Raw genomic sequence first — 56749 nt, forward strand, 5'->3', positions numbered from 1 at the left:
GGGTGCGGGGCCGTGCCCGGCGGGACAGTGCGGCATACTCATCCCCGCCGCCCCGGTTCCGTCCCGGAGGCCGGGGTGATCGGCACGGTCCGCGTGGAGCACGTGTCCAGCGCCATGGCGTCCGTGGCCGCCACCTCCGGGCGCAGCCGCACCGTCCCGCTCACGGGGTCGACGACGTCCACGACCCGGGCCAGCAGGGCCGCGGTGGTCTCGTTGCCGGACTCGTGGGCGAGCGCCACCGCCCGCCCCAGCCGGGAGGTGGCCGTGCCGGTGTCCCCGCGCTCCCGCGCGCGCAGCCCCTCCTGGACAGCCGCCGCCAGCTCCACCTGACCGGTGTAGTGCGCCACCCGCGGTTCGATGGTGGCGGTTCTCGTCTCGTTCTCGGTCCACTCGGCGAGGATGTCGCCGTGGGCCAGCGTCCGGTCCCCGCGCGGCGTGCGGACACTGACCCGCCCCGCGCGCATGCGGCGCCCGGTGTCCGCGGGCGGCACGGACACGCGGACGTGGTACTCCCGGGTTTCCACCCCCCACGAACCGGTGGGGTAGTCGCCGTTCTGCGGGCCGCTGTCCCTGCGGCGGGCGGTGACGTCCTCGACCGTGGGGGACACCTGCCGGACGGACACGACGTCCGCCCCGCGCGGCGTCCACAGCCGCAGCTCGACGTCGGGGACGGTCTTGGCCATCGCCGACCGGGTCATGGCGCGGAAGTCCTCCGCCAGCTCCGCGGGGTCGGTGACCATACCGACGCTTCCGAGCAGCACCGAGGCCACCTCCCGGAGTTCGTCCACGTTCCAGTCGGTGCCGACACCGCGGCAGTCGCAGACGAACTCCCCCTCGTGGGCGGCGAGGACGCGGCCGAACTCCGGGGAGGGGTCGTTGTTCTTCCCGTCGGTCAGCAGGATGGCGTGCTTGAGCTCCGCCTCGGTGCGGGAGAACAGCTCCGCCGCCTGTTCCACCCACCTGCCCATCCGGGTGCCGCCGCCAGCCGTCAGGCCCCGCAGCGCCTCCTTGGCGGCGGCGCGGCTCCGCGGGTCCGCCGTGGCCAGCTCCCGCCGCGTCGGGTAGACCATGGTGGCGGTGTGGTCGCCCGCCACCAGCGCGAACCGCGCCCCCTCGCGCAGCGTGTCCACGGCGGCGCGGGCGGCCCGCCGGGCGTGGGCGAGCCGGTCACCGTACATCGACCCCGAGGTGTCCAGGATGATGACCTCCGCCGGGGGTTCCTGCGCGCCGGGGGCACCACCGCCGTCGGAGGCGACGGTCACGACGGCGTGCACCTCGGTGCCACCGGGGGGAAGGTACTGGTTCTGCGCGACGCGCACGGTGAAACCGGGCTGCTCCGGAGCGTCCGGCATCCCTACACCCACGTCCAGGGCCGGATCCTGTTGGCGCGGTCGATGAGAGCGTAGCGGTCGGCGTCCCCGGCGGTACGGGCCAGCATCCGGTAGGTGTGCTCCAGGTTGCGGCGCAGCCCCTCCTCGTGCATGGGGTTGCCCAGCAGCGTCGGGGGGTGCGGGTTCGCCGCGGCGGGACGCGCCAGCCGCAGCGCCGCCTCGAGCAGCCGGATCGCGAGGCGCTGGTGGGACTCGTCCGGCAGTTTCAGCCCCTCCAACCGGTCTCCGGCCTCGCGCAGGTCGTGGTCGCCGGGCGGCTGGGAGCCGGCGCTGGTGATCAGCGCCTCGACAGCCGCTATCCGCGCGTGCGCGCGCAGGTTGGACAGCTCCGGAACCGTGTCCAGGGTGCGCACGGCCTCCGCCCGCTCCCCGCCGGCCAGGTACAGCCGCGCGAGGCCGAAGGCGGCGCTGACGTAGGCGTGGTCGGTGTTCCACAACAGCGCGTAGTACCGCGCGGCGGTCTCGGGTGCGCCGTCGCACTCGCAGGCCATCCCCAGGGCGAGCTTGGGCGCGGCCTCCCCGGGAAGGCGGTCCCGGATCTCCTCGAACTGCTCCCGGGCGCCAGCGGTGTCGCCGGAGCTCAACGCCAGCGCGGCCAGGTACCAGAACGCCCGCCAGTCCTGGGACGTGAACATCCGCAGCGGGACGTGGGCGTCCTCGGGCCGCCGCAGGTTGATGTGGGCGCGGGCCAGCATCAACCGGATCTCCGGGGTCGGGTCGTCGACCTCCTCCAGGGTCGCCGCGAGCTGTTCGGTGGGGACACCGGACAGGCCGGCGAGGAAACCGGCCGCGGGGTCGTCGGGGTCGACCAGCGGTGTGGGCAGGTCCACGGCGGCAGCGGACGGGTCGGGCGTCCGCAGCATCTGGTCGACCTCGTCGATCGTGGCGGCGCTGCCGGCGTTGGACGCGAAGTGTTCCGGGCTGAACAGGGTGGAACGCGCCGGGTACGGGCGCCCCCGTTCGTGCGAGAGCACCTCCCGCAGCACCCCGGTGAGTTGTTCCGCCATCGTCGCCGCGTCCTGGAACCGCAGTGCGGGTTCGGGGTTCGTGGCGCGGCGCAGGAACCGGTCGTAGGAGGGGTAGCGGGCGAGCAGGGGCTCCTCGCTGGGGTCCGGCAGGCTGTGCGGATACTGGCGGACGTAGTCGAACCGGAAACTGAGCACGGCGAGGGCCCGGCCGACGGCGTACAGGTCGGAACTGACCGTGGGCCCGATCCCGCAGAGTTCGCTCTCGGGAACCCGGTAGCCGGCCGTGGCGTACACCGGGCTCACCGTGTCCTCCATCCTGCGCATCCCGCCCAGGTCGATGAGTTTGATCTGCTCCTCGCTCTGGATGACGTTCTCCGGTTTGAAGTCGCAGTACAACAGGCCGGCGCTGTGCAGGTAGCCCAAGGCGCGCACCGCCTCCAACCCGTAGGCGATGACGTGCTCGACGGGCAGGCCGTCCTCCCCGCCGCTGCGTGCGCGCCGCTCCTGGTTCAGTTCCCCCAGCGACTTCCCGCCGATGTACTCCATGACGATGTGGCCGACCGCCTCGCCGGTGCGCGGGTCGGGGTGCCGCACGAAGTTGTGGATCTTCACGATGCTGGGGTGCTCGACCTCGGCCAGCATGGAGCGCTCCACCGCCGCGGTCTTGTGGGCCTCGGCGTCGCCGCTGTTGAGCAGGCCCTTGAGGACGACCCACCTGCCGTCCACGTTGTGGTCCCGTGCCAGGTAGGTCCAGCCGAGTCCGCCGTGGGCCAGACACCCCAGCACCTCGTACTGGCCGGCCACCCACTCCCCGGGTGAGATCTTGGGTGCGAACGAGAACTCCACGCCGCACGACCAGCAGAACCCCTCCGTCCGGCCCGGAACCCCGTCGTGCGACCGTCCCACCGCCGCGCTGCAGTTGCCGCAGAACCGCTTGCGTTCGGCGACGACCGGGTTCGTCATGACCGCGTCCTGCGGGTCCCGGTAGGGAACCGGCGGAACGTCCACCATCCCCAGCCCGAGGGTGCCGCGCGTGGCCGGTTCGGCCCAGGGGCTGGCCCATTCCAGTGACTCCCGCCCGGTGGCGGGCCACTCGGTTTCGGCGAGGTCGGGAGCGGAGTCCTGGCCTCCCCCCGGAACAGCGGCGCCGCCCGGCGCCGCGACGGGCCGGGAGAGTAGGGGCTCCATGCCGCACACGTCGCAGAAACCGTCGTCGATCTCGCCGGTGCAGTGGGGGTCGGTGCACTGGTTCATGTCGCTGTGTCCCGCGCCGCCGCACCCGCGCCAGCGGCCACCGCCGCTCCGCTGTCGACCCGTACGCGCACGGCGTCGGCGCCCCTCCTCTCTCCGCTCACCCCGCTCCCGGCGGACGTCCCGGCAACGCGGCGGCCCGGCCGTGGCGCCCACCGGAACCGGTCGACCGTGCCCGCCGGCCACGCGCCGCCGGAGAACACGGATCGTGCATCAGGCCCTCTCAGGGAGTGTCGTCGCCACACGGCCGGCACACAAGAGGATGCGTCCAATTCGACCGTGTCCAGCCGATCCGGCCGGCGGGGCCGGTCAGCTCAACCAGCCGGGTCGGACCACTCCCGCCTCGTAGGCGAACACGACCAACTGCGCCCGGTCCCGCGCCCCCAGTTTGGTCATGACCCGACTGACGTGGGTTTTCGCGGTAGCGGGGCTGACGACCAGGCGCTGGGCGAGCTCCTCGTTCGACAGGCCGTTGGCGACCGCCGTGAGGACCTCCCGCTCCCGTTCGGTGAGGCCGTTCAGTTCCGGTGTCGGGGGCGGGTCCTTGATCCGGCCGGCGAACTCCCCGATGAGCCGCCGGGTGACCGAGGGCGCAAGCAGCGCCTCACCCCGCGCCACGACCCGGACCCCGTGGATGAGCTCCGCCGGTTCGGTGTCCTTCACCAGGAAACCGCTGGCTCCGGCCTTCAACCCGCTGTACACGTACTCGTCCAGGTCGAACATGGTCAGGATGACCACCCGGACATCGCGCAGCTGCGGTTCGGCGACGATCGCGCGGGTGGCGGCCACCCCGTCGACGCGGGGCATCCGGACGTCCATCAGCACCACGTCGGGGCGGTGCTCCCGGGCGGCCCGGAGCGCTTCGGTGCCGTCACCCGCCTCGGCGACCACCGATATGTCGTCCTCCCCGTCGAGCATCGAACGGAACCCGGCCCGCACCAGTTGCTGGTCGTCGGCCAGGACGACTCGGACGACACCGTCCCGCTCCACACCGGACCCCCCTCTCTCTGCCACCCCCGGAACCGGGATCACACTCCTTCCTACCAACAGGACCGCCCCTCGTTCCCGGGTTCGGGGAGGTGCGGCGCGAGGACGCCAGGTACCACCACTCCCACCGGTGGGGTTCGCACTACGGACACCCGTCCCGCCGCGCGCCGCCCCAGCACCGCTGGGGCGGCGTCCCTGTCACTCGACGGGGTACCCACTCCTCATCCCCCTCGGCCATGCCGACGCGGCACCGGCCGCACCGCCCGCGAGGGGCCGCGTCCGTCACACAGGCCCTGGGCGCCACCGCACGACGGCAGCAGCGCCACCACCCGGAACCCGCCCGCGGGCCGCGGCGCCGCGGAAAAGCTGCCGCCGAGGGCGGTGACACGCTCGCGCATCCCCCGTATCCCCGCGCCCTCCACGGCGCCGGGTTCGGGACCGCAGCCGTCGTCGTCGACACTGACCCGCAGCCGGGCGGGGCCGTAACGCACCGACACGCGCACCGACCGGGCCCGCGCGTGCCGCAGCGCGTTGGTCAGCGCCTCCTGGACCACGCGGTAGGCGACGAGTCCCACGGAGGCGGGAAGCTCCACCTCCCGCCCCGCGGTTTCCACCGCCACCGGAAGCCCCTCAGCGGTGAACCGGTCCGCGAGGTCGGTGAGCTGGTCCAGGGACGGTGCCGCGGTACGGGGCATGGTCTCCTCACCCGCCCGGTTCAGCACGCCCATCGTGCGGCGCACCTCCCGCAGGGTCTCCGTGCTGGCCGTGCGGATGGTCTCCAGCGCGGCCCGGGTCCGTTGCGGGTCGCACTGGTGCGTGGCCGCGTTGGCCTGCACGTTCACCAGCGAGATGTTGTGCGCGACGACGTCGTGCAGCTCCCGCGCCACCCGCATCCGCTCCTCGGTGGCGCGCCTGCGCACCTCCTCGTCCCGGCCGCGTTCGGCCTCGGCCGCACGGTGCTGCGCCTCGCGCAGGTAGTCACGCCGGCCGAGGACGATCTCGCAGGCGGCGACGACCGCGAGCACCCACCCGAGCACGGCCAGCGACCTGCCCAACTCGGCGTCGACGAGTTCCGCCGACGCGAACGCGCCCAGGGCGAGGCCCACACCGGTGTAGGCCCACCGCCGGTGGCCGTCGGCGGCCAGCCGCAGGCTTCCGGCGACGAACGCCAGCCAGGCCGTCCCGTTGTCGACCGGGCCCAGCACGTAGTACAGCGGTGTCGCCGCGCCCACGGTGAGGGCGGTCACCGCGGGGAAGCGGCCCGCCGCCGCGAGGGAGGCGGCGGCGCACAGCAGCGCGGCGAAGCCCGCCAGACGCGGCTGGACACCGGAGCTCTCCGCGACGAGGAGTTCCGTTCCGGTGGTGACGGCACCCACCGCCACCGCCAGCATCCCGTCAACAGCCGCGGCCGGCAGGCGGGAGAGCGGGTTTCCCGCCGGCGTTCCTTCCGAGGGTGTCCTGTCCGGCACGATCAGGTTTCCCTGCGCCACAGGAACACGGCCGGAGCCGCGAGGCCGCCCGCGAGCGCGAGGACCGACGGTGCGAGCCTCATCGCCCGCAACCACGTCGGCGGTTCGCCGGTGGCCACCATCCCGACGATGCCGATCGCCTCCGACACGAGGAGCCCCAGCAGGAACCCGCCGAGCATCCCGAGCACGGCCACGCCGAGCGTCCTGAGTACCGTCATCGCTTCCGCCTCTCTCCCGGTTGTCCTGGCTACCGTCAGGGTGGGGAGGAGACGGGGCCGTGGTCGTCCCACCGCGGTGGACACCCGGTCTGCATCCCCGGATGGAGTCGTGCCCCCCGATCCCCGCCGAAAGTAGGGGACGGGCGACCGCCGAACGTGGTCCCTACCGCCCGGGTGGCACGATTCCGCTGGTCCCGGCCCCGGCTACGTCCGTCACACCGCACCCGTGGTTACGATGTGTTCCTGCCGGGGAACGTTTCGCTACCGCGAGAGGCGCCGACGCACCGCGCCTGTTGCCCGGGCACTCCGTGGAGAGGGGGGTCGACCACTCGATGGGCACTGACGACTCCGGCCAGAGGGCCGACGGGACGGACTCGAAGGGCCGCCACCCCGGGATCCGTGAGGACCAGGTGGAGAGCGCCCTCGACACCATGGTCGCGGGAGGACGACCGCGGTTGTACCGGACGTTCCCGGAACTGTTGGCTAGCGGCACCATCGCGGGCGTCGAGATCTCGCTCGGTGTGGTGGCGTTCCTCGCGGTCGAGCAGGCCACCGGGAGCAAACTGCTGGCGGGGATCGCGTTCGGTGTGGGGTTCGTCGTGCTGCTGCTGGGCAACAGCGAACTGTTCACCGAGGGGTTCCTGGTGCCGGTGGCCGTGGTCGCGGCCAAGGAAGCCAGCGTGTGGCGGCTGCTGCGCTTCTGGCTGATCACCCTGGTGGGGAACCTCCTGGGCGGTTGGATCACCATGTGGATGGTGATCACCGCGTTCCCCGACCTGACGGACACGGCGGTGAAAACGGGGAAGACGTTCGCCGAGGCGCCGCTCGACCTGGGCGGGTTCCTGCTGTCCGTGCTCGCGGGAAGCGTGATGACGCTGCTGACCCGCATGCGGATCGGCACCGAGAACGACGTCGCGCGGATCGTCGCCTCGTTCGTCGTCGCGTTCCTCGTCGCGGGGCTCGGCCTGTTCCACTCGATCCTGGACACGCTGTTCCTGTTCGGCGGTATCCACGCCGACGCCTCCTACGGCTACGCGCAGTGGCTGTCGTTCTTCGGCTGGACCGTGGTGGGCAACATGCTCGGAGGGCTCGGCCTGACGACGTTCCTGCGGCTGGTGCGCAGCCACGAACGCCTCTACGAGTGGCGCAAGGCGCGCCGGCCGGTCCAGGGGTGACGAGGGGAGTGGTGCCCTCGCGCCCGTCTCAGGCGGGGGCGCCACCATCCGGTCCGGCCCGGCGCACCCGCAGGCCCAACGCGATCAGCACCACGCCGAACACGATCGCGTAGATCCCGATGATGAAGGCGATCACCACGGCTCCGGCCGTGGGCCAGAACCACACCAGCAGACCGAAGAACACGGAGAGCGCGCCTCCCAGGATGTAGCGCCACTCCCCCTCGATCTCCTCGCGCAGTTTCACCGCGGTCAGCACCTCGAGCACGCCGGTGATGACCGCCCATGTTCCGATGAGGATCGCCAGCGCCACGACCCCGGCTCCCGGCAGCAGCAGGACCAGCAGCCCGAGGACGATGCCGACCGCGGCCTCCAGCGCCAGCGGGATCCGGTTGTTGCCCTCGGTGTGGTACGCGGAGACGGCCGCCGCTCCCCCCTCGACGATCGCGTACACCCCGAACAGGACAGCCAACGCGAACAGGGTGATACCCGGCCAGACGATGGCGACGATTCCGAACAGGACAGCCAACGCGCCGCGGACGACGAATATCCACCAGTGCCGCGCCAGGTAGTCGAGCATGCTCTCCCCCGCTCATGCATGCGATGGTCCCACTGGGGCTCTGCCCGGACACACCCGCCGCGATCATCAACAGCGGGGAAAGAATTCACCAACAGGTTTTTGCCCGCGCTCGCCGCGCTCCCCTGCGTCCCCGCGCCAGCGGGCCGACCGGCGGCGCCGTGGCGCGCCGGAACGGGCCCGAGGCACTCACCCGCCAGCGCCTTCCGTGCAGGACACGGCCTCCTATGTCACACTCCCGAAACGAAACGTGTTCATCCGGAGCTCTGCGTGAAAGGAGTCGTCGAGTGCGTCGTCCCATGATCGCCTTGGCCGTTGGCGCCGCCATGGCCCTCGGCCCCTTCGCGGCCGGCACCGCCCAGGCCTCCCCGCAGCCCCAGCCGTCCCAGGAGGATCCTCCGCCGGTGATCGAGCTTCCCCGGGAGACGATGTGCCGGATAGTCCTAGAAGGCATTCCCGGCTGCGATTAGCACGTTGGTCCGGGGCCTCCCGCTCAGGCCGGCGCCTCTGAACGGGAGGCACCGTCCGTCGGCGCCGCATGGCCCCGGCCCTCGTCGGCGCGGCGTCTCAGGGGGCGGGCGCGGGCGTGCCAGGGCGGCGGGGTGTGCGGGCGAACAGCGCCAGCACGGCGATGAGGGCGGCGGGCACGGCCATCACCAGCACCACCGGGACGTACGAGCCGGCGAGGTCGTAACCGGCCGACAGCAGCAGCGGCCCCACGGCGGTGGAACCGACCGCGACCGACTGGGTGAGCCCGCGCAGCGTGCCGAGGCTGTTGGTGCCGTAGTAGTACGGGAACGCCGCCGCCTCGACAGCGCGGGCGGCCGAGGCGGCCGCCCCGAGGGAGGCCCCGTAGGCGAGCGCCGTGACGCCGGGCGAGACCAGCGGGAGCATCGCCAGGGTGACGGCGTGTACCGCCATCGCCGCGCTGACGAGCAGTTTCGGCGAGATCCGGTCGGTGGCGGAGCTGACCGCCATGGACGCCGCCAGCCCGGCCAGGGTCTGGGGGAGGAAGTTCGCCGCGGCCTGGGTGGGGGTGAGTCCCTGTTCCCCCAGCACCGACACCTGGTGGAAGAACACCGCCGTGGTGAGCAGGCCGCTGCACGCCACGGCGCTGGTGATGGCCCAGAACATCGAGGTGCGCACGATCGCCCGCAGCGGCCACGCCGGGGATCCGTCCCCACCGTCGGTCCCGTCGGAGCTCTCCCCTTCCTCGGGCGCGCGGCGCACCCCGCGCAGCCCCCACCACGCGATGGGCAGCACCACGGCCCACACCAGGCCCGCCTCGGCGACGAACGTCCAGCGCCAGCCGAGTTCGACGATGACGCGCTCGGCCAGCAGAGGGAAGAACGAGATACCCGCGTTGCCGGCGGCCGCGGTGATCCCCAGCGCGGTTCCGCGTTTGCGGGTCACCGCTATGCCGACGGCGGTCGTGGAGATCATCGTCATCCCGCCCTGGCCCAGGGCGCGCGCACCGACGAAACCGGCGGTCAACCCGACCAGCTCCCGCACGCTGGACAGCAGGAGCAGGAACGCGCCGAACGCGAGCGCCACCGTGGCGAGGACGCGCCGCACGCCGAAGCGGTCCACCGCCCGCCCGATCCACGGCAGTGCCAGCGCGCCGGCCAGCGTGCCGATCATGTAGGCGGTGGACACGGCCGACCGGCTGACGTCCAGGTCGGTGATGATGTGGTCGACGAAGACGGACATCCCGGCGGTCTGGCCGGGCCCGCTCAGTGCCATGACCGCACCGGTCATGGTGACCAGCGCCGCCGTCGTCGGCGCCCGGGACGGGGCCGGGGCGGGAGTGGTGTCCTCAGGTGCGGTGTTGTCGGACGCGGCCGGGGACAGGACGGCTCCTCAGACAGTGGGTGATCGGATGTCTCGGGGGCGGGCGGCGACACGGGTGGCTGCCCGTGCCGGCCCGGGGCCGGTCGGCGTCAGCCTTCCGAGGCGTCGGCACCGCCGGCCAGCAGGGGCTCCAGCACGGCGTCGGGGTACTCGCGCTCGATGACGCGCAGCCGCCACTTGTTGTGCACCAGCATCAGCAGCTCCGAGTCGGAGCGGCGCTGCATGACCTCGGCTCCGGACAGCGCGTGCAGCGTGGGAGCCCACGTCTCGTCGGTGCGGCGGGCGAGCGTGTAGTCCAGGTGGGACAGTTCGACCGTGGCGCGGAACTCGTTCTCCATGCGGTGTTTGACCACGTCGAACTGGAGCGGTCCGACCGCGGCCAGTACCGGCGCCTGGCTCCCGCGCACGTCGGAGGTGAGGACCTGCACCACGCCCTCGCTGTCCAGCTGGGCGATGCCGCGCTGGAACTGCTTGTAGCGGCTGGAGTCCACCGCCCGCACCACGGCGAAGTGCTCCGGGGCGAAGCTCGGGATCGGCGGGAACTCGACCTTGGGACCCTCGTAGAGGGTGTCGCCCACACTCAGCGCCTGGGCGTTGACCAGGGTGATCACGTCACCCGGGTAGGCGGTCTCGATGGTGTTTCGCTCGTTGCCGAACACGGCCTGGGTGTACTTGGTGGCGAACGGCCGGCCGGTGGTGGCGTGGGTGAGCACCATGCCTCGTTCGAACCGCCCCGAGCTGATCCGCAGGAAGGCCGTGCGGTCGCGGTGCGCCCGGTCCATGTTCGCCTGCATCTTGAACACCTGGCCGGAGAACGGGGCGGAGACGGGCCGTTCGGTCCCGGTGGTGTCCCGGTGTCCGCGCGGAGCGGGCGCCAGCCGCACCAGGACGTCCAGCAACTGGGAGATGCCGAAGTTCGGCAGGGCGGCGCCGAACAGCACCGGGGAGGACACCCCGGCCAGGAAGGACTCCTCGTCGAAGTCGGCGTCGAGCCCGGACAGGAGCTCCATCTCCTCCTGGGCCTGGGTCCAGGCCTCCTGCTCCAGCTCGGCCGCCCGCTGGGCGTCCATGGTCTCCTCGACGGCGCGCTCGGCGCCGCCGGAGGAGCGCTGCATCCTGGTGTAGTTGCCGCTCTCCCGGTTGAGGAGGCCGCGGAAGTCGCCGGCGATACCCACGGGCCAGTTCATGGGGGTGGGGTGCAGCCCGAGGCGCTGTTCGATCTCGTCCATCAGCTCCAGGGGCTCGCGGCCCGGCCGGTCCCACTTGTTCACGAAGGTGATCACCGGCACGCCGCGGCTGCGGCACACGTCGAACAGCTTCAGGGTCTGGGACTCCAGGCCCTTGGCCGAGTCCAGCAGCATGATGGCGCAGTCCACGGCGGACAGCACCCGGTAGGTGTCCTCGGAGAAGTCGGCGTGGCCGGGGGTGTCCAGGAGGTTCAGCACGCAGCCGTCGTAGTCGACCCGCAGCGCCGCCGAGGTGATGGATATCCCGCGGGAACGCTCCATGTCCATCCAGTCCGACGTGACCCCGCTGCGGCCGCCCTTGCCGTGTACCGCCCCCGCGGAGGAGATGGCGGAGGCGTGCAGTGCCAGCGCCTCCGTGAGGGTCGACTTTCCGGCGTCCGGGTGGGAGATCACCGCGAACGTGCGCCGCCGCCCGGCCTCCGCCGCGACGTCCGGATCGTGGTGCGTCTCGTTCCTGGCCTCCGCTGTGGCACTCACCGACGTTCCTTCTCCCTGCTGTGCTGTGCGCCTTCGTGCTCTCCGCGCCGCGCGCGCAGTAGATCCCCGAACTCCTCGGCGATCGCGAGCTGCTCCCGCAGCTGAGCGCACCGGTTCGCCACGGCTTCCTCGAACCCGGCCAGACTGTCGAGGAGGGCGGCGCGCTCGCCCGCGGTGCTTGTGGCACCCGCGAGCCTGTCCAGCAGGGTCAGCAGCTCCCGCATGTCCTCAACGCTGAAGTCGAGCGGCTTCATCCGTTTGACCAGGAGCAGCCGCTCGATGTCGGATTCGGTGTAGAGCCGGAACCCGCCGCGGGACCGCGCCGAGGGCTCGACCAGCCCCATTTCGCCGTAGTACCGGATGGTTCGTAGGGAAAGGCCCGTGCGCTCGGCCACCTCACCGATCCGCCTGCGGGCGGCCGGTTGCGACATCAGTACTCCCCTCAGACTCTACCCTAACGTGAGAGAAGCGTGGCTGGCCGCGCTCACGGGGCCGGTCACCACGCTCCCGGGCGGCGCCTCCCGCTTCCCTCCTGCGCTGCCGGTGCGGGGCACTCCTACCCGCCCCCAAGCCTACGCGGGAATGTCCGATCCCACACTCCGTTCACCCCACCCCTACCCTCACGTGAGGATAGAGTTCTCCCCGGGCGCTTCCGCACTCCTACGAGCGCCCGTTCCGCAGCGCCCGACCCGGTCCGACCGCGGTCGCCCGTGTCGGCGCCTCCATCGCATCTCGAACGCGACACCACGAGGGATCCATGCCGACGTACCGTGTCCAAACACACAGCGGAGATGTGCACACCGTCCAAGCGCTGCGCGCCCGCGCCGATACCCAGACCCTCTACCTGGAGAGCCGGTCGGCCGGACTGTGGAAGTCCGAGCTGGACCTCCCGCTCGACCAGGTGCAGCGGGTACAGCGCCGTTTCACCGAGAACGACGGCCGGTGGACCTGGCTGACCGAGCAGATCTCGGTTCCGTCCGGCGGCGTCAGCACCGGCTGAACGCCGCCGCCACCGGAAAGCGCCCGGGCGCCCCGGACCCGCTGACGCGGGCCGGGAGCCGGGGTGCTGTCTCAGCCCTCCGGATCGTCGAGGGCCGCCCGGACGCGGCGGAGCACCTCGTGCTTTCCCGCTGAGGCCGGATAGACGGCCACCAGCACATCCTCGTCGGCCTCCCCGTGCGGTGTCCCGGCGGCCGGGGACTGATCGTCGCGGAGGACCGCCCCGAGCGAACGGGTGACGAACTCCATCGCCCGGTCGAACCGCTGCCAGGGCACGGGCTGTTGCGGGTCGTGCAGCCAGGAGCGCAACACGTGGTTGTGCGCGGCGATGACCGACGCCGCCAGCGCCTCCCCCGCCAGCACACGCTGGCCCTCCGTCTCGCCGCGCGCCAGGTAGCGGCTGAACGCGGTCTGGTACCGCGCCGTCATGGCGATCTCGCGGTCCCGCAGCCGTGACTGCGCCCGTACCAGCCGGAACCGGGGGATCGTGATCTCGGGAACGTCCACGTAGGCCCGGAAGACCATCCGGGCCGCGGCGCACACGGTGGCGGCGGGATCACCGGCCGGGGACGCCTCCAGGTAGCTCTCCACCGTGCCGAACAGCTCGTCGTGCTCGGCGAAGAGGATGTCCTCCTTGGAACCGAAGCGGCGGAACAGGCTGCGCCTGCTCACTCCGGACTCGGCGGCGACGGCGTCCATCGTCGTCGCGTCGTAGCCCTCCCGCTCGAACAGCCGCACGGCGGCGGCGACCACCTCGTGGTGCCGGGAGGGCCCACCGCGTTCCCGCCCGCTGCCGCTGACCTCCCCCACGGCATCTCCCCTCGTTAGGTCTCCGCTCTTTCGGGGCAGCTCAGTAACCACCCGCCCCGAGCCTGACACACTCCCGGACAACAACTATCGTGGCACTTAATGCCATAACTAGGCACCCAGTGCCATGCCTGGCGAGCGGAAGGGGACCCATGACCGAGCTGTACACCACCACGGAGGAGCACGAGGAGCTGCGCTCCGCCGTACGCGCCGTCGCCGACGACAAGATCGAACCGAACGCCGCCGCCGTGGACGCCGCGAGCGCGTTCCCGCAACAGGCCTACGACGCCCTGCGCGCCACCGACTTCCACGCCGCCCACATCCCCGAGGAGTACGGCGGGGTCGGCGCCGACGCCCTGGCCACCTGCATCATCATCGAGGAGGTGGCCCGCGCCTGCGCCTCCTCCTCCCTGATCCCGGCCGTCAACAAGCTCGGAACCATGCCGCTCCTCCTGGGAGCCTCCGAGGACGTGAAGCAGCGCTACCTGCCCCAGACGACGCGCGGCGAGACGATGTTCTCCTACGGCCTCTCCGAGCGGGAGGCCGGCTCGGACACCGCCAACATGCGCACCCGCGCCGACGCCGACGGCGACGACTGGGTCCTCAACGGGCAGAAGTCCTGGATCACCAACGCCGGCGTCAGCGACTACTACACCGTCATGGCCGTCACCGACCCGGAGGGCAAACGCGGCGGCAACATCAGCGCCTTCGTGGTGCACGCCGACGACCCCGGTTTCACCCTGGGTGAGCCGGAGAAGAAGCTCGGCATCAAGGGTTCGCCCACGCGGGAGCTGTTCTTCGACGACGTCCGCATCCCCGGTGACCGCCTGGTGGGCTCGGTCGGCGAGGGACTGAAGATCGCGCTGCGCACCCTGGACCACACCCGGATCACCATCGGCGCCCAGGCGATCGGCATCGCCCAGGGGGCCCTGGACCACGCCCTGGCATACACCAAGGAGCGCCAGCAGTTCGGCACCGCCATCTCCGAGTTCCAGGGGGTGCAGTTCATGCTCGCCGACATGGGGATGAAGCTGGAGACCGCCCGCCAGATGGTGTACGCCGCCGCGGCCAAGTCCGAGCGGGAGGACTCCGACCTGTCCTTCTTCGGCGCCGCCGCCAAGTGCTACGCCTCCGACGCCGCGATGGAGATCACCACCGACGCCGTCCAGCTGCTGGGCGGCTCCGGCTACGTCTCCGACTTCCCGGTGGAGCGCATGATGCGCGACGCCAAGATCACCCAGATCTACGAGGGCACCAACCAGATCCAGCGCCTGGTGATGGCCCGCCAGATGCTGAAGGGCGGCACCCGCTAGGTCCTGTTTTTTGGACGCTGTTCGTCACGAGCGGCGTCTCCGGTGCCGCCCGGCAAGGCCGGTCAGGGAGGCGGAGCGGACCCTCCGCCGACCGACGAGAACGCCGCCGGGCGGTGCCCTGGGGCGGCGCGCAGCAGGACAAGCGTCCGAAAAACAGGACCTACGAGCGACTACGGCCGCCCTCTCCGCGCACCGGCCAGAGGGCGGCCCCGGCTCCACACCTCCCCAGCGTTCCCACCGCTGGGATGAACGGGAAAAGCGCGCCCACCCGCCCCTCGGCCGACCGGCGAACCCCGCCCCGTCCGGGGCGACGGAACGCGCGGCTCGGCAGGGGCGGAGCGGTGTCCTAGTGCTCGTCCCGACGCGCCCGCTCGATGAGGCGTTCGGGGTCCCAGTCGAGCTCCCCGCTGGCGATCTCCCCGAGTGTCCGGTCGATCCAGGCGATCTCGGCCTCTCCCATGGCGACGGCGTACTCGTCCTCGATGAGGTGGATCCGTGGCAGGGCCTCCGCGGCGCGCCGCGTCGTCTCCGCCGTCCGCGCGACCGTCTCGGCGAGTTCGGCACGGCGCTGCCGCAGCAGCTCGGCTGCGGTGCTAGTGGTGACGATGGCCATGTAGGAGAGGGCGGCCGGGAACAGCGGGAACTCGCGGGCCGGCGTGGAAAGCAGGCGGTGCAGCGAACCGAGCAGTTCGCTGCACCCCCGCGCCGTGATCTCGTAGACCGTCCGCTGCGGGTACCTGCCCGCCTGTTCGGTACCGCTGGCCGCGATCAGCCCCTCCCGTTCGAGCCTGCCCACCGTCTGCTGGACGCTGTTGCGGCTGCGGACGTTGACGACCCTGTCCTTGCCGCGCTCCCGGATGAGCGTGTGCATCCGGTACGGGTGCATCGGGGCCTCGTACAGCAGCGCGAGCACGACGAGGTTCAGCGGGGACCGCGTCCCCTCTCCGGCATTCTCGGGCATGCGCTCACAGTACAACTAGTCATATTATGACTATAGGTACTGGTTGAGAGGAGCCGGACATGGCCACACCGAACACTCCGCAGCGACGGCACCCCCCGGTGCGGGCGAGTATCGTTCTCCTGCTCGCGGGAACGGCGCTCTACGTCATACCGAGCGCGGTTCACGGAAACCCGCCGGTCGACTCGGCCCAGGACACTCTGGAGTACGTACGCCAACGCCCGTCGTGGCGCCTCGTCCACATGGCCAACATCCTCGCGGTCCTGCTGTGGGCCGGCGCGTTCACAGCCCTGGCGCCGGTCGCCGCACCCGCATCCCGGACCCTGGGGTCGTGGCTCCGTGTACTGTTCACGGCCTCGGCCGCGGTGTTCGCGGTCTACTTCAGCCTGCACGCGTTCGGACTCAGCACTCTCGCCGACCGGTACACCGCCCAGGGTGCGGATCCCGCCGCCGTGCTGCAGCAGACGGAGGCGGTACTGACCGCCCTGGGGAGTACCGCGTTCACCGCCCAGGCGATGCTCGGCGCCTCCGTGGCGCTCTCCGGGGCGGTGTTCTCCCGTTCCCACCTCGTGCCCGGCTGGGTCGGATGGTGCGGTGCCGTGGCCGGGACCGGCTGGCTGGTCGGGGCGCTGCTGGTGAACTTCGCCGTGATCGTGCCGTTCACCGCCCTGACGTGGCTGTGGACCGTGATGCTCGCGGTACCGCTGTGGCGCGGCGCCACCAGGGAGACAGCACCACCCGCGTCAGCCGTCCCTTCGGGCAGTTCCGGCGACTGAGGCCGTGGCGTCGGCAACACCAGACCCAATCCCACAAGCGTTCACCGGACCGGAGTGACCTCACTCCCCCGCGGCGTGGGTCCGGCCATCCCGAAAACACCGTGCCACCAGCCCATTGGCACCACTCGTAGCTCATCGTTTCAATCACGAACACTCCGTAAACACCGGCATCAGACAGAACCGGACTCGCTGCGAAGCCAAGACGAACAGGCCGTTGACACTGGACAGATCCAGGTATTTAATGAAAGTAATCATTGGTCACGGAGTGACAGACGTGTCCCACCTGCGAAGACGCCCCACGGGGTGATCGACGGCCGAGGTGATACATGTGCGTCCTGCTTCCCAGCCCGACTTGGCCACCCGGCACAGGGACGTGATGCCACCCTGGTCACCGCTTTACCACAGGGACGACCCCCTGGAGATCGCTTCCGGGCAGGGGTGCTGGGTGCGTGACGGTCACGACCGTAGCTACCTCGATTTCTACTCGGGGATAGCCGCCAACATCCTCGGTTACGACGTTCCCGAGGTACGCGCGGCGGTGGAGCGTCAGCTGCGTACCGGAATCGTCCATACGTCAACGTTCTATCTCATCCGGTCCCAGGTGGAATTGGCCGAACGCGTTGCGAGGGTATCCGGGATCGCGGACCCCGTGGTGTTCTTCACCTGTTCCGGAACCGAAGCGGTGGAGACGGCTCTGCTACTCGCCACGGAATACCGACGCAGCCACCAGGTCGTCGCGCTGCGGCACGGTTACCATGGCCGCTCGTTCGGGGCTCTCGCGGTAACGGGCGACAACCGTTGGAAGGGCATGGGACTCTCCCCCGTGAACGTCGCTCACATCCCCGCCGGCCGGCCTGAAGGCAGTACGTCCGCGGACCTGGACGGGCCGGCGTACGTGCGACTGTGCGCGGAGGAACTGGAGCACCTGGTCGACACGGAACTTCCGCAGCCGGTGGCGGCCCTGCTTGCGGAACCGGTGCAGGGGGTGGCCGGTGCGGTGCCGTTGGAGTCGGGCCAGTTGGCAGCGTACGCCGAGATACTCAGAGAGCGGGGCATCCTCCTCATCGTCGATGAGGTGCAGACCGGGTGGGGGCGCACCGGCCGCTACTGGGGATATCAGTGGGAGAACGTGCGACCCGATCTCCTGGTGTTCGCCAAGGGGGTCGGCAACGGACTCGCTCTGGGCGGGGTGGTCGGACGGCGCGAGGTCATGTCCTGTCTGACGATGCCCTCTATATCGACGTTCGGTGGCAACCCACTGGCCACCACCGCGGCGGTGGCGACCCTCGACGCGATCGAGGACCGCGACCTGCCCGCCCACGCGCACCGGGTCGGCGACCTGTTGCGGGAACGGTTGGACCGACAGCTGTGCGACCTGTCCTCCGTACTTCGGGTGCAGGGCCAGGGTCTGCTCCTGGGGCTCGCGTTCGTACGTCCGGGAACGCACGCGCCCAGCCCGGAACGGGCAGTGGCCGTCCAGGAGGAGTGCCGCTCGAACGGCCTGCTGGTCGGGACCGGGGGTAGGGCGGGAAACCGTCTACGCATCATGCCGCCCCTGACCGTAACGGCCGAGGAAGCGCTACACGGCGCGGATGTCATCGCCGCTGCCGCCCGCAGGACGGACACCCATTGGAGGTGAAGGTTGGTATGCGTATCGAAGGCGACAAGACCACAGCACCGCGGCGCTTCCCCCTGACATCCGTTCAGCGCGCGTACAGGCTGGGGAGGGAGGATGAACAGCCGCTCGGTGGTGTGGCCTGTCACATGTACTTCGAGTTCGACGCCGCCACGGCACCGGATCCGAAGCGGCTGGAGACCGCGTACCAACGGTTGCAGGACCGGCACCCCATGCTGCGCGCTGTGTTTCCCACCGAGGAGGACGGGGTCCTCCACCCCCAGCCCGTGGACGAGGTGACGGTCCACGACCTCTCCGGATCGCAGCAGGACAGTACGGGAACTCTGACACGGCTGCGGGAGGACCTCTCACGCCGCAGGTCCGACGCGGCGCGTGGGCCGATGATGGACCTCCACCTCTCCCTGCTGCCCGGAGGCGGGTCCCGGCTCCACGTCGACGTCGACCTGATGGCCGCGGACCCGCCCAGCATCAGAACCGCCCTGAACGACCTTGCTGAGTTTTACGGACACGGCGATCTGCCGCCGCTGGACTACGACTTCCCCCAACACCAACGGCAGTACGGTCGGCAGGAGGCCGAGCGGCGGGAGCACCACGCCGCGAGCGCGGACCAGGCGATGAACGGCACCGACCTGACACCCCCGCGGCTTCCCATGGCACAGGCTCCGAACACCACGTCCGGGGCCCGGTTCCAGCGGCGAACGCTCCCGGTGCTCCCGGACGAGTGGCATCGGATCCGCGAGAGGGCGTCGCGGGCAGGCGTTCGACCGGAGACCGTCCTGTACGCCACCTACGCCCACACCTTGGAGCGTTGGGACGAAGGGCGCCAGTTCCTGCTCAACGTTCCCGTATTCGACAGGCCGCGGCTGCACTCCGGAATCGACCGGATCGTCGGCGACTTCACCCGCCTCCTGGTATCCCCGGTCACCACGTCCGACGCCGACAGTCTCCAGGAGTTGGTAAACGCCGCACAAGCCACCGACAACACCCTGCGCCGGGAACACGACGCCCCCACGGTGCAGGCCGTCGTCGAGGCGGCACACCGCCGCGGGGAGGCAGCTCCCGAGCTTGGCGCCGTCTACACCGAACTGACGCGGCCCTGGACCTCGGAACTGTTCACCCAGTGCTTCGGCGCGCTGTCCTGGATGGTGACGCAGACCCCGCAGGTATGGCTGGATTGCCTCACCTACCCCCAGGACGAGGGCGTGTGCATGGCCTGGGACACCGTGGACGAGCTCTTCCTTCCCGGCGTTCTCGACGGTATGGCCGAGTACTGCTCCACCATGCTCACCGCGTTCGCCGACCGGGATTGGCGCAATCCACCCCCCAACGGACTGCCCAAGGCCCAGCGCGCCACCCGCGACCGGGTCAACAACACGCGCGCTCCGCAGAGCTCGCTGCTGCTGCACGAACGGTTCTTCGCCCAAGCCGCCGTGGAACCCGAGCCCGCCGCCCTGCTACACGACGGGCACGCCCTGAGCCGGGGCGAGCTCGCTGAGCGCGCACTGCGACTGGCCGCGTTCCTAGGCGAGCGGGGTGTGGACAAGGGCGAGCCGGTCGGTATCTGCCTGGAACCGGGACCGGAGCAGGTTACCGCCGTACTGGGCGTGTTGGCGGCCGGCGGCTGCTACGTACCCGTCGGGCCGGAACAACCCGTCCTGCGTCGAAACCACATCCTGGACACGGCGGGAGCGAGGTTCGTCATCGCCGAGCGGCCGACGGACACGGGTGAGCCGGAAGGCGATGGCGGTTCGCCTGACATCACCCGCGTCTCCCCCACAGAGGCGAACAACCACAGGCCCCTGGACCGACCCGTCGGGGTGGAGCCACGGTCCCTCGCGTACATCATCTTCACCTCCGGGTCGACAGGCAGCCCGAAGGGTGTGGAGATCGAGCACCGGTCGGCAGCCAACACGCTCGAGGACCTCAACGAGCGCTGGGGAGTCGGGACGGAGGACCGCTGCCTGACCGTATCGGCACTCGACTTCGACCTGTCCGTGTACGAGATCTTCGGGCCTCTCATGGCAGGAGGGTCCGTGGTCGTACCGACGGTTGACGAGCAGCGCGACCCCGACGCCTGGCTGCGGCTGATCCACGGGCACCGTGTCACGATGTGGGACTCGGTGCCCGCGCTGCTCGACATGCTTGTGTCAGCGGCAGAGACACCGGATACGGGGAACGCGGCGAATCCCGGGACGTCCGGGGAGAAAGGAGTGGACCTGCTGCGCAGCCTGCGGCTCGTACTCACCGGTGGCGACTGGATCGCCCTCGACCTACCCGACCGCCTCCGACGCCTGGCACCGTCCTGCCGCTTCGTCGCCTGCGGGGGTGCCACCGAAGGAGCGGTCTACTCCAACTACTTCGAGGTGGACAGCATCGGGGCTGAGTGGACTTCCATACCCTATGGGGTCCCTCTACGGAACCAGCACTATCGCGTTGTGGATCCGCAGGAGCGGGACTGTCCGGACTGGGTTCCCGGAGAGCTGTGGATCGGCGGTGCCGGGGTCGCCCGTGGCTACCGCAACGACCCCGACCGCACAGCCGAGCGCTTCCGCGAGTCCGACAGCGTGCGCTGGTACCGCACGGGTGACATGGGCCGCTACCGCCACGACGGCGTCCTGGAGTTCCTGGGACGCATGGACCACCAGATCCAACTGCACGGCTACCGCATCGAGCTCGGCGAGATAGAAGCCGCCTTGAGCTCCCACCCGGATGTGTCCCGGGCGGTCGCCGTCGTCTCCGGGGAGGGGCCACAGCGCCGCATCGTGGCTTTCCTACAGCCCGCCGGGAAAACCGCGAACCTGGACACCGTACGACAGCTCGCTCGACGCTGGCTCCCCGACTACGCCTGGCCCTCCGACTATTTCGTGCTTTCCGAACTGCCGCTGAACGACAACGGCAAGGTGGACCGGAAGACACTTACCGCATGGGCGCTACCGGAACGTGAGCCGGCACCCCACGAGCCGCCCCACACCGGCACGGAGGAGGCCCTGGCCCAGGAGTGGACCGCGGTGCTGGGCGACGTCGTCTCCTCCCGCCACCAGAACTTCTTCGATCTGGGAGGGAACAGTTTCCACGCGATGCGGCTGGCCTCCGCGATCACCCGGCGCTTCGGCCTGAGGGTGCCGCTGCGGCAGCTCCAGTCCGCAGCCACACTGGCCGGGATGGCCCAAGCGGTCGACGAGGCGGCGAGGGACGCTCACGCCCCCGAGGCGACTCGATCCGCATCCCAGGCGGCAACATGACCGCCCCCCAAGCCTCCGACCCCTTGAGCCGATGGATCAAGAAGCTTCACGCCCCGCCGGGCGCCACCACCCGGCTGGTCTGCTTCCCCTACGCGGGAGGCGGAGCCAGCGTCTACCGCCGCTGGATTCCCTACCTGCCCGACACCTACGAGTTGTGGTCAGTCCAATACCCGGGCCGCGAGGACCGCTCCGGCGAAGAACTCCCGCGCGCCATGCAGGAACTGGCCCGCTCGGTCGCCTTCGCTCTCCAGTGGTTGAAGGGCAAGCCCTACACTCTGTTCGGCCACAGCATGGGGGCCATCGTCTCCTACGAGACCTGCCGCGAGATCGACAAACTCGGCATCACCGCCCCCGAGTACCTCGTCGTTTCCGGAAGTCCACCCCCGGACCAGGCAGCGGCATCCTGCCGCGCCGGGGCCGACCAGCACAGCCCGCCCCGGATCGCGAAGGGCGACGCCACAGAGATCGAGACGGAGGCGAACTCCCTCATCACCGCGACCCTTGAGGGGGACATCGAACTGCTCGCCGACCACACGCTCGAACCCGGCACTCGGACGGTCCCGATACCCGTGACGGTGCTCCACAACGACGCCGACCCAGGGGCCGACGCGAAGACGGTGCACGGTTGGCACTCCTTCACCGACCGCCGGTGCCGCTTCACCACACTGCCCGGCGATCACTTCGCCTGCTTCACCCACCCCGAGAGAACCGTACGAGAGGTCACTTCGGACCTGGCCCCACTCCGCCAGCCGGAATTCTGAGCAGCACAGGGAAGGAACAAAGGATCATGGACGTGACACCCAGCCTCAGCAACACCACCGAGGAGCTCATCGGTAAACGCCAAGCGCTGTTCGCCAACCTGGAAACCCCGGAGACGATCCCCCGGTTTTTCGAGGGGGTCGCCGACAACGTGAGCTGGACCCTGCACGGCAATCATTCCCTCGCCGGGGAATACACATCCAAGCAATCTTTCATCAACCAGGTCATAAACCGCCTCGGCCCTATGATGCGCAACGGTCTGCGCTTCCAGATCAACCGCCTGCACGTCGGAAGCCCTGTGACCGTAGCCGAGATGGAAAGCACCTCCGTCGGAATGGACGGCGCTCCCTACGATCAGATCTACGCCTGGATCTGCACCTTTGAGAACGGCACCATCGTGAACGTGCACGCCTATGTCGACTCGGTCGCCGTTATCGACTTCCTTCGCCGTAACGAAGGGTGAATCACAGGGAAGCGTGGGTATGTGAGAGGAACCCACGTGCTCCGTTCCCGGTTATGCCGGAGCTGTTCGCGGATGGGTGGAGAGCAGGGCCGCACGGAGTTCACGGCCTCACTGCCCCCTGTCCCCAGCCGCATGTATGGGGCCGCCGGGAGAGACCCCTCAGGGGACGCACCGAAATACAGGGCCACACCGACGCGCGAAGGCATCCTCATAACCACTGAGGGCGTCCGCCGATGCGCCTATCGCAGATTACGGGGGCAAGCTTCGGAAACGCTGGGGCTGCGAGGGCCGTGGTCCGCGCGGAGACGTGGTGTTCCTCGTGGGGAAACCGTCAAGGGACGAGAGGTCTTCAGCGTGTCAGGTCCGGTTCCGTAGCTGTCTCCATTCGCTCAGCGCCCCGGTTGAGCAGCACGTGCCGACGATGACCGGGACCCGGTCGGTACCCGCGTCCCCCGGCGCCACACGCGGAACTCTCTTGTCGTAGCCGGGCTTACGCGGGAGCGGACGGCGTTCCAGGGGCGCGGGCACCCGCTCGCAGCGCCCGTCATCCGTTGAGTAGCGCCACGATCCCGGCACGCACCCCGTCGTCGGGCTCCTCGGCCAGGGCCTCCCGCAGCGCCGCCAGGTAGCTCTCCCGCGCCTCGGCCACTTTCGCCCGCCCCTGCTCGGTGATCTGGGTGTAGACCCCGCGGCGGTCGTCCGCGCAATGGTAGCGCTCGGTAAGCCCGTTGCGCTCCAGCCGGTCGACCATCCTGCTCAACGAACTCTGGTTGATCGGGATCGACTCGGCCAGGAACTGCTGGCGCAGATGGCCGCCGTCGTCGGAGTAGTGCAGCGCCGCCAGCGCAGCGTACTCCGAGTACGTGAGGTCGTGCGGCTCCAGGGCGACCTCCAGGCGCTCGCGTACGCGCGCCTCGAACAGGCGCAGTGCCTGCCACCGGTGCTCCAGGGGGCTGGGTAGCTCGATGCGGGGGGACGGGGACGAGGAGGTCGCCGGACTCATGGCCGCTCCTTGCTCGTGCGGGCTTTGCACCAGCGTACCCCCTCTATACATCTATTGCACGGACGTAATTTTGATATACATATAACCCATATGAAATTATTGTATATACATAGGAATCACTCCGTGCGTCCCGTCCAGCCGCTCGTCCCCGCGGAACCCGAGCCAGGAGGAGGAAACCGTCATGCCCCTCGCCGTGTTCGCTCTGATGATCGCCAGCTTCGGCATCGGAACGACCGAGTTCGTCATCATGGGCCTGTTACCTGAGGTGGCCGACGACATGTCCGTCAGCCTCACCACGGCCGGCCTGCTCATCTCCGGTTACGCCATGGGCGTCGTCCTCGGCGGCCCGCTCTTCACCGCCGCGGCCACCCGCATGCCCCGCAAGAGCATGCTGCTGGTCCTCATGGTGCTGTTCATCATCGGCAACGCGCTCGCCGCGCTCGCGCCGTCCTACTGGGTCCTCATGGCCGGCCGGATCTTCGCCGCCGTCTGCCACGGCGCGTTCCTCGGCATCGCCTCCGTGGTCGCCGCGGACATGGTCGACCAGAGCAAGCGCTCCCGCGCCATCTCGCTGGTCTTCACCGGCCTCACGTCGCCAACGTCTTCGGCGCCCCCATGGGCACCTGGATCGGCCAGTACGCCGACTGGCGCGCCACCTTCTGGATGATCACCGCGATCGGCGTGGTCAGCCTGGTCGGCCTCGTCGCCCTCGTCCCCCACCAGCGGAACGCGGCTCCCGCACGGCTGCGGAGCGAGCTCGCGGTGTTCACCCGCGGCCAGGTCTGGCTGGCCCTGGCCACCGCCGGCCTGAGCATCGGGTCGCTCTTCGCGGCGTTCAGCTACGTCTCCCCGCTGATGACCGACGTCGCCGGGTTCGCCCCCGGGATGATCACCCCGCTGCTGATGCTCTTCGGAGTCGGCCTGGTCGTCGGCAACCTGCTGGGAGGCCGCTACGCCGACCGCGCCCAGGTCGCCACGCTCCTCACCGCCCAAGCTGTCCTGGCCGTGGTGCTGGTCGCCTTCACCCTGACCGTCCACGTCCAGCTGGCCGCCGCGGCCACGCTGGCGCTGCTCGGTGGCGCCGGCTTCGCCACCGTCCCCGGCTTCATGACCCGCGTCATCGACAAGGCCGAGGGAGCCCCCACCTTGGCCTCGGCGGTCGCCTCCTCAGCCGCCAACGCCGGGATCGCCGTCGGTTCCTACCTCGCCGGCGCCACCATCGACGCCGGGCTCGGCCTCACCGCCCCGCTCTGGGTGGGGGCGGCCATGGCCGTCGCCGCGCTCCTCGTCACCCTCGCCTCCGGCGCGCTCGACCGCTCCCGCCACCGCACGCGCGGCGCGGACGCAACGCTGGCGGGAGCACCCGACGAACCGGTCCGGGAGACGGCCACCTGACCAGTGACGGGACCGCGCCCCGGGCGGTACGGGAGCAACCCGGCCGTCCGGTGGCGTTCGTCCCCGAGCCCCCGCGCTCGCGGAACCGGGTCGGGAACCGACCCCCGTACCGGCCGTTCCGCCGGAGGACACCACCGGCCTGCCACCAGAGACACCGCACATCTCCTCATGACCGCCGCGGTCTCTCGCCACCCCGCCCGCCCCGGGCTCCTATTACGCTTGCGGCCATGGTGGGACGTCGCTGGGGTGGGGAACTCGCTCTCTGGGCCCTTCTCGCCGCCACGCTCGCTGTGGAACTCGCCGATACGGACAGCACCGCGCCCCTACCACCGGCTGCGGGAACAGTCGCTGGTGCGGCGCTCGCCATGTCCCTACGGCACTTCCTCCCCCACACGGCCCTGGCGCTCACCACGGCCACCGCCCTCCTCCACACCCTCGCCGGCATCCACGGCGTGCTGGGAACCGGCCTCACCACCTGCTGGATCACCGTGGCCGTCACGAGCTACCACGTGGGGCGGTGGAACGTTCCGCTGCGCCCCGCGGCCGTCCTCTTCACTGCCGCTGCCACGGCGACACTGCTGCTGTGCGAGGTTCTCGGCATCATCCAGGGCGGTCCGCGGCAACTACTGGAGGGACTGTGGCACTGGGCCGCAACGACCGTTCTCCTGCTCCTCGCGGGTGTGGGTCCCTGGCTGTTCGGGCGGTTCTGGCGGTTGCGCACCGAGCTGAACACCGGCGGGTGGAGTATCGCCGAGCGTGTGGAGCGGGAACGCGACGTCGACATCGAGCGTGCCCGGCTACGGGAACGCACCCGCATCGCGGCCGAGATGCACGACTCCCTGGGGCACGACCTCGCGCTCATCGCGGTCCGGGCGTCCGCCCTGGAGATGGCCCACAACGGCGACCCCGACCAGGCAGCCGCGGCGGGCGAGCTGCGCGAGGCCACCCACGCCGCGACCTCGCGGCTGAGTGACATCGTCCGCGTGCTCCGGGAGGGCGGCGACGCCCCTGTCACCCGTGGCACCGACCCCGACATCACCACCGTGATCGAACGGACCTCCGCCGCCGGGGTTCCGGTGCGGTGGCTGCGGGAAGGCCCGCCACCGGATACCGCGACGGAGGCGGGACGCACCGCGTGCCGGATCGTGCAAGAGGCGCTGACGAACACGATGAAACACGCGGCCGACCCGCGCGTCACCGTGGAGACCGCACAGCTCGCCGCGGAGCTCGTCGTCACGGTACGCGAGACGGGAGGGGCCGGACAGCAGGCCACCGCTCCCGGGCACGGTTCCGGATCCGGCCTCGCGGAGCTGCGGTCGCTGGTGGAGGACCTCGGCGGCACCTTCGAAGCGGGTCCCGGCAGCGACGGTTTCGTGGTCACGGCACGCTTACCACGTGACGACGGCGCCACCACCGCGTCGGCCGCGGCCCAACAGCCGGATGCGGCCAGGAAGCGCACGGAGGCCGCCCACCGCACCCGGCGCGGGCTGCGGCGGCTGATCGTGGTCCCCCTCGCCCTGGCAGGGGTGGTGTCGGTGCTGGGAGCGGCGGTGAACTACGTGGTCGTGGCAAACTCGGTGCTGTCGCATTCGGAGTACGCGGGACTCTCCACCGGCACGCCCCGCCCCGAGGTGGACCGTCGGCTTCCCGCGTTCCAGGAACCCGACGGCCGTTCGGTCGACCAACCTCCCGTGCCCTCCGGAGCGTCCTGCCAGTACTACCCGGAGAACGTGTGGAGCGGGGAGCCGTTGTACCGACTGTGCTTCAGGGACTCGACACTGGTCGCCAAGGACGTGGTGCGACGTTGACACCAGCGGGGACGGACCGTCCGGACCACGAACCGACGACCGCGGAACGGGACGCCATGATCCGAGTCATGCTGGCCGACGACGAGTCGATGTTTCGCGCGGGCATGCGGTCGATACTCTCGAGCCAACCCGACATCGAGGTGGTGGCCGAAGCCGGTGACGGCGCCGAGGCGATCACGGCGGCACGCCGGTACCGCCCGGACATAGCGCTGTTGGACGTCCGGATGCCGGGCGTGGACGGTCTGCAGGCCACAGCGACGATCCGCGCGGAGCTTCCGGGAACCGCAGTGGTCATGCTGACCACGTTCTCCGACGACGCCTACATCGCACGCGCACTCACCGGCGGCGCCAGCGGCTTCGTGCTGAAAACCGGCGACCCCCGGGCGCTGCTCGGTGGCCTGCGCGCCGTCGCCGACGGCGGCGCCTACCTGTCGCCGGAGGTGGCGCACCGCGTCATCACCGAACTCACCACGAGCGGAGCCGCCAGCAGTATGTCGCGCGGCTCCGCGGCCCGGGACCGGGTAGCGGAGCTGTCCGAGCGCGAGCGCGAGGTCCTGTCCCTGATCGGAGAGGGTCTGTCCAACGCGCAGATCGCCCGGCGTCTCTCGATCGCTCCGGGAACCGCGAAAATCCACGCGAGCGCGGTACTGACCCGCCTCGACGCGCAGAACCGGGTGCAAGCGGCGATCCTGGCCTACGAGGCGGGGCTCGTGGACCGGGGCTGAACCTCCACAGGGCAGCCCGCGACCCGCGCGGAACGGGTATATGCCCATGGGTATAGGGCGAGCACCACGTTCGGGCGATGTGCCGGCCAGGGTGTGTTCCCGAGAATCGCTCCCATGACCACACTCCGGAAAGCACCAGCGCCTCCCTCGCTCCCGCGGCTGCGGGCGGCGTGCTACTCGGCGGCCGTCGCCGTCCTCGCAGCGGCCTGCGCGGTACCGCCCGCCCTCGCCGAACTGGGTGGCCCCGAAGCGGTGCGGTTGTCCCCACCGGAACCCACCGGTCCTCATCCCGTGGGACGGGCCACCATGCACCTCATCGACGAGGACCGCGCCGACCCCTGGAACGGCCAGCAGGAACGCGAGATCATGACGAGCCTCTGGTACCCCGCCGCCGCGGAGGAGGGCGAACCCGCCCCCTACGTGTCCGACGCGATGGCCGAGCAGCTGTCCCTGCAACTCGAACAGGCGGGGATCTCCCGCGGCGCCGTCGACATCGAGGGGTCCGAGGCCAACGCCACCGTCGGTTCCGGACTCGCCGGCGAGGTGGGGGAACTACCGACGGTGCTCTACTCCCCGGGTATGGAAGTGTCCCGGCACCAGTCCACCGCCCAGGCGGAGGAGCTCGCGTCCCGGGGCTACCTCGTGGTGACGATGGACCACACCTACGAGGGGAAGGCCGTGGAGTTCCCGGACGGCCGGGTGAAGAAACAGGACCTGCCCGAGGAACAGGAGTTCACCGAGACGTACCGGACGGCTGTCAAAGCGCGTAAGGCCGACGCGCGACTGGTCCTCGACAGCCTCGAACGGCTGGCCGGGGGCGACAATCCCGACGCGGCGAACCGTGACCTGCCGGAGGGGTTGGGCGAGGCCGTCGACCTTTCCCGGATCGGCATGTTCGGCCATTCCGCCGGCGGTTTCACGGCCGCGGAGGTGATGCTCACGGACGAACGCGTCGACGCGGGGATCAACCTCGACGGTTCACTCGCCTACCACGTGGGCGACGAGGAGTGGGGGGAATCCACCACCCGCGGCGTCGAGAGGCCGTTCCTGATCCTCGGGGCCGGGACCGTCAGCAACAGTGGCGGTTCGCCGCACACCAGCAGGAACTCCCCCGACTGGGCGATGTTCCGGGACGCCTCCCCCGAGACGCTGGAACTCTACATGGAACGGGCCGAGCACATGAGCTACCTGGACACGCAGTGGATCCTCCCGCAGCTCGACGAACGGCTGCGGCCCGACTCCCCGTCGTGGGACGACGGAATGCGCGCGTCCGTCGGCACCATCGGTCCCGAAGCGAGTGTCGCCGCGCAGCGCGCCTACATCACCGCCTACCTCGACGAGCACGTGCGCGGCGTGGAGCGGCCGCTGCTGGACGGCCCCTCGGACGAGCACCCCGAGGTCGAATTCGTCGAGTGAGCACTCCGGCGGGTACCGTCCGGCGCCTCCCGGGCGGAACCCGCCGGACGGTCACACGTCCCGACCCTGCAGTTCCGCGTATCCGACGAGCTGCGCCGCGAGGGCCCAGCCCGCGAGGCTGGACAACAGGACGGGCGCACTGTCGTGGGCGGCCGTGTAGAGTCCGGCGTCCCCACCGGAGTAGAACTCGAGACCGGCATACCCCGGAAGGTGGGCGGCGAGGTCGTCCAACCACAGCACGCCCGACAGTTGCAGTATCAGCGGCCCGACCAGCAGCAGCGCGAACCCGGCCGTGATCGTGCCGGCCACGCTGCGCAGTGCCGTACCGATGCCGACCACCGTCACCGCGAACAACGCCATGCACACGCCGGCGCGCACGGCCATGGACAGGCTCTCCCCGACGCCCGCTCCGGTCGGGCCGCCGATGAGCGCGCCCAAGGTGGCGAGGCCGAGCGCACTGGCCAGCGTGCCCAGTGCGAAGGCGACCGCGGCCGCCACCAGGGTCCGGGCGGCCAGAACCCGGCCGCGTCGCGGGGTGGTCTGCAGCGTCACCACGATCCCGCGGTTGGCGTACTCGCCCGCGCCGGCCAGCGCCGCCAACGCGAGCACCGCGAACTGCACCAGGTAGAAGATCCCGTGCGAGGCGAGCTGGGTGACCGAGACGCCCGCGGCGGACGCCGGATCCTCGGCGATGGCCGACTGCTTCGTGTATCCCATGAGACCGGCGAAAACCAGCATGGCACCAGCGCCGACCGCCGCACACCACCAGGTGGAGCGCACGGAGCGCAGCTTCGTCCATTCCGAGGCGACAGTCCTCGCGAGCCACCCCGGTTCTCCCCGGGCGCGCTGTCCGGCGGGTTCGGATGTTGCCGGAGTCATCTCCCGCCCTCCTGCCCGCTCGCCTGTCCGCTCGGCGCGGGAGGGGACGCGGTGTGTTCGGTGACCGACTCGGTCAGTTCCATGTAGGCCTGTTCCAACGACGCTTCCTCGCCGTAGAGGGCGTGTATCCGCGCTCCCGCGGCATGGGCGATGTCGCCGACCGTCTCCGGGGCGGCACCCGAGACACGCAGCTCACCAGCGTCGCCCCGGCCGACAGAGACACCGTGCTCGGAGCCCGCCGCTTCCACGCGCCGCGCGAGCAGCTCGGTGTCGGGGCTGCGCACCACAACGACAGTGCCCGCAGCGCTTCCGACCACCTCGGAGGTGGGAGCGTCGGCGATCAGGCGCCCCTGCCCGAGCAGCACGACCCGGTCCGCGACGAGTTGGACCTCGCTCATGAGATGGCTGGAGACGAACACGGTCCGCCCCTCGTCGGCCAGCGACCGCACCAGGTCCCGCACCCACCGCACCCCGTCCGGGTCGAGGCCGTTCACCGGCTCGTCCAGCATGAGGGTTTCGGGCTCCCCCAACAACGCCCCGGCTATCCCCAGCCGCTGGCGCATACCGAGCGAGAACTCCCCCGCCCGTTTCGCCCCGACGTCGGCCAGCCCGACCCGGGCGAGCACGGCATCCACCCGGTGCTTGGCCACACCGCCGGCCCGCGCCATGGCGAGCAGGTGGTCGCGGGCCCGACGCCCCGGGTGCACGGCTCCCGCGTCCAGCAGGGCACCGATTTCCCGCACGGGGCAGTCCAGCTCCCGGCAGTCACGGCCGTTGACCCGCGCGGTTCCCGCCGTGGGATGGTCGAGACCGAGAACCATCCGCATCGTGCTCGACTTACCCGCCCCGTTCGGCCCGAGGAAACCGGTCACCTCACCGGGGCGCACGTCAAGGGTGAGCCGGTCGACGACGGTCCTGGCCCCGCGGCGTTTCGTCAGTCCTCGCAGTGAAAGCACCGGCTGTGCCCCTCTCCTCCGTGGAGTTCAGTTCCGCGAGGGAACGTACCGAGCGGAAAGGGCAGCGCACATCGGCTCTTCGTCAGCCGGCGGATACCCCGAAGGGCATAGTGTCCGCCTACCCCGCCGGTTCGAAGGACCTCGTGATGTCCTCCAGCAGCGCGCGGTTGCGGTCCCAGTCGCTCTCGGGGGACACCAGGAACAGGGCGTAGCCCTTGTCGTCGGTGTGGAACGCGCGGTTCACCGCGTGCATCCGCCCCTTGTCCCCCTCGAACGTGAACTCCCAGTCCGCGGCGCTCTCGTAACGCTGCAGGTAGGGCTTGTCCAGCGCGACGATGTCGGAACCCTGGTAGTCGTCGAACCCGCTGGAGATGGCGTCCTCCTGCTCCTCCCAGTCCTTCTTCGCGTTGCCGGCCGGGTTGTCGGTCTGGTCGATCTGCAGGTACCCGCCGCCGGGGATGTCGAAGAACACGCTGCTGCCCACGCGGCGATCCTGCTCCCAGCCGGCCGGGACGTCGACGGCGAACCCGGTCTCGTCGCTGTGGCGCTCCATCTCGGGGCCGTCGTCCTCCGGCGGGGAGGACGACGAGGAGGAGGTGGACCCGTCGCCGTCGGTCGCGCCCGACGACTCCGCCGCCTCCGGTGCCGGGCCCTCCGCGCTGTTCGACCCCAACCACAGCCCGGTGAGGATCGACAGCACCAGCGCGAGCGCCCCGCCCACGAGCGGGAGCAGCACGCGCGGCCGCCGCACGGGGCGGCTCGCCCGCACCACCGAGGACCATCCGCTTCCCACCGCGCGGGCCACCACCGGTGCGGCGCGGGAGACAGCGCCCGCGCCCCGTGCCGCCGCCGCGCGCCCGGCCGAGGTCGCACCGGACACCGCCGGGGCGAGGTGGGAGGCGACCGCGGCACCCGCACCGGAAGGCGCGGCCGCGCGGGACGAGGCCGCGCCTTCCGGTGCCTCGGCCACGGCGGTGAGCAGCTGGTGTGCCTCCTGGGCGGAGGGGCGGCCCGCGGCGTCCTTGTTGAGGATCCGTTCCAGCACCGGCGCCAGCGGCCCGGCCCGCGACGGCGTCGGTACCTCCTCGGTGACGATCGCGGCGAGCGTCGCCATGGGAGTGGGCCGGTGGAACGGGGCGGCGCCCTCCACCACCTGGTACAGCGTGATCCCGAGCGACCACATGTCGGTGGCTGTGCTGGCCTGGTTCCCGTGCGCCTGCTCCGGGGCGAGGTAACCGGGGGAACCGACGAGGAGTCCCGTGCTGGTGAGGTTGGTGGTGCCCTCCAACCGGGCGATACCGAAATCGGTGAGGACCGCCCGGTCCCCCTGCGCCAGCATGACGTTGCCGGGCTTGATGTCCCGGTGCACCACACCGCGGTCGTGCGCGAGGGCCAGGGCGGCGGCGAGCTGCGCCCCGATCCGGGCCACGCGCCGCGGCGGCAGCGGACCCTCCTCGTTCAGCACCCCGCTCAACGACGGCCCGCCCACCAGCTCCATCACGATCCAGGGGCGCCCGTCCACCTCGGCGACGTCGAACATCGTGATGATGGAGGGGTGGCTGAGCTGGGCCGCGCTGCGCGCCTCACGCAGCATGCGGGAACGCAGCACGTCCACCTCGTGCTGCGGCAGGTTCCCGGAGATGCTGAGTTCCTTGACGGCGACCGGCCGGTCCAGCAGCTCGTCGGTGCCCTGCCAGACGCGCCCCATGCCGCCCTCGCCGAGGAGTTCGTTCAGCCGGTAACGCCCGGCGAGCAGGTATCCCGGCTCGGCTCTCTGGGTGCTCATCGGTAGCGGAGTCCTCGGGTGGAAAGAGGGAAGGAACGGTTGTCGCGGCGTCGGACCCGGCCGCCCCCTTGGGGACGGCGCCGCGGGACGGGCGGTGCCGCGCCGCGCGCGTCCCGCGGTCCAGCACGGTGGCGGCGGCACCTGCCGCGAGTTTAGGGCAACGGTGGTACCGCGCCGGCCGTGCCGGGCGCCCGCCGCCCGGGGCGGGAAGAGCCCGCACCGGGCGGTACGGCTGGTGCCGGGGCGTTCATCACCCCGGCGGGGGTTCACTGGTTCAGTAGCACCGGCAGCGCGGTGACACCGTTGGAGACGATGGAGGGAACGGGCTGCAGCTCCTCCTCGGCGAGCTCCATGCGGGGGAAACGCTCCCACAGTTTGGGCAGCGCGGTGGCGAGCTCCATCCGGGCCAGGTTCGCCCCGAGGCAGTAGTGCACGCCGTGGGAGAAGGCGACGTGCGACTTGTCCTGCCGGGTGATGTCGAACAGGTGGGCGGTCTCGCCGTGCCGGTCGGGGTCACGGCCCGCCGAGCCGTAGGACACCAGCACCGCCTCCCCCTCGCTGATGGGGGTGCCGGCGATCTCCACGTCCTCGGCGGTGTAGCGCAGCGGGACGTTCTGGATGGAGGTGTCCCACCGCAGCGTCTCCTCGATGACGTCGTTGAAGGTGTACTCCCCGCCGCGGACCAGTTCGAGCTGGTCCGGGTGGGTCAGCAGCGCCCGGACGGCGTTGGTGAGGAGGTTCATCGTGGTCTCGAACCCGGCCCCGATGATCAGGATCAGCGTCCACACCAGCTCGGACTCGCTGAGCCGGTCGTTCTCGTCGCGGGCGGCGATGAGGGCGCTGGTCATGTCGTCGCCCGGGTTCTCGCGTTTGGCGGCGACGAGGTTGGCGAGGTAGTTCTGCAGTCCCGCGTGGGTGGCCGCCGCCTGCTCGGGGGTGATGGTCTGGTCGAACAGGTTGTCGATGTAGCCGTGCAGCTCCACGCTCTCCTCGGGCCCCACCCCGAACAGGTCGCTGATGACGGTCATCGGCAGCGGCAGCGCGAGGTCGCTCTTCACATCGGCCCTGCCGCCGCCGGCGGCCATGTGGTCCAGCTGCCGGTCCACGATCTCCTCGACCCGGTCCCGCAGCCCCTCGACCCGGCGCGGGGTGAACGCTTTCGACACGAGCTTGCGCAGCCGGGTGTGGTCGTCGTCGTCGCGGGCGAGCATGTTCTCGTTGGCGACCCAGGAGATGAGCTGCCAGTCCGGCGGGATCTCCCCGTCCCGCCAGGCGCGCCAGTGCACCGGGTTCTTCTTGACCCGGGGGTCGGCGAGCACCTCCATGACGGCGGAGTGACGGGTCACCGCCCACGCATCAACTTCGCCAGGAAGCTGGACAGGGACGACCGGACCGAGTTCGCGGAGCTGCTCTGCTTGCTCGTGGAGGTCTCCGGTTGCGAGGGGGACTGCTCCCATTGTTTTCCTTCCTCAGTGGGGGGTTGTGCCGTGAACGTGACAGGAAGGCTGGTGAGCGAGCGGGAGAACGTGGAGACGCGCCACTGCAGCTCCTGGGGATCGACCGCGAGGCGCAGTCCCGGAAGCCGGCGGATGAGGGTCTGGATGCCGGTGGTGGCGATGATGGTGCCCAGGTCCTGGGCGGGACAGCGGTGCGGCCCCACGCCCCAGGCCAGGTGCGCGCGGTTGGCGCTCTCCCCCATCTGCTGTGCGTTCTCCTCCGCGACGAACCGGTTCGCGGCAGCGTAGCCCAGCAGGACCGGACTGCCCTCCGGAACGGTCTGGTTCCCCACCGACACGTCGGTGGTGGGGTACATCACCGGGTAGTTGGTGACGGGTGGCGCCGTCCACAGGACGTGTTCGATGGCGTCCTGGACGCTGACCCGCGACCCGGCGACGTCCTCCCCCAGAGCGGGGTCGGTCAGCAGGACCCGCATGCTGTTGGCGATCAGGTTGGCGCTGGGCTCGGTGCCCGCGCCGACGATCATCACGAGCTGCTGGATCACCTCCTCGTCGGTGAGGCCGGCGCGGTGCTCCATCAACCAGCTCGTGACGTCGGGGCCCGGGTTCCTGCGCTTGTCGGTGATGACCTCCGACAGCACGCGTTCTATCTCGGCGTTGGCGCGCTCGGCCTCGACGCCGTCCCACATCTCCCGCAGGGCCGTGAAGAAGCGGCGGCCGCTCTCCTCGTCGAACCCGAACATCTGGTTGACCACCAGCAGCGGGAGAAGCCGGGCGTACTCGCCCAGCAGCTCGGCCTCGCCGCGCTCGCAGAACGCGTCGATGAGCTGGTCGGAGGCGGTGCGCGCGTGGTTCGCGATCCGGGCGGAGTCCAGCTTGCCGAGGCTGTCCGTGACGGCCCGGCGCAGCCGCCGGTGTTCCTCCCCGTCGGTGAACAGCACGTTGGGGCGGGGCATCATCATGCCGACCAGTGAGGACTCGTCGGAGATCCGGCCCTCGCGCCAGTCCCGCCAGCGGTGGGAGTCGCGGCTGAACGTCCGGGTGTCCCGGCACCAGGAGATGATGGTGGCGTAGTCGATCACCACCCACCCGTGTACACCCGGTTCCAGTTCGGCCGGTACGACGGGGCCGTACCTCTCCCGCAGCCGCTCGAACACGGCGTGCTGGTCCACGTGGAAATCGGGATCGTACAGGGCGGCGTAGGGGCATTCGTCAGTCACTCGAGGAGGTCCTCGCTCGTCTCAGGTGGGGGAGGAACAATGACACACAGAATAGAGCGGGGTGGGACATCCGGCCATTCCTCACTGGATCCACTGCATGACGGACGTTCCGCAACGGACTCTAGCGTTTCGGCAACAGGAGGTAAAAGGCCGGGCCCATCCGTTGTGGAAACCGCGGGGAACGGCGCGCGACTGACCAGGCGTGTGTTTCCGGGAGAACAGCCGGGCCGGTTCCGGGAACATACGCCCACCGCGAACGCCGCCGGGGGCAGCGGTGCGGCGGCACGGTGGCAGCACGAAAGCCTCCCGGCCGCCGGTGCGGATATCGCGCCCGCACCGGGCCCGGAAGGCCCTCGTACCGTTCAACCGCCCGCCGGGGCGTACCGCCCGTGCCCGACGCGCCGGGGCGTCACGCCCGGGCCGCCTCGGCGGTACCGCCGGGGACGGGCGCCGCGTCGTCGCGCAGCGGTGCGAACCGGCGCAGCCGCAGGCTGTTGCTGACCACGAACACGCTGGAGAACGCCATCGCGGCCCCGGCGATCATCGGGTTCAGCAGACCGGCCGCCGCCAGCGGAATGGCGGCGGTGTTGTAGGCGAACGCCCAGAACAGGTTGCCCTTGATGGTGCCCAGCGTGCGGCGGGAGAGCCGGATCGCGTCGGCCGCCACCCGGAGGTCGCCGCGCACCAGGGTCATGTCCCCGGCCTCGATCGCCACGTCGGTGCCGGTGCCCATCGCCAGCCCCAACTCGGCCTGGGCGAGAGCGGCGGCGTCGTTGATGCCGTCGCCCACCATCGCCACCGAGCGCCCCTCGGACTGCAGCCGCCGGACCACGTCGACCTTGTCCGCCGGCAGCACGTCGGCGATCACCTCGTCGATCCCCACCTCGGTGGCGACCGCGTGCGCCGCCTGTGTGTTGTCGCCGGTCAGCAGAACCGGACGCAGCCCCAACCGGCGTAGCTGGTCCACGCCCTCGGCGCTGGTGGACTTGACCATGTCCGCCACCACCAGCAGCGCCCGGACGCGTCCGTCCCAACCGACGGCGACGGTGGTGCGTCCCTGGCTCCGGGCCTCCTCCGCGGCCCGCTCCAGCGGTTGCGGGAGCTCCCCGCCGTTCTCGGCGAAGAGTGAGGGCCGGCCCACCAGGACGTCGCGTCCCTCGACGGTCCCCTGGACGCCCCTTCCCTCCAGAGCGTGGAAACCGTCCACGTCACCAAGCGCGCCGACGCGTTTGGCCGCGCCCTGGGACACGGCCCGGGCGATGGGGTGCTCCGAGGCGTTCTCGACCGCCCCAGCCAGCCGCAGCGCCTCACGCTCGTCCTCGCCCTCGGCGGGGACGACCTCGGCCAAGCTCATCGTCCCGGTGGTGACGGTTCCGGTCTTGTCCAGAACGATGGTGTCGACGCGGCGCGTGCTCTCCAGCACCTCCGGGCCCTTGATCAGGATGCCCAGACGGGCGCCGCGACCGGTTCCGACCAGCAGCGCGGTCGGGGTGGCCAGCCCCAGGGCGCACGGGCAGGCGATGATCAGCACCGCGACCGCGGCGGTGAACGCGGCCGACACCGCCCCACCGGTGCCGAGCCAGAACCCGAGGGTCGCCGCCGCCACCAGGATGACGATGGGTACGAACACCCCGGAGACCCGGTCGGCCAGCCGCTGCACCTCGGCCTTGCCGCTCTGGGCGTCCTCCACCATCCGCGCCATCTGGGCGAGCTGGGTGTCCGATCCGACGCGGGTGGCGCGCACGGTCAACCGCCCGCCGGCGTTGACCGTCGCCCCGGCGACCTCGGAGCCCGGTTCCACCTCCACCGGCACGGACTCACCGGTCAGCATGCTCATGTCGACCGCCGACGTGCCGTCCTCGACGGTGCCGTCCGTGGCGATCTTCTCGCCGGGGCGGACGACGAACAGCTCGCCCTCGGCGAGCTGCTCCACGGGGACGCGCTCCTCGCGACCCCCGCGCAGCACGGCGACGTCCTTGGCGCCCAGTTCCATCAGGGCGCGTAGCGCCGCACCGGCCCGCCGTTTGGAACGGGCCTCGAAGTAGCGCCCGAGCAGGATAAACGAGGTGACCCCGGCGGCGACCTCCAGGTAGATGTTGCCCGAACCGTCCCCACCGCCGATGGTCAGCTCGAACGGGTGCACCATGCCGGGTTCGCCCGCTGTCCCGAGGAACAGCGCGTACAGCGACCAGACGAAGGCGGCGCTCGTCCCCAACGACACCAGGGTGTCCATCGTGGCGGTGCCGAGTTTGAGGTTCTTCCACGCGGCGAGGTGGAACGGCAGGGCGCCCCAGACCACGACCGGGGCCGCGAGGGTGAGGGAGAGCCACTGCCAGTAGGTGAACTGCAGCGCCGGAACCATCGCCATCGCGATGACCGGCACGGACAGCACGAGGCTGACGACGGTACGGTCGCGCAGCGCGCGGTTCTCGTCCCCCTCCGCGGCACCGGAGTCCCCACCGGCCTCCTCGGTTCCCGGGGGTTCGGGAAGCGCGGCGGTGTAGCCGGTGCGTTCCACCTGGGCGATCAGGTCGTCGGTGGTGACCCCGTCGGAGACGTCCACCCTGGCCTTCTCGGTGGCGAAGTTGACCGTCGCGCTCACACCGTCGAGCTTGTTCAGTTTCTTCTCCACCCGGTTGGCGCAGGCGGCGCACGTCATTCCGCCGATGGTCAGCTCGACGTGCTCCTCGGAGCGACGGGTCCGTTCGGGTGTGATCATGCCAGTTCCTCCGCCGAGAGGGACGCGCGGCCGCCGACCGTGGCGTCGGCGTCCGCAGCGTCGTCGTACACCGGCCCCACGAGCCGCCCCACCCCGAACGCCGCGGCGAGCACCAGCGCGGCGCCGAGGAGGAAGACACCCAGTTTCACCGGGGCACTCATTGTCAGCCCTTCACCTCGTATCCGGCTTCGCGCACCGCGCCCCGGACGAGCTCGTCGGAGACGCCGCCCTCGCTGGCGACGGTGACGCGCCCCGTGTCGAGGTCCACCTGGACGTCGGTGACGCCCGCGAGGGCACCGACCTCCTCACGGACCGCGTTGACGCAGTGTCCGCAGCTCATGCCCTCGACCTCGTAAACCGCGCTGGTTGTGCCAGCCATTCCCGCCTCCTTCGCGACGTTCGTATTCCGTATCCCGACAATACAGCACGATACCCTACCCCCCTGGGGTATTTCAATCCGCCGCCGGGGCCGCTCGGAAACGGGCGCGGCCCGCGCCCGGAATGCCGCCCCTCTCCCCGGCATCCCGGCGCTGCGCAACGCGGTCAACCGGACCGCGCGCCCGGCCCCCTACTCGTCCTTCAGCCCCAGGCGCGCCACGGGCCGGCCGCTCTTGGGGTGCGGCTGGCAGGTGAAGCCCGCCTTCTCGAACATCCGCACCGTCCCGGTGTACACTTCGGCGCTGGGCGCCCGCCCTCCGACCGTGTCCACCGGGTAGGCCTCCAGCACCCGCCCGCCGTTGGCACGGGCGTGCTGCACGGCCGCGTCGAGCAGCCGCGTCCCCAACCCGCCGCCGCGGCGGCGCGGCGGGAGCCAGAAGCACACCAGCGACCAGACCCCGACCTCGGTGGGGTCGGTCGGGCGCAGGGACCGCGACCTGCTCAACCGGACGTACTGCTCCCGCGGGGCCACCGACACCCACCCACAGGGCTGTTCCCCCTCGTAGGCGATCAGTCCGGGAACGTGGTTGTCCACGGTCAGTCTGCGCAACGTCTCCCGGTTGGTGTCGCCGCGCTCCGGCTGGGCGCACCCGACACTCGCGGAGAAGTCCTTGGCGCGGCGCCGGAAGTACGCGCACCAGCAGTGCCCGTAGGCTCCGGTGGGCCCGAACAGGCCTTCCAGGTCCTCCCATCGCTCCGGCGTAACGGGCTCGATCGAGACGGCTGTCATCCGACCCCCTAGACACACGATCGCTTGTTGTGACCCAGAACACTAGCGATTCGGCGCCGCCGCCAACACCCGCCGTCGGTCAGCACGGGTCCGCGACAGGGGGCTCCGACCGCCGGTCGGCGGCACGTTCGGAGCGCATCGCGGCGACCTCGGCGCGCAGGGCGCGCAGTTCCTCCAACAGGAGGTCCCGGTCCTGCTGCGGGGGCTCCTGCTGGCCCTCCCCGCCGGTCCGGGTGTTGGCGTCGTGTTCCAGCGCCTCCACCGCCACCGCGATGAAGAGGTTCAGGGCCACGAACGAGGACGCCAGGATGTAGCCGACGAAGAACACCCACGCCGCGGGCTGGTCCGTCATGACCTCCCGCGCCACCTTCCCCCAGCTGTCGCCCGTCATGATCTGGAACAGCGTGAACAGGGAGGAGGGAAGGTCCCCGAAGTACTGGGGCGCGGTCACGCGGAACAGGTTCGTGGCCATGACCGCGGCGACGTACAGCAGCAGGGCGAGCAGGAACAGGATGGACACCATCCCCGGCATCGCCTTGAACAGTCCGGTCACCACATGCCGCAGCGTGGGGATGACGGACAGGAGCCGCAGCACCCGCAGCACCCGCAGAACCCGCAGCACCCCGAACGGCCCCCAGTCCGGCAGCAGCGCGATGAGCACCACGACGAGGTCGAACCAGTTCCACGGGTCACTGAAGAAGGTCCAGCGGTGGGCGGCGATCCGCAGGGAGAGTTCCAGCACGAACGCCGCGAGGACGGCCATGTCCACCAGGTGGAGCAGGCGCCCGTAGTCCGCCATGAGCCGCGGTGAGGTCTCCAGTCCCAGAACCAGCGCGTTCACCAGGATGAGGACGGTGATGGTGGTCTGGAACCAGGGGGCGTTGACGGCACTGCTGAGGCGGTCGCGCGTGGACAACGGTGCGGGCTCCGGTGGTGGGTCGAGGGGGTGGGAGCGACGCTCGGGCCTGGGGTTCGACGGGACGGGGACAGCGGCGGCCGCGGCGGGCCCCTGCCGCTCCCGGGCGGGCACGTGGCTGCCGTCCCCGGCTCCGCGGGGCCGGTTCCCGCGGCCGGGCGGGCGGGAGCGCGTCGCGCCGATCCGGTTCCCCTGTCCACGGGCGACGAACGCGCACAGCACACGAACCGGAGGACGGGGAATCCCTTTCGCCCGAGAACGATGCGCGTCGGGAAACAATTATCACGCCCGGCGTTGCATGTCATTTTCACCGAGAAAACCCGGTTCCGGACGCTTCGCGGAGATTTTCGGAAGCCGCCCACAGCCCCGAACACGCGGCCGTCCCGGCAATTCTTCTGCTCCGCCCGGGAAACACGGTGCGCGGCAGCGGGAATTCACCACGGACGACACCCGCCCCACCGTCCGTGCCGACCATTGGCGAACAACCGAAAAAGCGGTGCCCTTTCCGGTCGGAAAGGGCACCGCCGACTGTTCCACCGGTCCCGCTGGGGGCACGGACCGGAGGGGGACTAGGCCGTGTTTAAGAAGGTGTTGTTGCGAGGTCGCGTAGCCAGATGTCGATCACGGCGATGTGGACCGTGGCCTCGTAGCGCAGGGCGAGCTTGTCGTAGCGCGTGGCCACCGCGCGGAATTGCTTGAGCAGCCCTACGCCGCACTCCACCGCATGGCGGTCCCGATAGGCCCGGGCATCGAAAGCGGGCGGCCGGCCGCCCGCCGACCCCCGGGCTTTGCGGTGGGCCCGCTGGTCGGCGGGCTCGGCGATGGTCGCGGGGATCTTCCTGCGCCGTAGGTAGGCGCGATTGCTCCGGGAGGAGTAGGCCTTGTCGGCCAGCACGCGGTCGGGCCGGGTGCGCGGGCGCCCTGGCCCCGGGCGGGCCACGCGGATGCGCTCCAGCACTCGCGCGAACTGCGGGCTGTCGCCGCGGTGGCCGGCGCCCACCACCACCGCCAGGGGTTTGCGGCCCTGCTCTCCGGCGAGGTGGAGCTTGGTGCCCCACCCGCCGCGCGAGCGTCCCAGTGCGTGGTCGCGGGGTTCGTCCCCGGGCGGTTCGACCTGGTCGTAGGGGGTGCGGCGGGCGCCGGCGGCGTGGGGGTGGGCCCGGCACGTCGTGGAGTCGACCGAGACCCGCCAGTCGATGAGCCCGGCCGTATCGGCCCAGGCCCGCAGTTTCGCCGCGATCAGTGTCCAGATCCCGGCGCGCTGCCAGGTCCGCAGCAGGTGGTAGACCGATTGCCAGTGGCCGTAGCGTTCGGGCACGTCGCGCTAGGGCGCGCCGATGCGGGTGCGCCAGCGGATGCCGTCCAGCAGTTGGCGGCGGCTCCATGTGGGCGGCTTTCCGCGTCCGCTCCTGGCGGGCAGCAGCGGTTCGAGCACGCGCCACTGCTTGTCGGTGAGATCGTTGCGTCCTCCGATCGATACCCTGGCCACCGAGGTCTCCGTGTAGATGGGCTGCTTGGTCGTTGTCCCATCTACCGGAGACCTCGCTCATGCGCAGCCCCGACATGCCGGAGAAGCAGGACAAGCCGGACTTCTTAAACAGGACCTAGCTCCTGCTCTTCTCCTCCTCCGGATCCCAGCACTCCACACCCTGCAGACCCGGAATCCGGTCCCGGGTGAACACCGGGTCCCGGCCCTGCTTCAGCTGGGTGACGTAGTCCTTGAGCATCAGCGAGGTCACACCGCTGAGCAGGACCAGGGCGAGGAGGTTCACCAGCGCCATGAAGCCCATCGTGCTGTCGGCCAGGGTCCAGACCACGTCCACCTTGCCGATGGCCCCGAGGAACACCGCCGCCAGGAAGACGAACTGGTACCCCCGCACCAGGGGCTTGCGGTCGGCCATGAAGCGGACGTTGGCCTCGCCGTAGTAGTAGTTGCCCAGCATGGAGCTGAACGCGAGCAGCAGCAGGATCACCGTGAGCGCGTGCAGCGACCAGGTACCCAGGCTCGCCTGCATCGCCTCCTGGGTCATCACCGGGCCGCGCTCCTCACCGTAGGTGGGGTTGGACACCAGGATCACGAACGCCGTCACGGAGCAGATGATCAGGGTGTCGAAGTACACGCCCAGGGTCTGCACCAGTCCCTGCTTCACCGGGTGGCTGACCGAGGCCGTGGCTCCGGCGTTGGGGGCGGAGCCCATCCCGGCCTCGTTGGAGAACATGCCGCGACGGACGCCTTCCACCAGCACCGTACCGACCGCGGCACCGGCGAACTGTTCGACCCCGAGCGCGCCCTGCACGATCTGCCCGAACATGGCGGGGACCTGGTTGACGTTCAACGCGATGGCGGCCAGCCCGATGAGGATGTAGAACAGTGCCATGAACGGCACCAGGGTCTGGGCCACGTGCGCGATCCGCCGCACGCCGCCGAAGATCACCAGCCCGGCCATCGCGACCAGGAGCGCGCCCACCAGGGGTTTCAGGCCGAACGCGAGCTCGTCACCGGTGGCCTGCTCCATCGAGGTGTTCAGTGCCCCCGAGATCGTGTTGCTCTGCACCGCGCTGAACACGAACCCGAAGGTGATGGTGATGAGGATCGCGAACAGCACCCCCATCCACCGGGAGCGCAGTCCGCGCTGCATGTAGTAGGCGGGTCCGCCCCGGTAACCGGTCGACTCCCGGACCTTGTAGAGCTGCCCCAGGGTGGACTCGACGAAGCTCGCCGCGCCGACGAGCAACCCCATCAGCCACATCCACAGGACCGCTCCCGGCCCCCCGATGGCGATCGCACCCGCGACGCCGACGACGTTGCCGGTTCCCACCCGGGTGGCGGCCGAGATGGCGAACGCCTGGAAGGAGGAGATCGCCTTCTTCCCGTCCGGCGCTGTCTCCGGGGTGCTGAACAACTGGCGGAACATGTCCGGCAACAGCCGCACCTGGACAGCGCCCAGCCGCACGGTGAAGTACACGCTCGCCAGGGTCAGCAGGGGGATCAGCAGGTACATCCAGAACGTGTCACCCGCTGTGCCGATCCATTCGTTTATTTGGTCCACGACGTTGTGTGCTCCTTCGTTCCGAGATAAACGCGGCAACCATGCCTACCCTGCGCTGCCCGGAACATCACGTTAAATCCAGATACGTTGTCATATGACAACTGTTCTGTGACCAGGAGCAATGTTCGGCCTCACAACGCAGTGCCGCCCGGGGCGCTCTCGTCGACAAGGTCGGCGTACTCCGGATGGTGCTGGATCCACCCCTGAACGTAGGGGCACCGGGGCGCCACCGACAGCCCGCGCGTGCGCGCGTCGTCCATCACCCCGCGCACCAGCTGGTCGGCGACCCCCTGGTTCCGGTGGCCGGGGCTGACCTCGGTGTGCGCGAGCGTGATCCACTCCCCCTCCAACTCGTAGTCGACCCGGCCCACGGCGTCACCGTAGCCGTCCCGGATCACGTACTGTGCCCGCTCCGGCACCTCGACCACGGTCAGTTCCATCGTTGGCCTCCCTGTGCGTGTGACGCCCCGTCCGCGGCCGCGGACGGTCATGACCACCCCTGGCGCGGGGCTCGTGCGGCGCGTACCGGTCGCCGGTCGCGCGCCCGGTGGACGATCGCGGGACGGAACGGGTAGTCCACCGGGGCAGAGCGCGGGTCGCCAACGGGTCCGGAGACGAGCGTCGCGGACAGCCCGGCGCCGGAGCCGGGACCACGGACGCCGGTTCGTGACCGCGGGTGGCCGCGTCGGGCACCGGGCCGAGGAACTCGGCCGGCCGACGGCGCCGTGGTTCTCCCCGGAATCGCCCATGGTGCCCTCTCACTCTCCCGCCACGACCGCGCAGCGGGCGGGCGTAGCTGCCCGATCCGACCGGTGGCCGCGGGCTCCGCCGCGCCGCCCGTGGTCCTCCCGCGCGGTCGGTCCGGTGCCGTTTCCGCCACGCGCAGCGGAGCGCACCGCCGCTCCCTCCTCGTATCCTCGCTGATCCACCATGGCGGAACCAGTTCCTCACCGCGCGTTGCGCCGCTGTGCCACCGGCGCCGCCCCTCTCCGGGCGGTTCCCGGAGATCCCGGGGAGGAGACGCGTTTCCCGCGAACACGGGATACACCACCCCGCGCCGGCGGCGGACAATCACGAAGCAAGAGATCCGACGGTTCCGCGCGCAGCGCCCGTTCCGGACCGCGCCGCAGACCTGGAGGCAACGCGCCATGGACGACGGAGGAACGGCCACCCGCCCCCGGGAATGCCGCCGAGCGACCCCCGCGGCCAACCTCGCCCTCGCGACGGCGGCGTTCACCCTCACCTTCTGGGCGTGGAACCTCATCGGGCCGCTGTCGCGGACCTACACCCGCGAACTGGACCTTGCCCCGGCACAGACGTCGCTGCTGGTGGCCTTCCCGGTGCTCGTGGGTTCCCTCGGCCGCGTCCCAGCCGGGATCCTCACCGACCGCCTCGGCGGCCGGGCCATGCTCACGGCGCTGTGCTTCGCCAGCATCGTCCCCACCCTGCTGGTGGGCCTGTCCGGCGACTCCTACCCGCTCCTGCTGGTGTGGGGGTTCCTCCTGGGCATCGCCGGAACATCCTTCGCGGTGGGACTCCCGTTCGTCAACGCCTGGCACGCCCCGTCCCGGCGCGGGTTCGCCACCGGCGTCTTCGGCGCCGGCATGGGCGGCACGGCCCTGTCCGCGTTCTGCACCCCGCGGCTCGTGGAGACGGTCGGTCTGCCGGCCACCCACGTCGCCATGGGGGTGGCCCTGGCCGCCATGGGAACCGTCACCTGGGTGTTCGGCCGCAACCCGCCCGACTGGCGCCCCAGCGCGCAGTCGGCGCTACCGCGGATGGGCGAGGCCCTGCGCCGGCGGGTGACGTGGCGGATGTCCCTGCTGTACGCGATCGCGTTCGGCGGGTTCGTCGCCTTCTCCACCTACCTGCCGACCCTGCTGACCACCGCGTACCACTTCACCCAGAGCGAGGCGGGACTGCGCACCGCCGGGTTCTCCCTGGCCGCCGTCCTCGCCCGCCCCCTCGGCGGTGCCCTGTCCGACCGGATCGGCCCGGCCCGGGTGTGCACCGCCTCCTTCCTGGGCACCTGCGTGTTCGCGGTGCCCCTGTCCCTCCACCCGCCCGCGGAGCTCCCGGCCGGCGTGTCCTTCGTCCTCATCGCGGTCGCGCTGGGGCTGGGCTCCGGGAGTGTCTTCGCCCTGCTCGCCGCGGTCGTGGAACCGTCCCGGGTCGGCACGGTCGGCGGTCTCGTCGGCGCCGCCGGCGGACTCGGCGGATACGTCCCACCGCTGCTCATGGGTGTGATCTATCAGACCACCGGGGCCTACACCATCGGGTTCGTCCTCCTCTCGGTCACCGCGCTCGGCACCGCGCTGTACGCCTCACGCGCGTTCGCCCGCACCGGCTGATCCTCACCCACCGGCCACGTCCGCGGCCCGCACGAGCACCGCCGCCCGGTTGCCCACCCGCACCCGCTCCAGCGGGGACACGCCCGCGGGCAGGGGCACCTTGCGCGTGCGGGCCGTCACCCCCACCACCGCGCCTCCCGGCAGCACGGACGCCAGGGCCGCCATCAGGGACACGGCCGGTTCGGTCTCCGCGGGCGCCAAGCCCCGCCACTGGCTGAGCCCGCCGTAGGGAACGTCCGTGAGCACCACGTCGACCGGGACGTCCGGCGGATCGGGCGCGAACGCGTCCTGGCGGCGCACCACCGCCGGCAGGGCACCGCCCGCCCGCGAGAACCGCCCGGCGAGCCTGCGGGCGGCCTCGGCCCGTTCGGTGAGGGCGGGTTTGCCGAACCGCTCCGCGTCGGCACGCAGTTCCCGTTCCCGGCGTCGCAGACCGCCCTCCGCCAGCAGGTCGAGGTTGCGCTCGGCCACCGCGACGGCGTCGGCGTCGACGTCCGAGGCGAGGACGCGGGCCAACCGCTCGCGGTGCAGCAGCCCCAGCACCGTCGCCAGGTACCCGCTGCCGCAGCACGGGTCCCACATTCCCACCGGCCCGTCGTGCTCCACCCGCGCCGCCGCCCGTTGCAGCAGCTCGCTCGCGAACCGCACCGGAAACCCGGGATATCCGGGCGCGGAACGCAGCACGCACCCCTGCGCCAGGTCGGTGTGGTCGGCGCGCTGCCTCGCGTACCGGTAACCCATGCCCCCGTCTCCCACTGGTTCTCTCGACCGCCCCGCCGGGCGGGGCGGTCCGATCGTATCCGCGGACCACGGCCATCCCGGAAAGCCCCACCATCGGCGTCCCCACCGGGTCCGAAAGACGACGCGGCGCTGGGCGGACTGGACGCCGCCCGGCTGGACCGCCACTGGGCCGTGGACGCCCGCTCCTGCGTCCTGCTCACCCAGGCGTTCGCCGGCCAGCACGACGCCCGCCCCGGCGGTGCCGTCACGCTGCTGACGTCCGGCCAGCACCTCGGTCCGCTTCCGGGAGAGGTCGCCTACGCCGCCGCGAAGTCCGCCCTGGCCGGGATCACCGTCACACTCGCTGACCAGCTCGCCGAGCAGGGGATCCGGCTGAACACGATCAACCCCGGCCCGGTCGATACCGGCCACCTCACCAACCAGGCGCGGCGGTCGATCGCGCCCATGTTCCCGTTCGGCCGCTTCGGCCGACCCGACGACCCGGCACGACTCATCGCGTGGCTCGCCACCGACGAGGCGCGGTGGGTCACCGGCCAGGTCATCAACAGCGAGGGCGGGTTCGGGCGCTGGCGCCCGCGCGGCGGGTGAGGCATCCCGGTCAGGCACGCTCCCGCCGCACCCGGCCCTCGTCCCACACCGGAGTGTCCGACTCGTACACCTCCCCGGAGGCGCCGAACACGAGGTAGCGGTCGAAGGAACGCGCGAACCACCGGTCGTGGGTGACGGCGAACACGGTCCCCTCGAACGCCCCCAGCGCCGACTCCAGCGCCTCGGCGGACTCCACGTCGAGGTTGTCGGTGGGCTCGTCCAGCAACAGCATCGTCGCGCCGGACAGTTCCAGCAGCAGGATCTGGAACCGGGCCTGCTGGCCGCCTGACAGGGTGCCGAAGCGCTGCTCGCGCTGGTGCACCAGCTCGTAGCGGTGCAGCGCCGGAGCGGCCCGGTCCAGCGGCAGCGAGTACTCCTCGGCGAGGATCGCGGCGAGGGTGCGGCCGGCCCACTCCGGGTGGTTGTGGGTCTGGGCGAAGTGCCCCGGCACCACACGCGCCCCCAGACGCGCCTCGCCGGTGTGGGACACACTGTCCGGGTCGGCCAGCAGCCCCAGGAAGTGCGACTTGCCCGACCCGTTGGAACCCAGCACCGCCACCCGGTCGCCGAAGAACACCTCCAGCGAGAACGGCCGCATCAGCCCGGTGAGTTCCAGGTCGCGGCACATCACCGCGCGGCGGCCCGTGCGCCCGCCCCGCAGCCGCATCGCCAGGTTCTGCGGCCGGGGCGGTTCCGGGGGCGGACCGATCTCCTCGAACTTGCGCAGCCGCGTCAACGCCGCCCGGTAGCGGCTGGCCATGGAGTCGTTGGCGTGGGCCTTGTTGCGCAGCTCCTGCACCAGATCGCGCAGTTGGGCGTGGCGCTCGTCCCACCGGCGGCGCAGCTCCTCGAACCGCTCGTGCCGCTGCTCCCGGGCCTCGTGGTAGCCGGCGAAACCGCCGCCGTGCACCCAGGCGGAGTTCCCCATTCCGGTCCCGCCCTCCAGGGTGATGACGTGGGTGGCGGTGCGGTCCAGGACCTCGCGGTCGTGGCTGATGAACAGCACCGTCTTGGCGGTGGCGCGGAGCTGCTCCTCCAACCACTGCTTCCCGGGAACGTCCAGAAAGTTGTCGGGCTCATCCAGCAGCAGCACCTCGTCGGGGCCGCGCAGCAGCGCCTCCAGCACCAGCCGTTTCTGCTCCCCGCCGGACAGCGTCCCGAGCTCGCGGTGGTGCGCGCGGGAGAACGGCACCCCGAACGCGGCGACGGTGCACACGTCCCACAACACCTCGGCGTCGTGGCCGCCCACCTCGGACCAGTCCGCCAGCGCCTGGGCGTAGCGCAGCTGCACCTGTTCGGCGTCGCTGTCCATCATGGCCAGCTCGGCCGCGTCGAGCTCCCGCGCGGCCCTGCGCAGCGGTTCCGCGGAGACGGACAGCAGCAGGTCCCGCACCGTGGCGCCGGACGACAGGGGCGTGCTCACCCCGTCGGACTCCTCCGTGGCGGTGGCGTGCGAGCCGATGAACTGGCGCATCACCCCCACCCGGCCGCTGCGGGTCACCGTCCCGGACGACGGTGTCTCATCCCCGGCGACGATGCGCATCAGCGTCGTCTTGCCGCTGCCGTTCACGCCGACGAGGACGGCTTTCATCCCGTCGCCGACCCGGAACGACACCTCGTCCAGCAGCATCTGCCCGTTGGGCAGCTGGAATCCGACACCGGAGACGTCGATATGACCCATGCCGGAAACTATGCCCGCGGACGCGGGGTCCGGTCGAACCGTTTTCCCACCCGTCAGTCGCGCTGCGCCGGGCGCCGCGCCCACCTCCCGTCCGCGGTCCGCTCGATCACCGCCGGCACCAGCCCGTACGGGTCGGGGTGGACTCCGCGGGCGAAGTCCATGACCTCGACGCGGTACGGCACCAGGCGCAGCAGCACGAAGTCGTCGCCGTGGGGTCCGGCCGGGAAGAACGCGGCCAGCCCCTCCTCCCACCGGCGGGCCCGCTCCCGCGGGTCGTCCACGATCTCGGCGTCCGCCTGGGCCGTCACGTAACCGAAGGCGTCCCGGTCCTCCACCGCGTAAGCCACGCGGGGATCCCGCCGCACGTCGGCCACCTTGCGGGAACGGGGACTGGCTCCCACCCACACGGTGCCGTCCTCCTCGACGGCGAGGTGCTGCACGAGCCGGGCGTGGGGCTCCCCCTCGCCCACTGTGACGACTGTGCCGAACGGGACGGCGCGCAGCCGCTCCACGGCGAGCCCGAGGAGGGATGCCGCCTCGGCCGCCTCAGCGTAGTTCTCCATGCCGACACGGTAGTCCGCGTCGCCGTCCGGGGGCCGTCCGGCGGGACCGGCCACCCGGACGGCCCCGCGGGTACCAGGTCACTCGCCGTGGAACCGGAACCGGTCGAGCTGGCGGCGTTCGCGTTTGGTGGGGCGGCCTGCGCCGCGTGCCCGGCGCGCCACCGGTTGGGGCGGTTGGGCGGGAGCGGGAGGGGTGTGGTCGGTGTAGCACCGCACGGCGAGCGGCGCGCCCACGCGTTTGTCGATGACGTGCGTCACCACGACGGTCCTGGTCGTCCCGTGGACCCGCACCCGGACCGTGTCGCCGACGTTCACCGACGTCGCGGGTTTGGCGGTGCGGTCGTTCACGCGCACGTGCCCGCCGCGGCACGCCTCGGCGGCCTCCGCGCGGGTCTTGGTGAGCCGTACCGCCCACAGCCAACGGTCCGCCCGGGTGCTGTCCAGACCGGGCGGCAGGGGCCGGGCCGGCCGTCCGGCCTCGCCCGAGTCCTGTGAGGTGCCTGCTGGCGGCTGTCCCGCGTCCTGCACGGTTGCTCCTTGTTCAGCGACGGCGACGGGACTCGTCACTGGAGTTCCCACTGTGCACTGTAGCCGCACCACCCCTTGCGCTCCCAGTAGAGCGCCGTCACGCCTGCCTTCCCCAAGTGCCGGGAAGGACGTGTCGTTGACCGCCGCCGGCCGACTGCGGTCGACCCGACCGGTACCGACCGCGGGGAGTCTGGAGGGGAACCGAACGCGAGACACCGCACTGCGGACACGAAAAAAGCCCGGCGCCTTCCGGCTCCGGGCTTCCCTACTACTCAGGGAGGTGGCCAGGGGCGGGGTCGAACCGCCGACCTTCCGCTTTTCAGGCGGACGCTCGTACCTACTGAGCTACCTGGCCCCAGGCACACTCTCTCATGTGCTGAGCGGTCCTGACGGGATTTGAACCCGCGACCTCCACCTTGACAGGGTGGCGAGCACTCCTCACTGCTCCACAGGACCTTGTTTTCTTTTTTCCGCGTTCCGCGGCTCACCCGATCCTACACGGTGTTCCGCGTCCCGCGCTCCGTTCCTCCACCATCCTGCCACATCCTGAGCAGTGCTTCGGCCGGAGCCTGTACCCCCAACCGGATTCGAACCGGCGTTACCGCCTTGAAAGGGCGGCGTCCTAGGCCACTAGACGATGGGGGCCTCGACGACGAACGAGCCGTCATTCCCACTTCGCCTGCCGTCGGGGACGTGTTAAGCATAGAGCAGATCCGCCTCCGATGCCAAAACAATAGGACCGGCGGCGGGCTCCCGCAGCGCACCCCTCCCCACGGCGGGAACGGAACCGCAGCTCAGGAGGGCGGCCGGGACGCCTCCCCGCTCGTGGCATCCGGAGGCGAGGACGGCGGTGACGGCGAGGAGGGAGTCACCGGAGGCGGGGAGGCCGGGGTGATCTCCCGGTCCGGGTTCTCCGCGATGTGGCGCTCGATCTGCGCCGAGGTGAGGCCGACCCCGCCCAGTGTCACGTTGTCCCACGCCTGCAGGCGTTTCGTCTCGGCGTCGAAGTACAGCACCGACGCCTCGTACGGCGTGGGCTCGTCGGAGTCCTGCTCCAACCCGCTCAGGCCGGCGCCACCGGTCGACCCCTGCACGAAGAACCGCGTTCCCGTGTCCGCCACCTCGGTGGAGCGCTGGTGCTCGCTGCCCGCCAACACCAGCGGCACCTCACCGCTGAACGCCCGGCCCTGCACTTGGTCGTGCAGCACGCTGACGTCGACCGGGGGTTCGGCGCCGGCGATGGAACGGGCCTGCTCGGCCCCGATTCGGGCGACCTCCTCCGCGCTGGGGTTGTCCCGCGTCCGGTCCGGAGCGAACCGCGGATCCCCCGCCCCGTACAGCGTGAGACCACCGACCTCGCGAACCTCCCCGTCGAGGACGACGGCGTTGTCCTGCGCCGCCACCGCACGCTGGGTTCCCTGGGAGTCCTGCCTCCCCCGAACCCACACGTAGGGGGCGTCGATACCGGAGATCTCCTCGGCGAACGTGTCCTCGGCCGTGCTCCCCCGGTCGGTGAGGTCGCCGGTGTCGACCACGAAGTCCGCCTGGAACTCCTCCTGGAGGGAGCCGATGACGTTCCAGGCGGCCGGGTTGAGGTGGATGTCCGAGACGTGCAGCACACGGATCGTCGAACTGTCGTCCTCGTAGACCGGCAGCGTGGACGTCGCCTCGTACAGTTGTGAGACGTTTCCCATAAGACCCGCCAGCTGCTCCTGGTACTCGGAGAACCGGCTGACGGCGTCCTCGACGCTGCCCACCACCTGGGGGGCGCCCGCGAGCAGCCCCGAGTAGCGGGGTTCGGCGATGGAGCTGGGGTTGAACGTCGCCGCGGCCATCCCCGACGCCGAGGCGAACGTCACCAACGCGGTCACCGCGCTCCACCCGGCACGTCGCCGGTCCCGGAACACCAGCAGCGCACCGCCGGCCGCCCCCAGGACGGCGGTCACTCCGGAACGCACGAACAGCCGTATGACGCCGTCGCGCAGGTCGGAGCCCACCTGTTCGGAGATGCGGCTGATGTCGTCCGGGTTCTGGAACATCCGTTCGGCGGCGTCCAGCCGGATCTCCGCGACGTTGGCCTTCATCCGCAACGGGGCGGAGTGCGTGTCGAACTGGAGGGTTCCCAACGGCGCCACGTTGACGACGGTCTCCCCGTTCCAGCTCGGCCGCATACTGAGGTCGACGTCGGCGGGGCCGATCGGGGTGAGCACCTGGCCCCCCAGCACGAGTCCCAGCCACCCGCCGGCCAGACCCGCGCCCACCACGGCCGCGCCCCGCCACAGACGGCCGCGCCGTACGCGGGAGATCCAGCCGCGGACACGGGCGGCCCAACCGGACAGGCGGCGCCACCGGACAACGTCCCGTATCGATCGCACGCGTGGGAACACGCGTCCATGATGCCTGGTACCTCCGGTGTGACAACGCCCGTCGCGCGTCGCAGCCTCCGAGGCCGCCGCACGGTGCCGGTATCGCCGTGGCGGGGCGCGGGCGCACAATGCGGGGCGTGGTGGAACTATCCCGTACCCAGTTCGAAGAGCTCGTCGGTGACGCCCTCGACACCATTCCGACCGAGCTGACCCGGTTCATGGACAACGTCGTCATCACGGTCGAGGAGGACCCGCCGCAGCCGGGCCTGCTCGGACTGTACGAGGGGGTTCCCCTCACCGAGCGCGGGGAGGGCTACGCCGGGTTCCTGCCCGACCAGATCTCCCTCTACTGGCGGGAGATCTGCCGGATCTGCGACACCGCCGAACAGGTCGTCACCGAGGTACGCGTCACCGTCGTACACGAGATCGCGCACCATTTCGGTATCGACGACGCCCGGCTGCACGAGCTCGGGTGGGGGTAGGTCCTGTTTTCGGACGCTCGTCCTGCCGCGCGTCGCCCCGGCGGCGTTCCCGTCGGTCGACGGAGGGGCCGCTCCGCCTCCCCCCCCTCGCTGCCGTGCCGGACGGCACCGGAGACGCCGCTCGCGACGAACAGCGTCCGAAAAACATGCCCAGGCCCGCAGCACGGCAACGCTCCCGGCCTACCGGGAAATGTCTCGCTCGTACCGGTCGGATGTGGTTACGCCCGGGTTGAATTCCGGTGAACCGCTTGCGAAACGCATCCCGATAACAGACTCTGGGTCATAAGTTAACGACTGAGCGTTATCAGATGCGGACCAGTAAGGGAGCCGCCGGGTGGACCAACCGCGTGCGGACGACCACACAATCTGCCCCCCACCGCACGACGAACAGGACGCTGACTCTCCCCCCACCGACCCCGCGACCGTTTCCGACGACACTGACGCCCGGGAACAGCCCGCTCCGCTGTCGGACTGGCGCCGCGGCTACCGCGAGGTGGTGCGCGTGCGCGAGTTCCAGGCGATGTGGCTCGCCCACGCCCTGTCGATGACGGGGAACTACCTCCTCAACCTCGCGGTGACGGTGCTGGTGTACCAGCAGACCTCCTCCGCGATGGCGGCCGGGGTCACCATGGCCCTGACCTTCCTGCCCCAGATCGTCGGCGGCCCTCTCCTCTCCGGGCTGGCCGACCTGTTCCCGCGCCGGCGCGTGCTGCTGGTCAGCGACATAACCCGGGCGGTGCTCGTCTCCGGGATCGGCATACCCGGACTGCCCCTGTGGGGTATCTGGGCCCTGCTGTTCGCCTCGATACTGCCCCTGGTGCCGTTCAGCGCTGCCCGGGCGGCGCTCCTCACCGAGGTCGTCCAGGGGGAGCGTTACATCGCCGGGTCGGCCATCATCAATATCACCTCCCAGGCGGGGACCCTGGTGGGCCTGCTCAGCGGAGGGTGGGTCGTCGCCATGATCGGCCCGAACTCGGCCGTCATGTACAACGGGCTGACGTTCCTGGTGTCGGGTCTCATCATCTACGTGGGGGTGCGCGCACGCCCCTCCCCGCGGCCCGACGGGGACGCGGGTCCCGGCCTGTGGCGGATGACCCGGGACGGGACCCAGCTCGTGTTCCGCGATCCCCGGCTGCGCACGCTCGGCCTTCTCGCCTGGTTGGCCGGCCTGTACATGGTTCCCTACGGGCTCGCCAACCCCCTGGCCGACGAGATGGGCGGCGGCGCGGTGACCGCCAGCCTGATCATGGCCGGTCCGTCCATGGGCGCCGTCGTGGGTGGTTTCGTGCTGACCCGACTGGTCACGCCGCACACGCGGATGCGGATGCTGGGCCCGCTGGCGGTGGCCGCGTCGCTGCCGCTCACCGTCTGGTTCCTCCACCCGCCCCTGTGGCTGGTGGTGGTGCTGTTGATGATTTCCGGTATGACCGCCGCCTACCAGTTCGTCGCGAACGCGGCGTTCGTGCTGTGCGTTCCCGCCGACGGGCGCGGCCTGGCGTTCGGTCTCGTCGCGGCGGGATTGCAGGCTGCCCAGGGGATCGGTATCGCCCTGGCGAGCGTTCTCGCCGAGACCGTGGCGACCCACACCATCGTCACCGTCGCGGGCGTGCTCGGTGTGGTGTGCGCCCTCGGGTTGGCCCTGTCCTGGTCCCGGTGGTGCGACGGGGCGATAGCGGCGATGGACGCGACGGAGGAGGAGACCGGGTGAGCGGCCCTCGGACCTCAGACGTTGTCCTGCCGGCCCTGGGCGTTGCGGATGAGGCGTTCCAGCAGCGACGCGTCGGCGCCGCGTTCCGGCATCACCAGCCACGCGATGATGTACAGCAGGACACCGCTGCCGACGAAGAAGGTGAACACGGCGAACACCAGCCGGACGAGGTTGGCGTCCACGCCGAGGAACTCCCCGATTCCGCCGCACACGCCGGTGAGGAGACGCTGGTCGGTGCTACGGCGCAGGCTGCGCTTCTCGAAGTTCTCAGTCATACCTCCAGCGTGCCGCCTCACCCCGTCTCGTGCCTATCGGGAAGCCCCCTGGCACGCCCCTGAACCACCCCTGACCGAGGTGTACGGACGGCGCGTGTCGCCCCGCCGGCCCGAGGGCACCGGAGAGAGGGCGGGCGACGGGGTCCGGGGCCGGGGTGTCCGCGTGGGGGGCCGCTCCCGCTGGGGGCGAGCGCCTCAGGGGTGGCGGCCTCTCAGTTCGGGGCGTGTTCCGGGAGCCACGTGTCGGCCCACCGGCTGAGTTCGGCGACCACATCGGAGAGCGCCTCCCCCTTGTCCGTGAGCCGGTACTCGATCCGTACCGGGGTCTCGTCGTGGACGACGCGCCGCACGATGCCCTCCTCCTCCAGCTCCTTGAGGCGCTGGGACAGGACGCGGTGCGACATGGCGGGCCAGGCCGCGGCGATGTCGTTGAACCGGGTCTCCCCGGCCAGGAGCGCGCGCACGATCGCCCCCGCCCACCGGCGCCCGATGATGTCCAGCGCGGCGTGGTAGCGGGGACAGGACGCGCTGTCGCCGGGCCGCAGCCGGGACGGCTGCCGTTCGTTTGCTGCTCTCTCACCCATACCTTTGAGGTTACCAAAAATAACCCCGTTGACACAGGTAACCGCAACCAATAACTTACTCTTCGCAACTCGGTATAACTATGTAACCTACTTCTCGGTCGGTACCGCGCCCGGAGCGCGGCCGACCCCGAAACGGAAGGGAAGCTCCGGCATGGCCACAGCCACCGACTCCTCTCCACATCCCGCCCCCGACCGCGAGCAACGGGCACCGTGGAAGAGCTGGCTCGCCGTCCTCACCGTAGCGGTCGGGATCTTCTCCCTCGTCACGGCGGAACAGCTACCGGTGGGGCTGCTGACCTCCGTCGGGTCCAGCCTGGACGTGTCCGAGGGCACGGCCGGCCTGATGGTGACCGTCCCCGGTATCGTCGCCGGCGTGTCCGCGCCGCTGGTACCACTGCTGGCGGGCTCGCTCGACCGTCGGTGGCTGCTGGCGGCGCTGATGCTCCTCATGGCGGCGGCACACCTCGTCTCCACCGTCGCCCCCAACTTCGCCGTGCTCCTCACGTCCCGCGTCCTGGTCGGGCTGAGCATCGGCGGGTTCTGGGCGATCGCCGGCGGGTTGGCCACCCGGCTGGTTCCCCAGCGGTCGGTGGCCAGGGCCACCTCCCTCGTCTTCAGCGGGGTGGCGGCCGCCAACGTGCTGGGGGTTCCCATGGGCACCCTCATCGGTGAACTCGCCGGCTGGCGCACCGCCTTCGCCGCGCTCGGCGGGCTGGGCGCCGTCGTCCTGCTCGGCCTGCTCGTGCTGCTGCCGCACCTTCCCGCATCCGAACCCGTCCGGGTGCGCGCCCTGGCGCAGCAGTTCGGCAACACCGGGGTGCGCCGCGCCGCCCTGGCCACCTTCCTCGTGGTCACCGGCCACTTCGCCGCCTACACCTTCGTCAGCCCCGTCCTGCAGCGCCTCTCCGGGATAGACAGCGGGATGATCAGCCAGCTCCTCCTGGTGTACGGCGCCGCCGGGCTGGTCGGGAACTTCCTCGTCGGCGCGGCCGTGGCCCGCGACGTCCGGCGCACCATGCTGACCATCAGCGCGGCACTGACGGTCATCCTCGTACTGTTCCCCCTGCTGGGGGGCAACGGGATCGGCGGCACGGTCCTCCTCGTCCTCTGGGGGCTGGCCTTCGGCGGTGTGTCGGTGAGCCTGCAGACCTGGGTCATCAAGGCCGCGCCCGCGGCGGTGGAGGCGGCGACGTCCCTCTACGTGTTCGTGTTCAACACCTCCATCGCCCTGGGTGCCCTGCTCGGCGGGATCGTCGTCGACAGCCTCACCCTCACCGCCGCGCTGTGGTTCGGCGGGGCACTGGTCCTGCTCATGGGTCTCACCGCCGCGGGGTTGCGCAAAGCGCAGCTGGCGAGCACCGAGAGCTGAGGCCGGACGCGCGGCAGCGTGTGTGGCGGACCGGGACTCCGGACCGCCACACACCAGCGGGAAAGGGGCCACGTGACCGGCTCCCGGACCGCCTCTATTGCTGTGCGACCACAACGCAACTGAGATACACTTCCCCGCAGTGGCACACCCCGGACACTCGGGACCTGTGCCGCGGGCCCTTAGCTCAACTGGCAGAGCAACGGACTTTTAATCCGTGGGTTCAGGGTTCGATCCCCTGGGGGCCCACCACAAAACCCCAGGTCAGACCGCATTCAACCGGTTCTCTGGCCTGGGGTTTCGTTGTGTGTGTGCTCCATGTGTGCTCATCAGTCTGGAGCTAGTCGCCGTCGCAGGTCAGACCCTTCTCTTACGGCTGCGATCCAGCGGCAACAGGGCCGCGGTTGCCTCAGCGGCCTGGTGGGCGACCTCGGGGAACACGTGCTGGTAGGTGTCC

At 70.8% G+C, this 56749-nt stretch carries 50 protein-coding genes, 4 tRNA genes and 3 pseudogenes (2 of these 57 only partly in view); 19 read left to right on the plus strand and 38 right to left on the minus strand.

What is annotated here, in order from left to right:
- The 6 genes from FHX37_RS15945 to FHX37_RS15970 form a co-directional block, all read right to left on the minus strand.
- On the minus strand, window positions 1-42 hold the beginning of the coding sequence (locus FHX37_RS15945) for an FHA domain-containing protein (RefSeq protein ID WP_246062318.1). 621 nt of this gene lie to the left of the window's left edge; only the first 42 of its 663 coding nucleotides appear in the window; it begins with the start codon at window positions 40-42; its stop codon lies off the left edge, out of view.
- Window positions 39-1352: a vWA domain-containing protein gene (locus FHX37_RS15950; protein ID WP_141924645.1), complete on the minus strand. Its 1314-nt coding sequence runs from the start codon at window positions 1350-1352 to the stop codon at window positions 39-41. Before FHX37_RS15950 ends, FHX37_RS15945 begins: the two co-directional genes overlap by 4 nt.
- 2 nt (window positions 1353-1354) lie before the next feature.
- Entirely contained in the window at window positions 1355-3613 is a 2259-nt protein-coding gene (locus FHX37_RS15955; protein WP_141924646.1) for a serine/threonine-protein kinase, read from the minus strand.
- Window positions 3614-3919: 306 nt separating this feature from the next.
- Complete coding sequence (locus tag FHX37_RS15960) at window positions 3920-4624, minus strand: response regulator transcription factor (protein WP_281288304.1); 705 nt, start codon at window positions 4622-4624, stop codon at window positions 3920-3922.
- Window positions 4625-4818: 194 nt separating this feature from the next.
- Entirely contained in the window at window positions 4819-6066 is a 1248-nt protein-coding gene (locus FHX37_RS15965) for a sensor histidine kinase (RefSeq protein ID WP_141924647.1), read from the minus strand.
- Window positions 6067-6068: 2 nt separating this feature from the next.
- A complete protein-coding gene (locus FHX37_RS15970; RefSeq protein ID WP_141924648.1) occupies window positions 6069-6284 on the minus strand; it encodes a DUF5957 family protein in 216 nt (71 codons plus the stop codon).
- Window positions 6285-6616: 332 nt separating this feature from the next.
- On the opposite strand from FHX37_RS15970, the gene FHX37_RS15975 reads away from it, so the two are divergent.
- Entirely contained in the window at window positions 6617-7459 is an 843-nt protein-coding gene (locus FHX37_RS15975) for a formate/nitrite transporter family protein (RefSeq protein ID WP_141924649.1), read from the plus strand.
- 28 nt (window positions 7460-7487) lie between these two features.
- On the opposite strand, the gene FHX37_RS15980 is transcribed toward FHX37_RS15975, so the two are convergent.
- Window positions 7488-8036: an HdeD family acid-resistance protein gene (locus FHX37_RS15980; RefSeq protein WP_141924650.1), complete on the minus strand. Its 549-nt coding sequence runs from the start codon at window positions 8034-8036 to the stop codon at window positions 7488-7490.
- 284 nt (window positions 8037-8320) lie between these two features.
- Between FHX37_RS15980 and FHX37_RS15985 the strand changes: the two genes are divergently transcribed.
- On the plus strand, window positions 8321-8503 hold the full coding sequence (locus FHX37_RS15985) for a hypothetical protein (protein ID WP_141924651.1): 183 nt from the start codon (window positions 8321-8323) through the stop codon (window positions 8501-8503).
- 97 nt (window positions 8504-8600) lie between these two features.
- Here FHX37_RS15985 and FHX37_RS15990 read toward each other — a convergent pair whose 3' ends face one another.
- The 3 genes from FHX37_RS15990 to FHX37_RS16000 form a co-directional block, all read right to left on the minus strand.
- Window positions 8601-9791, minus strand: coding sequence for an MFS transporter (locus FHX37_RS15990; protein WP_141924652.1), 1191 nt, complete (start codon window positions 9789-9791; stop codon window positions 8601-8603).
- A 182-nt stretch (window positions 9792-9973) separates the two neighbouring features.
- On the minus strand, window positions 9974-11608 hold the full coding sequence (locus FHX37_RS15995) for a peptide chain release factor 3 (protein ID WP_141924653.1): 1635 nt from the start codon (window positions 11606-11608) through the stop codon (window positions 9974-9976).
- Window positions 11605-12039 carry a MerR family transcriptional regulator gene (locus FHX37_RS16000; protein WP_141924654.1) on the minus strand — a complete coding sequence of 145 codons (435 nt, stop codon included), beginning with the start codon at window positions 12037-12039 and terminating at the stop codon, window positions 11605-11607. Before FHX37_RS16000 ends, FHX37_RS15995 begins: the two co-directional genes overlap by 4 nt.
- Window positions 12040-12401: 362 nt before the next feature.
- Here FHX37_RS16000 and FHX37_RS16005 point away from each other — a divergent pair, with 362 nt between their 5' ends.
- Window positions 12402-12608 carry a hypothetical protein gene (locus FHX37_RS16005; protein ID WP_246062319.1) on the plus strand — a complete coding sequence of 69 codons (207 nt, stop codon included), beginning with the start codon at window positions 12402-12404 and terminating at the stop codon, window positions 12606-12608.
- Window positions 12609-12679: 71 nt separating this feature from the next.
- Here FHX37_RS16005 and FHX37_RS16010 read toward each other — a convergent pair whose 3' ends face one another.
- Window positions 12680-13417 (minus strand): TetR/AcrR family transcriptional regulator, encoded by a 738-nt coding sequence (locus FHX37_RS16010; RefSeq protein ID WP_141924656.1) that lies wholly within the window; start codon window positions 13415-13417, stop codon window positions 12680-12682.
- A 149-nt stretch (window positions 13418-13566) separates the two neighbouring features.
- Here FHX37_RS16010 and FHX37_RS16015 point away from each other — a divergent pair, with 149 nt between their 5' ends.
- Window positions 13567-14727, plus strand: a complete 1161-nt coding sequence (locus FHX37_RS16015) for an acyl-CoA dehydrogenase family protein (protein ID WP_141924657.1) — start codon at window positions 13567-13569, stop codon at window positions 14725-14727.
- A 346-nt stretch (window positions 14728-15073) separates the two neighbouring features.
- On the opposite strand, the gene FHX37_RS16020 is transcribed toward FHX37_RS16015, so the two are convergent.
- Window positions 15074-15688, minus strand: a complete 615-nt coding sequence (locus tag FHX37_RS16020; RefSeq protein ID WP_141924658.1) for a PadR family transcriptional regulator — start codon at window positions 15686-15688, stop codon at window positions 15074-15076.
- Window positions 15689-15747: 59 nt separating this feature from the next.
- Here FHX37_RS16020 and FHX37_RS16025 point away from each other — a divergent pair, with 59 nt between their 5' ends.
- From FHX37_RS16025 to FHX37_RS16045, 5 genes are all read left to right on the plus strand, one after another.
- Complete coding sequence (locus tag FHX37_RS16025) at window positions 15748-16461, plus strand: DUF4386 family protein (RefSeq protein ID WP_141924659.1); 714 nt, start codon at window positions 15748-15750, stop codon at window positions 16459-16461.
- A gap of 376 nt (window positions 16462-16837) precedes the next feature.
- Entirely contained in the window at window positions 16838-18100 is a 1263-nt protein-coding gene (locus FHX37_RS16030; RefSeq protein ID WP_141924660.1) for an aspartate aminotransferase family protein, read from the plus strand.
- A gap of 8 nt (window positions 18101-18108) precedes the next feature.
- Window positions 18109-21339 (plus strand): non-ribosomal peptide synthetase, encoded by a 3231-nt coding sequence (locus FHX37_RS16035; protein WP_141924661.1) that lies wholly within the window; start codon window positions 18109-18111, stop codon window positions 21337-21339.
- Window positions 21336-22100: a thioesterase II family protein gene (locus FHX37_RS16040; protein ID WP_141924662.1), complete on the plus strand. Its 765-nt coding sequence runs from the start codon at window positions 21336-21338 to the stop codon at window positions 22098-22100. The genes FHX37_RS16035 and FHX37_RS16040 overlap by 4 nt, the downstream gene beginning before the upstream one ends.
- A 26-nt stretch (window positions 22101-22126) precedes the next feature.
- Window positions 22127-22561, plus strand: a complete 435-nt coding sequence (locus FHX37_RS16045) for a nuclear transport factor 2 family protein (RefSeq protein WP_141924663.1) — start codon at window positions 22127-22129, stop codon at window positions 22559-22561.
- Between the two features lie 544 nt (window positions 22562-23105).
- Here the strand turns inward: FHX37_RS16045 and FHX37_RS16050 are convergent.
- A complete protein-coding gene (locus FHX37_RS16050) occupies window positions 23106-23564 on the minus strand; it encodes a MarR family winged helix-turn-helix transcriptional regulator (RefSeq protein WP_141924664.1) in 459 nt (152 codons plus the stop codon).
- A 247-nt stretch (window positions 23565-23811) separates the two neighbouring features.
- Between FHX37_RS16050 and FHX37_RS16055 the strand changes: the two are divergent.
- From FHX37_RS16055 to FHX37_RS16070, 4 genes and pseudogenes are all read left to right on the plus strand, one after another.
- Window positions 23812-24959, plus strand: a pseudogene (locus FHX37_RS16055) (MFS transporter).
- Window positions 24960-25186: 227 nt separating this feature from the next.
- Entirely contained in the window at window positions 25187-26767 is a 1581-nt protein-coding gene (locus FHX37_RS16060) for a sensor histidine kinase (RefSeq protein WP_141924665.1), read from the plus strand.
- A gap of 56 nt (window positions 26768-26823) precedes the next feature.
- On the plus strand, window positions 26824-27492 hold the full coding sequence (locus FHX37_RS16065) for a response regulator (protein WP_141925306.1): 669 nt from the start codon (window positions 26824-26826) through the stop codon (window positions 27490-27492).
- A 114-nt stretch (window positions 27493-27606) separates the two neighbouring features.
- Window positions 27607-28908, plus strand: coding sequence for an alpha/beta hydrolase family protein (locus FHX37_RS16070; protein ID WP_141924666.1), 1302 nt, complete (start codon window positions 27607-27609; stop codon window positions 28906-28908).
- Between the two features lie 51 nt (window positions 28909-28959).
- Here FHX37_RS16070 and FHX37_RS16075 read toward each other — a convergent pair whose 3' ends face one another.
- The 14 genes and pseudogenes from FHX37_RS16075 to FHX37_RS22935 all read right to left on the minus strand — a co-directional run bounded on the left by FHX37_RS16075 (window position 28960) and on the right by FHX37_RS22935 (window position 43991).
- The gene (locus FHX37_RS16075; RefSeq protein WP_141924667.1) at window positions 28960-29787 is read right to left on the minus strand and encodes an ABC transporter permease; all 828 of its coding nucleotides are present in this window, start codon (window positions 29785-29787) and stop codon (window positions 28960-28962) included.
- Window positions 29784-30743 (minus strand): ATP-binding cassette domain-containing protein, encoded by a 960-nt coding sequence (locus tag FHX37_RS16080; protein WP_141924668.1) that lies wholly within the window; start codon window positions 30741-30743, stop codon window positions 29784-29786. The genes FHX37_RS16075 and FHX37_RS16080 overlap by 4 nt, the downstream gene beginning before the upstream one ends.
- A gap of 118 nt (window positions 30744-30861) precedes the next feature.
- Window positions 30862-32529 carry a serine/threonine-protein kinase gene (locus FHX37_RS16085; protein WP_141924669.1) on the minus strand — a complete coding sequence of 556 codons (1668 nt, stop codon included), beginning with the start codon at window positions 32527-32529 and terminating at the stop codon, window positions 30862-30864.
- A 266-nt stretch (window positions 32530-32795) separates the two neighbouring features.
- Window positions 32796-33875, minus strand: coding sequence for a cytochrome P450 family protein (locus FHX37_RS16090; RefSeq protein WP_141924670.1), 1080 nt, complete (start codon window positions 33873-33875; stop codon window positions 32796-32798).
- Window positions 33872-35206, minus strand: a complete 1335-nt coding sequence (locus FHX37_RS16095) for a cytochrome P450 (RefSeq protein WP_141924671.1) — start codon at window positions 35204-35206, stop codon at window positions 33872-33874. Before FHX37_RS16095 ends, FHX37_RS16090 begins: the two co-directional genes overlap by 4 nt.
- A 409-nt stretch (window positions 35207-35615) precedes the next feature.
- The gene (locus tag FHX37_RS16100; RefSeq protein ID WP_141924672.1) at window positions 35616-37925 is read right to left on the minus strand and encodes a heavy metal translocating P-type ATPase; all 2310 of its coding nucleotides are present in this window, start codon (window positions 37923-37925) and stop codon (window positions 35616-35618) included.
- The gene (locus FHX37_RS22930) at window positions 37922-38086 is read right to left on the minus strand and encodes a hypothetical protein (RefSeq protein ID WP_170181600.1); all 165 of its coding nucleotides are present in this window, start codon (window positions 38084-38086) and stop codon (window positions 37922-37924) included. Before FHX37_RS22930 ends, FHX37_RS16100 begins: the two co-directional genes overlap by 4 nt.
- Window positions 38087-38088: 2 nt before the next feature.
- Window positions 38089-38304: a heavy-metal-associated domain-containing protein gene (locus tag FHX37_RS16105; protein ID WP_141924673.1), complete on the minus strand. Its 216-nt coding sequence runs from the start codon at window positions 38302-38304 to the stop codon at window positions 38089-38091.
- 189 nt (window positions 38305-38493) lie between these two features.
- Window positions 38494-39093 carry a GNAT family N-acetyltransferase gene (locus FHX37_RS16110; protein ID WP_141924674.1) on the minus strand — a complete coding sequence of 200 codons (600 nt, stop codon included), beginning with the start codon at window positions 39091-39093 and terminating at the stop codon, window positions 38494-38496.
- A gap of 79 nt (window positions 39094-39172) precedes the next feature.
- Window positions 39173-40009, minus strand: a complete 837-nt coding sequence (locus FHX37_RS16115; RefSeq protein ID WP_141924675.1) for an ion transporter — start codon at window positions 40007-40009, stop codon at window positions 39173-39175.
- A 580-nt stretch (window positions 40010-40589) separates the two neighbouring features.
- Window positions 40590-41483: pseudogene (locus FHX37_RS16120) on the minus strand (IS5 family transposase).
- 130 nt (window positions 41484-41613) lie between these two features.
- Window positions 41614-43059: an alanine/glycine:cation symporter family protein gene (locus FHX37_RS16125; protein WP_141924676.1), complete on the minus strand. Its 1446-nt coding sequence runs from the start codon at window positions 43057-43059 to the stop codon at window positions 41614-41616.
- 131 nt (window positions 43060-43190) lie between these two features.
- Window positions 43191-43499: a GNAT family N-acetyltransferase gene (locus tag FHX37_RS16130; protein WP_141924677.1), complete on the minus strand. Its 309-nt coding sequence runs from the start codon at window positions 43497-43499 to the stop codon at window positions 43191-43193.
- A gap of 318 nt (window positions 43500-43817) precedes the next feature.
- The gene (locus tag FHX37_RS22935; protein WP_170181601.1) at window positions 43818-43991 is read right to left on the minus strand and encodes a hypothetical protein; all 174 of its coding nucleotides are present in this window, start codon (window positions 43989-43991) and stop codon (window positions 43818-43820) included.
- A gap of 216 nt (window positions 43992-44207) precedes the next feature.
- Between FHX37_RS22935 and FHX37_RS16135 the strand changes: the two genes are divergently transcribed.
- The gene (locus FHX37_RS16135) at window positions 44208-45410 is read left to right on the plus strand and encodes an MFS transporter (RefSeq protein ID WP_141924678.1); all 1203 of its coding nucleotides are present in this window, start codon (window positions 44208-44210) and stop codon (window positions 45408-45410) included.
- Window positions 45411-45413: 3 nt separating this feature from the next.
- On the opposite strand, the gene FHX37_RS16140 is transcribed toward FHX37_RS16135, so the two are convergent.
- A complete protein-coding gene (locus FHX37_RS16140; protein ID WP_141924679.1) occupies window positions 45414-46151 on the minus strand; it encodes an rRNA methyltransferase in 738 nt (245 codons plus the stop codon).
- On the opposite strand from FHX37_RS16140, the gene FHX37_RS16145 reads away from it, so the two are divergent.
- Window positions 46116-46739, plus strand: coding sequence for an SDR family oxidoreductase (locus FHX37_RS16145; protein WP_342777618.1), 624 nt, complete (start codon window positions 46116-46118; stop codon window positions 46737-46739). The two genes, FHX37_RS16140 and FHX37_RS16145, sit on opposite strands and share 36 nt — an antisense overlap.
- A gap of 10 nt (window positions 46740-46749) precedes the next feature.
- Here FHX37_RS16145 and FHX37_RS16150 read toward each other — a convergent pair whose 3' ends face one another.
- The 7 genes from FHX37_RS16150 to FHX37_RS16180 form a co-directional block, all read right to left on the minus strand.
- Window positions 46750-48420: an ABC-F family ATP-binding cassette domain-containing protein gene (locus tag FHX37_RS16150; protein WP_141924680.1), complete on the minus strand. Its 1671-nt coding sequence runs from the start codon at window positions 48418-48420 to the stop codon at window positions 46750-46752.
- Between the two features lie 53 nt (window positions 48421-48473).
- A complete protein-coding gene (locus tag FHX37_RS16155) occupies window positions 48474-48983 on the minus strand; it encodes a pyridoxamine 5'-phosphate oxidase family protein (RefSeq protein ID WP_141924681.1) in 510 nt (169 codons plus the stop codon).
- A gap of 78 nt (window positions 48984-49061) precedes the next feature.
- Window positions 49062-49439 (minus strand): RNA-binding S4 domain-containing protein, encoded by a 378-nt coding sequence (locus tag FHX37_RS16160; protein ID WP_246062412.1) that lies wholly within the window; start codon window positions 49437-49439, stop codon window positions 49062-49064.
- Between the two features lie 353 nt (window positions 49440-49792).
- Window positions 49793-49866: transfer RNA gene (locus tag FHX37_RS16165), tRNA-Phe, on the minus strand.
- 26 nt (window positions 49867-49892) lie between these two features.
- Window positions 49893-49967, minus strand: a tRNA-Asp gene (locus FHX37_RS16170).
- Window positions 49968-50083: 116 nt separating this feature from the next.
- A tRNA-Glu gene (locus tag FHX37_RS16175) sits at window positions 50084-50156 on the minus strand.
- A gap of 149 nt (window positions 50157-50305) precedes the next feature.
- Window positions 50306-51886 (minus strand): metallophosphoesterase family protein, encoded by a 1581-nt coding sequence (locus FHX37_RS16180; RefSeq protein WP_394344503.1) that lies wholly within the window; start codon window positions 51884-51886, stop codon window positions 50306-50308.
- A 119-nt stretch (window positions 51887-52005) separates the two neighbouring features.
- Between FHX37_RS16180 and FHX37_RS16185 the strand changes: the two genes are divergently transcribed.
- Together FHX37_RS16185 and FHX37_RS16190 are read left to right on the plus strand one after the other, a co-directional pair.
- Entirely contained in the window at window positions 52006-52359 is a 354-nt protein-coding gene (locus FHX37_RS16185; RefSeq protein WP_141924682.1) for a metallopeptidase family protein, read from the plus strand.
- A gap of 334 nt (window positions 52360-52693) precedes the next feature.
- On the plus strand, window positions 52694-54067 hold the full coding sequence (locus FHX37_RS16190) for an MFS transporter (protein ID WP_394344504.1): 1374 nt from the start codon (window positions 52694-52696) through the stop codon (window positions 54065-54067).
- A 14-nt stretch (window positions 54068-54081) separates the two neighbouring features.
- Here FHX37_RS16190 and FHX37_RS16195 read toward each other — a convergent pair whose 3' ends face one another.
- Window positions 54082-54342: a PspC domain-containing protein gene (locus FHX37_RS16195; protein ID WP_141924683.1), complete on the minus strand. Its 261-nt coding sequence runs from the start codon at window positions 54340-54342 to the stop codon at window positions 54082-54084.
- 212 nt (window positions 54343-54554) lie between these two features.
- Window positions 54555-54926 carry a winged helix-turn-helix transcriptional regulator gene (locus FHX37_RS16200; RefSeq protein WP_141924684.1) on the minus strand — a complete coding sequence of 124 codons (372 nt, stop codon included), beginning with the start codon at window positions 54924-54926 and terminating at the stop codon, window positions 54555-54557.
- A gap of 151 nt (window positions 54927-55077) precedes the next feature.
- Here FHX37_RS16200 and FHX37_RS16205 point away from each other — a divergent pair, with 151 nt between their 5' ends.
- Window positions 55078-56295, plus strand: a complete 1218-nt coding sequence (locus FHX37_RS16205) for an MFS transporter (RefSeq protein ID WP_141924685.1) — start codon at window positions 55078-55080, stop codon at window positions 56293-56295.
- Window positions 56296-56468: 173 nt separating this feature from the next.
- Window positions 56469-56544, plus strand: a tRNA-Lys gene (locus tag FHX37_RS16210).
- Window positions 56545-56649: 105 nt separating this feature from the next.
- Here FHX37_RS16210 and FHX37_RS16215 read toward each other — a convergent pair.
- Window positions 56650-56749: pseudogene (locus FHX37_RS16215) on the minus strand (tyrosine-type recombinase/integrase); its annotated part runs 467 nt beyond the window's last position; the annotation flags it as partial.

Origin of the sequence: Haloactinospora alba, assembly GCF_006717075.1 — a bacterium.
Lineage (GTDB): Bacteria > Actinomycetota > Actinomycetes > Streptosporangiales > Streptosporangiaceae > Haloactinospora > Haloactinospora alba.

What these genes read in the sequence shown, in the direction of transcription:
- FHX37_RS15955 (WP_141924646.1), bottom strand. Translation starts at nt 3,613, where the DNA reads ATGAACCAGTGCACCGACCCCCACTGCACCGGCGAGATCGACGACGGT.
- FHX37_RS22930 (WP_170181600.1), bottom strand. Translation starts at nt 38,086, where the DNA reads ATGAGTGCCCCGGTGAAACTGGGTGTCTTCCTCCTCGGCGCCGCGCTG.
- FHX37_RS16205 (WP_141924685.1), top strand. Translation starts at nt 55,078, where the DNA reads ATGGCCACAGCCACCGACTCCTCTCCACATCCCGCCCCCGACCGCGAG.
- FHX37_RS16110 (WP_141924674.1), bottom strand. Translation starts at nt 39,093, where the DNA reads ATGACAGCCGTCTCGATCGAGCCCGTTACGCCGGAGCGATGGGAGGAC.
- FHX37_RS16040 (WP_141924662.1), top strand. Translation starts at nt 21,336, where the DNA reads ATGACCGCCCCCCAAGCCTCCGACCCCTTGAGCCGATGGATCAAGAAG.
- FHX37_RS16030 (WP_141924660.1), top strand. Translation starts at nt 16,838, where the DNA reads ATGCCACCCTGGTCACCGCTTTACCACAGGGACGACCCCCTGGAGATC.
- FHX37_RS15950 (WP_141924645.1), bottom strand. Translation starts at nt 1,352, where the DNA reads ATGCCGGACGCTCCGGAGCAGCCCGGTTTCACCGTGCGCGTCGCGCAG.
- FHX37_RS16075 (WP_141924667.1), bottom strand. Translation starts at nt 29,787, where the DNA reads ATGACTCCGGCAACATCCGAACCCGCCGGACAGCGCGCCCGGGGAGAA.
- FHX37_RS16045 (WP_141924663.1), top strand. Translation starts at nt 22,127, where the DNA reads ATGGACGTGACACCCAGCCTCAGCAACACCACCGAGGAGCTCATCGGT.
- FHX37_RS16130 (WP_141924677.1), bottom strand. Translation starts at nt 43,499, where the DNA reads ATGGAACTGACCGTGGTCGAGGTGCCGGAGCGGGCACAGTACGTGATC.
- FHX37_RS15975 (WP_141924649.1), top strand. Translation starts at nt 6,617, where the DNA reads ATGGGCACTGACGACTCCGGCCAGAGGGCCGACGGGACGGACTCGAAG.
- FHX37_RS15980 (WP_141924650.1), bottom strand. Translation starts at nt 8,036, where the DNA reads ATGCTCGACTACCTGGCGCGGCACTGGTGGATATTCGTCGTCCGCGGC.
- FHX37_RS16085 (WP_141924669.1), bottom strand. Translation starts at nt 32,529, where the DNA reads ATGAGCACCCAGAGAGCCGAGCCGGGATACCTGCTCGCCGGGCGTTAC.
- FHX37_RS16015 (WP_141924657.1), top strand. Translation starts at nt 13,567, where the DNA reads ATGACCGAGCTGTACACCACCACGGAGGAGCACGAGGAGCTGCGCTCC.
- FHX37_RS22935 (WP_170181601.1), bottom strand. Translation starts at nt 43,991, where the DNA reads ATGGTGGATCAGCGAGGATACGAGGAGGGAGCGGCGGTGCGCTCCGCT.
- FHX37_RS16150 (WP_141924680.1), bottom strand. Translation starts at nt 48,420, where the DNA reads ATGGGTCATATCGACGTCTCCGGTGTCGGATTCCAGCTGCCCAACGGG.
- FHX37_RS16105 (WP_141924673.1), bottom strand. Translation starts at nt 38,304, where the DNA reads ATGGCTGGCACAACCAGCGCGGTTTACGAGGTCGAGGGCATGAGCTGC.
- FHX37_RS15970 (WP_141924648.1), bottom strand. Translation starts at nt 6,284, where the DNA reads ATGACGGTACTCAGGACGCTCGGCGTGGCCGTGCTCGGGATGCTCGGC.
- FHX37_RS16060 (WP_141924665.1), top strand. Translation starts at nt 25,187, where the DNA reads ATGGTGGGACGTCGCTGGGGTGGGGAACTCGCTCTCTGGGCCCTTCTC.
- FHX37_RS16140 (WP_141924679.1), bottom strand. Translation starts at nt 46,151, where the DNA reads ATGGGTTACCGGTACGCGAGGCAGCGCGCCGACCACACCGACCTGGCG.
- FHX37_RS16025 (WP_141924659.1), top strand. Translation starts at nt 15,748, where the DNA reads ATGGCCACACCGAACACTCCGCAGCGACGGCACCCCCCGGTGCGGGCG.
- FHX37_RS16035 (WP_141924661.1), top strand. Translation starts at nt 18,109, where the DNA reads ATGCGTATCGAAGGCGACAAGACCACAGCACCGCGGCGCTTCCCCCTG.
- FHX37_RS16200 (WP_141924684.1), bottom strand. Translation starts at nt 54,926, where the DNA reads ATGGGTGAGAGAGCAGCAAACGAACGGCAGCCGTCCCGGCTGCGGCCC.
- FHX37_RS16000 (WP_141924654.1), bottom strand. Translation starts at nt 12,039, where the DNA reads ATGTCGCAACCGGCCGCCCGCAGGCGGATCGGTGAGGTGGCCGAGCGC.
- FHX37_RS16155 (WP_141924681.1), bottom strand. Translation starts at nt 48,983, where the DNA reads ATGGAGAACTACGCTGAGGCGGCCGAGGCGGCATCCCTCCTCGGGCTC.
- FHX37_RS16020 (WP_141924658.1), bottom strand. Translation starts at nt 15,688, where the DNA reads ATGCCCGAGAATGCCGGAGAGGGGACGCGGTCCCCGCTGAACCTCGTC.
- FHX37_RS16100 (WP_141924672.1), bottom strand. Translation starts at nt 37,925, where the DNA reads ATGATCACACCCGAACGGACCCGTCGCTCCGAGGAGCACGTCGAGCTG.
- FHX37_RS16135 (WP_141924678.1), top strand. Translation starts at nt 44,208, where the DNA reads ATGGACGACGGAGGAACGGCCACCCGCCCCCGGGAATGCCGCCGAGCG.
- FHX37_RS15990 (WP_141924652.1), bottom strand. Translation starts at nt 9,791, where the DNA reads ATGACCGGTGCGGTCATGGCACTGAGCGGGCCCGGCCAGACCGCCGGG.
- FHX37_RS16195 (WP_141924683.1), bottom strand. Translation starts at nt 54,342, where the DNA reads ATGACTGAGAACTTCGAGAAGCGCAGCCTGCGCCGTAGCACCGACCAG.
- FHX37_RS16050 (WP_141924664.1), bottom strand. Translation starts at nt 23,564, where the DNA reads ATGAGTCCGGCGACCTCCTCGTCCCCGTCCCCCCGCATCGAGCTACCC.
- FHX37_RS16065 (WP_141925306.1), top strand. Translation starts at nt 26,824, where the DNA reads ATGATCCGAGTCATGCTGGCCGACGACGAGTCGATGTTTCGCGCGGGC.
- FHX37_RS16185 (WP_141924682.1), top strand. Translation starts at nt 52,006, where the DNA reads ATGCGGGGCGTGGTGGAACTATCCCGTACCCAGTTCGAAGAGCTCGTC.
- FHX37_RS16070 (WP_141924666.1), top strand. Translation starts at nt 27,607, where the DNA reads ATGACCACACTCCGGAAAGCACCAGCGCCTCCCTCGCTCCCGCGGCTG.